The sequence below is a fragment of the Enterobacter sp. WCHEn045836 genome (genome assembly GCF_003965585.1).
GTDB lineage: Bacteria > Pseudomonadota > Gammaproteobacteria > Enterobacterales > Enterobacteriaceae > Enterobacter > Enterobacter dissolvens.
In genome coordinates this window covers 286145-328933 of record NZ_RXPT01000004.1, presented here as the reverse complement: position 1 = coordinate 328933, position 42789 = coordinate 286145, and the positions used below count along the sequence as shown (strand labels likewise).

Genomic DNA, 42789 nt, shown 5'->3' with positions numbered 1-42789 from the left:
CGTCGCTGTAAGTCATTCATTTTCCTGAAACAACTTTCGTCGCTTTCGGTAAAAAATTACTGGGGATCCCTCTCCTCACAGGGAGAGGGAGAAATGCACATCAACCCACAGAGCCCCACACAAGGTTCCCCTTATGGAAGGTCGCGGTGCGTGGAGATATGCGCGCCACCGCCTCGGCGGAACAGGAGGCGTCCACCAGCACAAAGCTGGCGTCGTCCTGCGCTTTCGGCCAGACGCGTTCACCTTTGTCGTTCAGCGGCAGCACGTCACCGGTCGCGATACCTAAAGCGCGGGACAGCGTCTGCTCATTAGGGCGGATATAGAGCTGGGCGTAGAGATTCGCTTTTTCCAGCATGTCCCCTAAACCGTACGGTGACCAGTGGTCGATTACGCTGTCGGTCCCCGTCATCACGAACACGCCCTTCTCACGCAGTTGCTTCAGCGGCATATGCAGAGTGCCGATGGGTACGGTGGAGGCGATAGTCACCTGCTGCGCCGCCATGCGGGTGGCAATCTCATCCACCTGTTGCTCGTTGAGCGTGGCCAGCGCAAAGGCGTGGCTGATGGTCAGTTTGCCCTTCAGTTGCGGGGTTTTCTCCACGGTTTCGACCATGTAGTTCACCGCCGCCACACCCGCCGGGCTGGTTTCGTGCAGGTGAATATCCACCCCTTTGTCGTAATCCAGCGCAATCTGGAACATGGTGTCGAGAGATTTCTCCATCGCCCCGTCAACGTTGGTGGGATCCAGCCCGCCCACGTAGTGCGCCCCGGCCTGCATCGCCTCGCGCATCAGCTTTTCGGAATTCGACAGCAGCAGGCCGTGCTGTGGAAACGCCACGATCTCGCAGTCAAATCCGGGCTTGCGGCGCGCCAGCACCGCCTGCAGGTTCTCCAGATTCTTCAGGCCCGAGACCGGCTCAATATTGCAGTGGCTGCGGGCGAGGGTGGAGCCTTTCGACTGGATCAGATCGATCAGCTTTTCGGCGCGCTCCTGGGTATAAGGCTGGAGTTCGGGGAGCAGCTTCTGCTCAAGGCGGATCATATCCTGAATGGTGGTACCCGCCGGGCGGTTGAGCGAACGCCACGGGCCGCCGTAGAAGGTTTTATCCAGGTGAATGTGCATATCGCGCATCGCCGGAAGCATCAGCTTGCCGCCCGCGTCATAGTGCGGCAGCATGGCGTCCGCGTGGTTTTTATTGTCGCGCAGGGCGACGATCTTCCCGTCTTTGATTTCGAGCGTTTTCAGCTCGGTGCGGGTGCTCGTCGCCACGCCGCCGTCGACGTTAAATCCGGCCTCCAGCAGCACGTTGTCCAGGTAGTAGTGTTTAGCGGTGATGTTCATCGGTTTGCCCGTCTCGCAGGTTGGTTTTGCGGAATCGGCAGCATACGCGACGGAACCGGTCGCGCCAAACAGCGCGCAGGCGGTGACCATTTTGCCGCTCTGGCTGATGAATTCACGGCGGCTTTTATTTTCACTCATCTTATCTTCCTTCATTAACAATATGGGTACCGGTTTCCCCGCGCAGCGCGGCGGGCAGGCAGTCTGGCGAGGTGATGATCACGCGCTTGCCGCCATGGTGTAAAAATTCCAGCGAGGCGACGATTTTGGGCAGCATGCTGCCCGCCGGGAAATGGCCCTCGTCTTTGTAACGGGTCATCTGCGCCACGCTCACCGTGTCCAGCGCCTGCTGGTTCGGCTTGCCAAAGTGGATGCACACTTTTTCGACCCCGGTGGTGATCACCAGCACGTCGGCGCGGATCTCGCGCGCCAGCAGCGCGGTGGAGAGATCTTTATCAATCACCGCGTCAACGCTCTGGTAATCGCCCTGCTCAGTGCGCACCACCGGAATACCGCCGCCGCCCGCGCCAATCACCACAAAGCCTTTTTGCGTCAGGGTCTTGATGGCATCGGCTTCAACAATGCGTAACGGCTGCGGCGAGGCCACCACGCGACGATAGCCCCGGCCAGAATCCTCAACAAAGTGCCAGTCCGGGTGCGCCTGCTGCAATTCATCGCGCTGCGCTTCGCTGAAGAACGCGCCGATGGGCTTGGTGGGGTGGCGAAAGCCCGGATCGTTTTTATCCACCTCCACCTGAGTGACGACCGTGACCGCTTTTTGCTCGCCGCGCGCGGCCAGGCGGTTGTTAAGCGCCTGCTGGATCAGGTAGCCGATACCACCCTGCGTATCCGCCACGCAGTTGGCCAGCGGCGTGAGCGGCAGTCCCTCCCGCTCGTGGGCAATTTCGGCGCGGCGGAGATCCAGCCCCACCTGGGGGCCGTTGCCATGGGTGAGCACAATGTCATAGTCGGATGCCAGCATCTCCAGCACCGACTCTGCCATCGCTTTAACCGCCTGCGCCTGATGCTCTACCGACTGGCTGGCGTTGTCTTTGATAATGCTGTTGCCGCCAATGGCGACGACCATAAGCTCTTTCATACGTTTTCCTTCGCAACAGTACCCGGCTCAGCGCTCGCCACTTCCCGGCTGTCGAGAAAATGCTTCACCACAAACATGCCGCCCATCATCAGATACGCGGTCACAAACATCAGCGAACTGCCTTCGGCAAAGCCCACCACCGGGGCGTGGATCACGCCAAACAGCGCCAGCAGCGCGCCACCGGCGGCGGCAACGGCCCCGCGCAGCGGTTTGTTGATGATGGCGAAGATGGCGATACACCCCCACAGCATGCTGGCGAGCGGTGCGCCGCTGCCCAGATGCACCAGCCCTTCGTAGTAGATCCCTTTACTGTGCAGCACGTCAGTGCCGATTTTCGTCGCGTTAGTGCCCGCCGCGCCCATCACGCTGTTCATCATGGTCAGCGCCCAGTTGGCGATCCACGGGAACAGGCAGATGAAAATCACGGGCACCTCCACTTTGGGCGTTTCCCTCACCACCTGGTTGGCGGTGACAACGCCGATAAACACCAGGATCGGCACGATGGCGGTCATCGGAATGATGGCGAGCATAAACGCCCCCAGTCCGAACAGCGGCACGATAAACATGGTCACGCCGGAGGCCAGCGTGTAGCCGATGCTGGCGCCCATCGCTTTCCAGCCCGCATGACCCACGTAGACCGTCACCGGGAACGGATTGCCCATCAGGCAGCCGAGCATGGAGGCCAGGCCGTTTGCCAGCATTACCTTGCGGGTCGGGTACTCGTCCCCCGCCGCGTGGGCGCTTTCAATGTTTTCCAGGTCAAAGATGTAGTTCGCCAGCCCCAGCGGCACAGCAGACGCCAGATACGGCAGCGCGTGCGGCAAGCCCTGCAGGAAACCTTCTACATGGACTTCGGGCGGGTTAAAGCCGAAAGAGGACATCGAGGCTTTAATTGCCTCCGGGCTTTGCAGGCCGGAGATCCACGCTAACACCGTGCCAGCAATCAACAACAGCAGACCGGTCGGGATCCTGGCGAAGATCGGTTTTTTGCCGAACCAGTTAATGAAGATCAGCAGCAGCACGATGAACGACACGGTGGGCGCTTCAAACGCCTGCAGCATCGGGTTCATCGCCAGCAGCAACAGGCCCAGGCCCGACAGACACGAGAGCAGCACGGTTCGCGGGATCATCTTGCGGATGGTCTCCCCGAGGAAAGAGCCGCCCGCCAGAATCATCGCCTCGACAAAGCACCACACCAGACCAATCTGGATGGCAAAATCCGCGTCACCGGTTTGCTGGTAGACCGGCATTAAAACCAGAAAGGTGACGGTAAAAATCGACGGCGCGCTCGGGCCAGAGGGCAGCGCAGTCACGTCCGTTCGTCCGGTGGCACGCGCCATCTGCAGGCCAAACCACGCGTAACAGATGCTCGCCACCAGCACCGCCAGCCCGAAGGCCGGCGCGATGCGTCCATAAACAATCTCCTTCGGGATGCCGACGACAAAAATGAGCAACCCCATCATGGTCAGCAAATTGGTCAGGTTGTTGGTCATCAACCCGAAATATGCCGCCCAGTCACCTCTTTTCCACTCCAGTTTCATGTTTTTCATGGATGCTTGCCTTATAAAAAGTAGCGATCGCGGAAGGTCAACAGCGCCTTTTCAAAACAGCTAAACGGCGGGTGCACAATGCCCGCGCCAATCATGCCAATACCCGCGTCTTTGTGGGCAATGGCGGTGTTAATCACCGGCAGAATGCCGCTGCCCGCGACTTTGGTGATGTCGATGGCGGTTGGAATCCCCATAAACGACAGCAGCGGAATGGTGACGTTCGGGTTTTCACCGAGGGTGATTTCGCGCATCTGGCGGGAGAAGTCGATGGCCTCTTCCACCGTGCCGCCCACCAGCGCGACAATCGCCGGGGCCGTCGCCATCGCAAAGCCGCCGATACCGTAGGTTTCCGTGATGGCGCTGTCACCGATATCCAGCCCGGAGTCTTCCGGCTTGTAACCCGCGAACATCGGGCCAATCACCTGCTGCGCCGGGCCGGTGAACCACTGCCCTGGCAGGCCAGAGACGCGCAGACCAAACTCGTAGCCGTTACGCGCCATGGTGGTGACCACGGTGCTGTACTCAATGCCGTGGGCGGCGTCCAGCGCGGCTTTACACATCGCCATCCACGTCGGGCCGGAGAAGTAGTCGCTGCTGGCGACAAACTCAAACACCTCGCGCTGCTGCGCCACCGGATACCCCGCCTGAATCAGCCCCGGCGTCAGCGCCTGGATCAGCAGCGTGGTGCCCGCGTTGTTGCGGTTGTGGCATTCGTCACCCATGTGCAGCGCCTGGGCCAGCATCAGGCGCAGATCGATTTCGCCGATAATCTTCATGGCATCGCGCAGCATTGGGCCGAGCACGTCGCGCATCCAGTTCAGACGGTCGATAACACTCTGATCGTTGGCGCCCATGCGCAGGATCTTCGCCATCTGCTCGCTGAGGTTGGTATAAGCACGGTTGCCGTAGGTTTTGTTCTCAACGATATGCATAAACATCGACGCGGAGGTGACGCCTGCCATCGAGCCCACGCAGTCGTGCTCGTGGCACGGCGAGAAGGTGATGTCGCCTGAAGCCGCCAGCTTTGCTGCCGCCTCCAGATCGTCCGCCAGTCCTTCAAACACCAACGCGCCAGTGACCGCCCCTTTCATCGCGCCACACATGTTTTCCCAGCTCACCGGAGGACCGGCATGCAGAATGGTGGTACGGGTCATCCCCGGCACAACGTTAATCGCCTGGTCGTACCCCACCAGCACCGGGTGGGACTGAATGATGCGCTCCAGCGCAATCTTGTTGGCGGCGGCGATCTTCGCTGCCAGCGGCTCCGCGGCCAGCTGGTCGAGCGCGTCGACGATCTGCATATTGCCCTGCCCCGGCGGTGCCCAGTCGAGTTGGGTAACGGGGACGTGCTGTTTTTTGAGGTCATCGCTGAACAGCGCAATACCGACGTTAATGACGTTCAGCGGTTGGTTGAATAAGGTGGTCATCAGGCGTTCTCCCCTTTGCAGACAAATTCGCGAGCCAGTAATCCGGTGTTGGTACTGCTGCTGGCCCAGATCACGCCGGCATCGGTCAGAAGCTGACACTGCTGCGCCAGTGACTGGGGATCCTGGTCGGTACCCAGCACGTAGCCGAGAATTTCCAGCGGACGGTTGTCGGCTTTCGCAATCGCCTGCGCCTCTTTAATGGCATCGAGCATCACGCCGACCGGATCCTCATGCGCACCAAAGCCCAGCACGAAGTCCATAACAATCACGCCCACTTCCGGGTCGCGCGCCTCCTGCAGCAGGCGGCTGATGCGGTTGGTTGGGTCGATCATCGGGTGCGGCTTGCCGTTGGTGAAATCGTCATCACCAAAATCGAGGAAGGTGTGAGCCTGACTGACGTTAATGTCGCGCAGGCGTTTCGCCGGATCGGGCTGAATGTTGCTGTAGACGTCGTCGTACTTCTCAAGCGCGGCGAACATGGCTTCATCACACAGAGTGCCGCCACAGAACAGACCGCGAATGTATTTCTGCTGCGGAGTGAGACGGGCGCGCACCTCTTCAATCAGCGGCCAGTTGAGCGGATGCAGGTCAAGGGACGCTTTGTTGATACCGGTGAGCAGCACGGCCTTCAGGGCCGCCTCTTTGGTGCCGCGGGCAAACTGCAGGCCGTCTTCATCGGCGGGCGGTTCGTTGCGGCCAAGGAAACAGGCGATGACCGGTTTGCGGCAGGCCCGGGCGCGCGCCAGCACTTTTTCTGCCACCGCGGGTGCAGGCGGTTTGGAGATCAGCACGACGACCTGGGTGGCATCGTCGGCCTCCAGCATGTCGATGGCGTCGAGCATCATCAGACCGCCGATCTTTTCACTGAGATCGCGCCCGCCGGTGCCTATCAGCTGCGACACGCCGCCACCAAATTCATGAATGCGCACGCTCAGCTCCTGGCTGCCGGTGCCGGACGCCCCGACAATGCCTGTCGACCCGCGGCGTACGGCGTTGGCGAAGCACAGTCCTGCGCCGTTGATAATGGCAGTGCCGCAGTCTGGCCCCATCATCAGCAGCCCTTTCTGGTGCGCCAGCTGCTTGAGCGCCAGCTCGTCGTCGAGGGATACGTTATCGGAAAAGAGCATCACGTTGAGATCGTTTTCCAGCGCCTTGCGCGCTTCGCGTGCCGCAAACATGCCGTTTACTGAAATCACCGCCAGGTTGCTGTCGGGACGGTGGGCTTTCGCGCTGGCCAGAGTCGCGTAGCGTGCTTCATGGGTGCCCTCGCGCTCTTTTCGGGCGAATAACGCTTCAATCGCCGCCAGGGTTTCATCATTAGCCGCGTCGCCTTTAATGACGATCATCAGATCGCCGTTTTTCGCATCCTCTAATTCTGGCGTTAACAGCCCGAGATTTTTTAATACGCCTTTATTCATCTCCGTCGCCATCGCCACAAACGCCTGCTCAACGCCTGGCAATTTATTGGCTTTGGTGGAAACGGACATTAATGAGACGGAGTCAAAATACGTGTTCTTTTTAATCACGATTTTTGTGGGCATTATTTTCTCCTGAATGCGGATAAAAGGGGGCCGCCGTCGTGCAAAATGCACGTCGGAAAAATACGTTTGAAATGAGGGCCAGCCGGAAACAGGCTGGCCGAATAAATTACGCGCCCGCCGCCAGCAGCAGGTCAGCTATCGCGTGGTAGCCTTTTTCCCGCGCCAGTTCGAGCGGGGTTTTACCGTATTTATCGGTCATGTGCGGATTCGCACCGTGGTCCAGCAGCAGCTTCACGATCGCCTGCTGTTTCGGGCCGCCGTCATTCAGGACGATAGCTTCCAGCAGCGGCGTCCAGCCGACAAAGTTGGTGTGATTAACGTTGATATCGGTCTTTTCCAGCAGCTCGCGGACAATCTCCACATGCCCTTTCTCACTGGCGGGCGTAATTCCCACCCCGCCGAAGCGCGTCAGACGGTCCAGATCCGGGTTGGCGGGCAGAACAAGCCGCAGCAGGGTTAAATCATTGGTCAGGCAGCTGATCAGGAAGGGGTTAAAACAGGTCTGGTCCTGTTTATCGATATCCGCACCGGCGTCAATTAATAACGCGACACAGGGGTAATGTTTTTTCAGGCTGGCAATAACAATGGCGGTTCTTTTCTGACGGTTGGTGGCGTTAATATCGACACCTTTCTCCAGGCAGGCTTTTAGCGCGTCGACATTACCCTGCTCTGCCGCCAGTAAAAATTCCGTCACAAGTTCGTTCGCAGACATACAGACTCCCGATGGTGTGTTGCTGATGACCTGAGAATAGCAACAGCCCTTTCAGAAAAGAATCCGCTTAAAAATCATTCATCGACAGTCAATTCATTGTTGAGTTAAATTCAACGGTTCAGCTAAAACGTGCGTCTGTGCAACCTTTTTCTTATGGGTAAGCGTTTTTTCAGGCCATTCACGGCATTTTGCTTATGACCAAAGAAGCCTTGCATAACAAGGCCTGTAGCTAAACATCAGAACTGTGACCGCCGTCAAATGCGTTGTTGCGCCGCTGTTAAAATATGTTCAAAACTGATGGCAACCCGGAGCCGTAATATGAATTCCATCTTTACTGAAGAGAATCTGCTGGCCTTCACCACGGCGGCGCGTTTTGGCAGTTTCAGCAAAGCCGCCGCCGAGCTGGGTGTGACCACGTCGGCCATCAGTTACACCATCAAACGAATGGAGACCGGGCTGGATGTGGTGCTGTTTGTGCGTAACACCCGCAGCATTGAGTTGACCGAGTCCGGCTTTTACTTTTACCGCAAGGCCACCGATCTGCTGAATGATTTCTATGCCATCAGGCGTGGGATAGACACCATCTCTCAGGGCATCGAGGCGCGGGTACGCATCTGCATCAATCAGCTTTTGTATACCCCACGCCATACCGCGCGGCTGCTGCAGGTGCTGAAAAAGCAGTTTCCCACCTGCCAGATCACCGTCACCACGGAGGTCTATAACGGCGTCTGGGACTCAATCATCAATAACCAGGCCAATATCGCGATTGGCGCGCCGGATACGCTTCTTGACGGCGGCGGCATTGATTACACGGAGATTGGCGCTATCCGCTGGGTATTCGCCATCGCGCCGGAACACCCGCTGGCGTTTGTCCCGGAACCGATCGCGGAAAGCCAGCTGCGCCTGTACCCGAACATCATGGTGGAGGACACCGCGCACACCATTAATAAGAAGGTGGGCTGGCTGCTGCACGGGCAGGAGGCGATTCTGGTGCCGGATTTTAACACTAAGTGCCAGTGTCAGATTCTGGGGGAAGGGATCGGCTTTTTGCCGGAATACATGGCCCGGGAGGCCGTGGCAGACGGGATGCTGGTGACGCGACGCATTAATAACCCACGTCAGGATTCGCGCATGCTGCTTGCCACACAGCATGCGGCGACCGGCCAGGTTACGCGCTGGATCAAACAGCAGTTCGGCCCGCAGGGCGTACTGACCGGGATCTACAGCGACTTACTGTGGCGTACCTAGCTTCTCGTCTGAACCCAAAACGCGTGGATAAGTCCTGGGAAGTAGCCCAGTATGGTCAGAAGGATGTTCAGGATAAATGCCCAGCCCAGGCCCTTGCCAAGCAGTACGCCCAGCGGCGGGAGAATAATCGTAAAAACAACACGCCAAAAACCCATAAAGACTCCGTGCAAGCTAACCAATTGAAAATTATAAAAGACACTTCTTTAAGCGTAGCCAGTTTACGGGTAACTGCCATTCGACTGGCGCGCTTTTACCTGCCTTTACCCTCTTTACACTGGCTTAAATCCTTCCTTAAATGCTCTACTACACAAAACACGACCGTAAGGAAACACCATGTCTCTTCCTCTGATTACGCCACAGCAGGCAAACGCGCTTATTAATGACGGCGCAAAACTGATTGATATTCGCGATCCTGACGAATATGCCCGCGAGCATATTCCCGCCGCACAGTCCGTGCCGCTGGACACCTTACCCGGCGCACTGAACGCCGGGGCGGGTGAAACGGTGATTTTTCACTGCCAGTCCGGGGCCAGAACATCTAACAACGCCGCACGGCTTGCCCAGGCGGCGTCGCCTGCTCAGGCCCTGGTGGTCGAGGGCGGTATTCAGGGCTGGAAACAGGCCGGGCTGCCGACCGTGGAAGATAAATCCCAGCCGCTGCCGCTGATGCGTCAGGTGCAGATTGCTGCCGGGCTGCTGATTCTGTGCGGCGTGGTGCTGGGCTATACGCTCTCCAGCGGCTTTTTCCTGCTGAGCGGTTTTGTCGGTGCCGGGCTCCTGTTTGCTGGCCTGACCGGTTTTTGCGGCATGGCAAGACTGCTCAAGGTAATGCCGTGGAACAGGCATACTTCATAAGCAGTAATCGATGAACCAGACTGTACCCGGCGTGTGACGTGGGCTACAGTGAAGATCGCTAAAACGATGAGGAGGTTCTATGTTTTCTGTCGGTGATTATGTGCAACCGCGCCAGGGCGGCCCGAAACTGAAAGTGCTCGAAGTGAATGGAGATAGCATTGTGGCCGTTCAGGCCAGCAATGAGCAGGGCGAGAAATATACCCTGAAAGCAGCGGATGTTGCGCTGTACACCGAAGAAGGGGATTTCGGCGTCTGCTAAACAGACAACCGGGCGGAGTCTTCCGCCCGGCTCACGCATTAAATCAGAAAATCATCCAGTGATTTACCGTTTTCCAGCGCGTTGGCAATAGGCTTTGGCGTACGGCCCTGGCCGGTCCACGTTTTCTCTTCGCCATTCTGGTCAATAAAGCGATATTTCGCTTCACGGGCTTTACGTTTTTTCGCGGTCTTACCTGCGTGCGCCAGCTCTGAACCCAGCAGATCGGACGGTGAAATACCATCGGCTTTCATCCGTTCCAGCAGAGCATTAATTTTCTCCTGCTGCTCAGCACGCTGTTGCTCTAATTCCGCCTGCTCACTACGTTTCTCTTCAGCAACGACCCTGACTTTTTCCAGCATTTCCTCAAGAACGTCCAGGGATAATTCACGCGCCATCGCACGCAGAGTTCGGATATTATTAAGATTCTGTAACGTCAAAGACATATTATTTGAAAACCTTTTAAGTGGTGAGTCGTATAATCAAAGGGAAGAATAATTCATTTCTCACGCAATATCCACCCATCGACGCTTTTTGTCATTATTGTAAATATCTTAAAAGACGCCATTTATATATCCGCTAAAAGCGTTGCCAGCGTGTGTGAAATAAATCATTACACCAATATAAACGGTCAGTTTTAAGACAAATCACAGAACGGTGTACTGCACACGGAGCTCCGCGTTATCGCCTCTGTAACAAACCAATCAACTAATTGATTTTTCTCGACAAAAAGACATACGAGAAACAAAATAACGAAGCGAGCAAAAAACAACCAACTTAAGAGGATTTTGTGGATAAAACGCGCATAAATAAAAATTTATCACTAGTTGTTAGTTTAAAGACAGAGAGATACGCTATACAAGTCAAACAAACCAACCCAAACCACTAAGAACATCACTTTTGTGCGTCTCAAGGAGTTCAGCCATGTTCTCACCGCAATCTCGCCTGCGCCACGCGGTAGCGGATACTTTCGCGATGGTTGTCTACTGTTCCGTCGTGAACATGCTGATTGAAATATTCCTCTCCGGGATGACCTTTGAGCAGTCACTTTCATCTCGTCTGGTGGCGATCCCGGTCAACATTATTATCGCATGGCCTTATGGTTTATACCGTGATGCCGTGATGCGCTTCGCCCGCCGCATCAGCCCGTCTGGCTGGATGAAAAACCTGGCGGATGTGCTGGCTTATGTGACGTTTCAGTCGCCGGTGTATGTGGCAATCCTGTTGACGGTAGGTGCAGACTGGCATCAGATTGCCGCGGCGGTGAGCTCGAATATCGTGGTTTCGATGTTGATGGGCGCGGTGTACGGCTATTTCCTCGACTACTGTCGTCGCCTTTTCAGGGTCAGCCAGTACAGCCAGGCAAAAGCATAATATGAAGCGACTGGCGTATGCCAGTCGCAGAGTTATTGTGCGTCGCCAAACAGCCCTTTCAGAAACCGCTCCAGCGCCATACGCGAGCTAAAACCATGCGGAATACCATAATGCTCATGCGTCTCGCCGCCTAAATAGAGCGGAAATTGCTGGTAGTGATCGCAGGTTTTAATATCCGAGGCAGGCTCAGCAAATGACAGACTTCTGTCTTTCAGCGTCGGGTGAATAATGAGAGCGGTACGCCCCATTCTGGCTTCACGATTCACGTAAACATAATTCTCGCCACGGCGATAGCCATACGCTTTTGGCGTCACTTCATCCATGGTGAATCCCGCTTTTTCAAGAACGCGTGCCACCTCATCCGGTCGTAAATACATATCTTTTCCTCGTTATCTTTTCCTGCCCGGCAACCTTACAGTATTCAGCATTAGCAGGGCTTTCAGAATATTCCATAAACGACCTGATGAGTCGTGACTCGCTTCAGATATTAAATTTCTGAACTAAACTAAACCGGAAGACAAAATTATGGAGGATCGTATGTTTAACAGACCGAACCGAAACGATATTAACGACGACGCTCAGGATATTCGTAATGATGTCAGCAAATTAGCGGACACGCTGGAAGAGGTGCTGAAATCCTGGGGCTCCGATGCGAAGGACGATGCGGAGGCCGCAAAACGTAAGGCTCAGTCTCTGCTGCGTGAAACCCGTGCCCGTATACATGGCCGTTCACGCGCCACCCAGGCTGCCTGCGACATGGCGAGTTGCGCGACTACCTTCGTCCGTGAAAAACCGCTGTGTACGCTCGGCACGGTCGCGGCGGTCGGCATTTTTGTTGGCGCCCTGCTTAGCCTGCGTAAGTAAGCGCGCGCGTTATCAGCTCCGGTTGCCTCTGGTGCCGGGGCTTTTCTTTGCCTGAAAGCCTGAAAAATCCGTACAGCCCGCCCTGCCCCGCTGTGCTCATCATTGGGGCGTCATCAATCAAAATTTCCCATATCTTGTATGGTTGAAACTTATCACAACTACATCTAGTATTCCTTTTAGCAAGACACACACAACCTGACGCGATGCTTCGCGCCGTTCTCTCATTTTAAATGGAAATACGAATCATGAGCATTATTATTTACACTCGTAACGATTGTGTTCAGTGCCACGCGACCAAACGCGCTATGGAAAGCCGCGGGGTGGACTTTGAGATGGTGAATATCGATCTGGTGCCCGAGGCGGCCGATACCCTGCGCGCCCAGGGATTTCGCCAGCTGCCGGTGGTGGTGGCCGGTGAAACCAGCTGGTCTGGCTTCCGCCCGGATATGATTAACCGCCTCGCCGCGCAGGCCGCAAGGGCATGAGCGGGCTGGTCTACTTCTCCAGCAGCTCGGAAAACACGCTTCGCTTTATCGAGCGCGTCGGGCTGCCTGCGGTACGCATTCCGCTCAACGAGCGGGAGCGTATTCGGGTAGACGCCCCTTACATCCTGGTGGTTCCCAGCTATGGCGGCGGCGGTACGGCAGGCGCAGTACCGCGTCAGGTGATCCGCTTTCTCAACGATCCCCACAACCGCGCGCTTATCCGCGGCGTGATTGCGGCGGGCAATCGTAATTTCGGCGACGCCTTCGGTCGCGCCGGGGATGTCATCTCTCAAAAATGCGGCGTGCCGTATCTCTATCGCTTTGAACTGATGGGGACACAGCAGGACGTAGAGAACGTGCGTAAAGGAGTAAACGAATTTTGGCAACGACAACCGCAGAACGCGTAATGCAGGCGACACCGGATTACCACGCCTTAAACGCGATGCTTAACCTCTACGATCGCGAGGGGCGCATCCAGTTTGGTAAAGATCATGACGCCGTGGACGCCTTTTTTGTCGCCCACGTCCGTCCCAACAGCATGACGTTCGCCAGCCAGAACGCACGTCTCGACTATCTGGTCAACGAAGGGTATTACGAAGAACGCGTGCTCGCCCGCTACGACCGCGCCTTTGTGGTCAGGTTATTTGAGCGGGCCCACGCCAGCGGTTTTCGGTTCCAGACGTTTCTTGGCGCCTGGAAGTACTACACCAGCTACACCCTGAAAACCTTCGACGGCAAACGCTATCTTGAAAGCTTTGAAGATCGCGTGGTGATGGTGGCGCTGACGCTGGCCCAGGGCGACGAATCCCTGGCTGAACAACTGACGGATGAGATCCTCTCCGGGCGCTTCCAGCCGGCCACGCCAACCTTCCTTAACTGCGGCAAGGCCCAGCGCGGCGAGCTGGTCTCCTGCTTCCTGCTGCGAATTGAAGACAATATGGAGTCGATTGGCCGCGCGGTGAATTCGGCGTTGCAGCTCTCAAAGCGCGGCGGTGGCGTGGCGTTTTTGCTGTCTAACCTGCGTGAAGCGGGTGCGCCGATTAAGCGCATTGAGAACCAGTCCTCCGGCGTGATCCCGGTGATGAAGATGCTGGAAGATGCCTTCTCCTATGCCAACCAGCTTGGCGCGCGTCAGGGGGCCGGGGCGGTCTACCTGCACGCCCACCACCCGGACATTCTGCGTTTTCTGGATACCAAACGTGAAAACGCCGACGAAAAAATCCGTATCAAAACCCTGTCGCTTGGGGTGGTGATCCCGGATATCACCTTTAAACTGGCCAAAGAGAATGCCGACATGGCGCTGTTCTCGCCGTATGACATTGAACACCTCTACGGCAAGGCATTTGGCGACGTGGCGATAAGCGAGCTGTACGACGAGCTGGTTGCCGACGATCGCATTCGCAAAAAATACATCAACGCCCGCGATTTCTTCCAGCGGCTTGCCGAAATTCAGTTTGAGTCCGGCTATCCGTACATCATGTACGAGGACACGGTGAACCGCGCAAATCCAATCGCCGGGCGCATCAATATGAGCAACCTCTGTTCGGAGATTTTGCAGGTCAACAGTGCGTCTGCCTATGACGAGAATCTGGACTACGCCGACATCGGCAAAGATATCTCCTGCAACCTCGGATCGCTGAATATCGCCCACACCATGGATTCACCGGATTTTGGCCGCACGGTAGAAACGGCCATTCGCGGGCTGACGGCGGTGTCCGACATGAGCCACATCCGTAGCGTGCCATCCATTGAAGCGGGTAACGCCGCATCGCACGCCATCGGTCTTGGACAGATGAACCTGCACGGCTATCTGGCGCGGGAAGGCATCGCCTACGGTACCCCGGAAGGGCTGGATTTCACCAATCTCTATTTTTACACCATCACCTGGCATGCGCTGCATACCTCAATGATGCTGGCGCGCGAGCGCAACCAGCGCTTCGCAGGCTTTGAACAGTCGCGCTATGCCAGCGGGGAATATTTCAGTCAGTATCTGGAGGGTGACTGGCAGCCGAAAACCGAACAAGTACGCAAACTGTTTGCCCGTGCAGGGATTACCCTGCCGACGCGGGAAATGTGGCAGCAGCTGCGTGACGATGTCATGCGCCACGGCATCTATAACCAGAACCTGCAGGCGGTACCGCCCACCGGCTCTATCTCCTACATCAACCACGCCACGTCGAGCATCCACCCGATTGTGTCGAAAATTGAGATCCGCAAGGAGGGCAAAACCGGGCGCGTTTACTACCCTGCCCCGTTTATGACCAACGAGAACCTGGCGCTGTATCAGGACGCGTATGAGATTGGCCCGGAAAAAATCATCGATACCTACGCCGAGGCGACCCGACACGTGGATCAGGGTCTGTCGCTGACGCTCTTCTTCCCGGACACGGCCACCACGCGGGATATCAACAAAGCGCAGATTTATGCCTGGAAGAAAGGCATTAAAACGCTCTATTACATTCGCCTGCGCCAGCTTGCGCTGGAAGGCACCGAAATCGAAGGCTGCGTGTCCTGCGCGCTGTAAGGAGAAAGGATGAAACTGTCACGCGTGAGTGCGATTAACTGGAACCACGTTCAGGATGATAAGGACCTGGAGGTGTGGAACCGCCTGACCAGCAACTTCTGGCTGCCGGAAAAAGTGCCGCTTTCTAACGATATTCCGGCATGGCAAACCCTGAGTCACGCCGAGCAGCAGCTGACCATCCGCGTCTTTACCGGCCTGACGCTGCTGGACACCATTCAGAATACCGTCGGTGCCCCCGCGCTGATGGCCGATGCGCTGACGCCGCATGAAGAGGCGGTGATGTCGAACATCAGCTTTATGGAAGCGGTGCACGCCCGCTCCTACAGTTCGATCTTCTCGACGCTGTGCCAGACCAAAGATGTGGATGCGGCCTACAGCTGGAGTGAAGAGAGCGAGTCATTGCAGCGTAAAGCCAACCTGGTGCTGGATTATTATCAGGCCAATGAGCCGCTGAAGAAGAAAATCGCCAGCGTGTTCCTGGAATCTTTCCTCTTCTACTCCGGCTTCTGGCTGCCGATGTACTGGTCGAGCCGCGGCAAACTCACCAACACCGCCGATCTCATTCGTCTCATCATCCGGGATGAAGCGGTGCACGGGTATTACATCGGCTATAAGTACCAGAAAGGGCTGGAGAAAGTCAGTGATACCAGACGCGAGGAACTGAAAGGGTTTGCCCTTGATTTGCTGATGGATCTCTATGATAACGAGCTGAGCTATACCGAAGAACTGTACGCCGGAACCGGCTGGGAAGAGGAGGTAAAAGCCTTCCTCTGCTACAACGCCAACAAAGCGCTGATGAACCTCGGCTACGAGGCGTTGTTCCCACCGGAAATGGCCGACGTGAACCCGGCAATTCTGGCGGCCCTTTCCCCTAACGCTGATGAAAACCACGACTTCTTCTCCGGGTCCGGTTCATCGTATGTGATGGGCAAAGCGGTGGAAACGGAAGATGAGGACTGGGATTTTTAATGAGCGCCTTAACGTTCATTAATTAAATATAACTATTCCAGTTTCCTTCCGGATATTTCTCCTTCAGCTACACTGTCATCTCCACGACATATTCGCCTGAATCACTCCGATCCAGGCGAATTCTCCCGATGCCGCAGCAAAAAATTCAGAAAAATGCAGATCGCGCTCAGCCCTTTACTCATGGGAAATTCAGCCGTTTCGCTTACTGCAAAATTCAACCCATAAGCAAACCCAGGGTTGCCTCAGAATCTGAGTATGTTAGGGTTATGCCCGTTAACAATTTACCATGGTAATCATATCGACATAAACAAATAACAGGACACTCTCTATTGCATGGCAATTAAATTAGAAGTGAAGAATCTTTATAAAATATTTGGCGAGCATCCGCAGCGCGCATTCAAATATATTGAGAAAGGCCTTTCGAAAGAGCAAATTCTGGAAAAAACCGGGCTGTCGCTTGGCGTTAAAGACGCCAGTCTGGCCATTGAAGAAGGCGAGATTTTTGTCATCATGGGGTTATCCGGTTCGGGTAAATCCACTATGGTTCGCCTTCTCAATCGCCTGATTGAACCCACCCGTGGGCAGGTCCTGATTGATGGTGTAGACATTGCCAAAATATCAGAGGCCGAACTCCGCGAGGTGCGCAGAAAAAAGATTGCGATGGTCTTTCAGTCGTTCGCCCTGATGCCGCATATGACGGTACTGGATAATACCGCCTTTGGTATGGAATTAGCGGGCGTTGCCGCCAGTGAACGTCAGGAAAAAGCGCTGGATGCATTGCGCCAGGTAGGGCTGGAAAATTATGCCCATGCGTATCCGGATGAGCTTTCCGGCGGTATGCGTCAGCGTGTGGGTTTAGCCCGCGCATTAGCCATTAATCCCGATATTTTATTAATGGATGAAGCCTTCTCGGCGCTTGATCCTTTAATTCGCACCGAGATGCAGGATGAGCTGGTAAAATTACAGGCCAGACACCAGCGCACCATTGTCTTTATTTCTCACGATCTCGATGAGGCCATGCGTATTGGTGACCGCATTGCCATTATGCAAAATGGCGAAGTGGTGCAGGTCGGTACACCGGATGAAATTCTGAATAATCCGGCAAATGATTATGTGCGGACCTTCTTCCGCGGCGTGGATATTAGCCAGGTGTTTAGCGCCAAAGATATTGCCCGCCGTACCCCGAACGGCATTATTCGTAAAACGCCAGGCTTCGGTCCGCGCTCTGCCCTTAAGCTTCTGCAGGACGAAGACCGCGAATACGGTTATCTGGTTGAACGCGGCAATAAATTTGTCGGCGTTGTCTCCATCGATTCTCTCAAAACCGCGCTCAGCGAAAACCAGGGAATTGATGCGGCGTTAATTGACGCTCCGCTCGCCGTGGATGCCGAAACGCCGCTCAGCGAGTTGCTCTCTCACGTCGGCCAGGCACCGTGTGCTGTGCCGGTTATCGGGGAAGAACAACAGTACGTCGGCATCATTTCAAAACGAATGTTGCTGCAGGCTTTAGATCGCGAGGGGGCAAACAATGGCTGATCAATCTAACCCGTGGGGCACCACAGAGGCAGCAGACAGTGCTGCACAATCTGCCGATGCGTGGGGTTCCACGCCAGCACCGACCGATGGCGGTGGCGCGGCAGACTGGCTCAATAATGCGCCAGCACCGGCGCCAGAGCACTTCAATATTATGGATCCGTTCCACAAAACGCTGATCCCCCTGGACAGCTGGGTGACGGAGGGGATCGACTGGGTGGTCACCCATTTCCGTCCGGTCTTCCAGGGGATCCGCGTCCCGGTGGATTACATTCTCAACGGCTTCCAGCAGCTAATGCTGGGCATGCCCGCGCCGGTGGCGATTGTGCTGTTCTCGCTGATCGCCTGGCAGTTTGGTAGCGCAGGCATGGGGATCGCCACGCTGATCTCGTTGATTGCGATTGGTGCCATTGGCGCATGGTCGCAGGCGATGATCACCCTGGCGCTGGTGCTAACCGCCCTCCTCTTCTGCATTGTTATCGGTTTGCCGATGGGGATCTGGCTGGCGCGCAGTCCACGGGCGGCGAAGATCGTTCGGCCGCTGCTGGATGCGATGCAGACCACCCCAGCGTTCGTCTATCTGGTGCCGATCGTGATGCTGTTCGGTATCGGCAACGTGCCGGGCGTGGTGGTGACCATTATCTTCGCCCTGCCGCCGATTATTCGTCTGACGATACTCGGGATTAATCAGGTACCTGCGGATCTGATCGAGGCCTCCCGTTCGTTCGGTGCCAGCCCGCGGCAGATGCTGTTTAAAGTTCAGCTCCCGCTGGCGATGCCCACCATCATGGCGGGGGTTAACCAGACGCTGATGCTGGCGCTGTCGATGGTGGTGATTGCCTCAATGATTGCCGTTGGCGGGCTGGGCCAGATGGTGCTGCGCGGGATTGGCCGTCTCGATATGGGTCTGGCGACCGTCGGCGGCGTCGGCATTGTGATCCTCGCCATTATTCTTGACCGCCTGACCCAGGCTGTCGGTCGTGATTCACGCAGTCGCGGCAACCGTCGCTGGTATACCACCGGCCCTGTCGGGTTAATCACCCGTCCATTCATCAGATAATAAGGAACAACGATGCGACATAAGGTACTTTTTGCCACAGCGTTTGCCACCCTTGTCTCCACCAGTGCATTCGCCGCGGACCTGCCGGGTAAAGGCATTACCGTACAGCCGGTGCAGAGCACCATTTCGGAAGAGAGCTTCCAGACGCTGATCGTCAGCCGCGCGCTGGAGAAGCTGGGTTATACGGTCAATACGCCGAGCGAAGTGGATTACAACGTCGGCTACACCTCGATTGCCTCCGGTGATGCGACCTTCACTGCCGTCAACTGGCAGCCGCTGCATGACGATATGTACGCTGCGGCTGGCGGTGATAAGAAGTTCTACCGTGAAGGCAACTTCGTGACCGGTGCGGCGCAGGGTTATCTGATCGACAAGAAAACCGCCGACCAGTACCACATCACCAATATTGAGCAGCTAAAAGATCCGAAGATCGCCAGACTGTTCGACACTAACGGCGACGGCAAAGCCGATATGATGGGCTGCTCGCCGGGCTGGGGTTGTGAAGCGGTGATTAACCACCAGAACAAGGCGTACGGTCTGGCGAAAACCGTCGATGTGAGCCACGGCAACTACTCGGCGATGATGGCCGACACCATCGCCCGCTATAAAGAGGGCAAACCGGTGATCTACTACACCTGGACCCCGTACTGGGTGAGCGACGTGCTGAAGCCAGGTAAAGATGTGGTGTGGCTGCAGGTGCCGTTCTCCTCCCTGCCGGGCGAGCAGAAAGATATCGACACCAAACTGCCGAACGGCATGAACTACGGCTTCCCGGTGAATACGATGCATATCGTCGCCAACAAAGCCTGGGCGGAGAAAAACCCGGCCGCGGCAAAACTGTTCTCGGTAATAAAGCTGCCGCTGGCGGACATCAACGCCCAGAATGCGATGATGCACGCGGGCAAATCGTCTGAGGCGGATGTGAAGGGCCATGTTGACGGCTGGATTAAAGCCCACCAGCAGCAGTTTGATGGCTGGGTGAAGGAAGCGCTTGAGGCGCAGAAGTAAGTTTTTCCCCTCACCCCGGCCCTCTTAATCGTTCCCTCTCCCTGTGGGAGAGGGTTAGGGTGAGGGCACCAGACCGCACCATCCCCAAAACCGCACAATCCATCACCCGACAATCCCCCATCCTTCACAATCATTGGTTATTATTGTTTCCGGAAAAATAATCACTTAACTAATGATTTCTTAAACTCATGACAAAAACATCTCAGGGGCTTAGCCCCGCGCTTATTCTTTTAATGTCCGTGGCAACGGGTCTGGCGGTCGCCAGTAACTACTACGCGCAACCTCTGCTCGATACCATCGCCCGGGCGTTCAACCTTTCAGCCAGCTCGGCCGGCTTTATTGTCACCGCCGCGCAGCTCGGCTATGCCGCCGGGCTGCTGTTCCTGGTGCCGCTCGGGGATATGTTTGAGCGCCGGATGCTGATTGTCTCCATGACCCTGCTGGCCGCAGGCGGCATGCTGATCACCGCCAGCAGCCATTCTTTAACAATGATGATTATCGGCACCGCGCTGACGGGTCTGTTCTCCGTGGTGGCGCAAATTCTGGTCCCACTGGCCGCCACCCTCGCCGCACCGGAAAAGCGTGGCAAAGTGGTGGGCACTATTATGAGCGGCCTGCTGCTGGGGATTTTGCTGGCGCGTACCGTCGCAGGATTACTGGCAAGCCTTGGCGGCTGGCGCACCGTCTACTGGGTAGCAAGCGTGCTGATGGTGGCGATGGCGCTGGCGCTCTGGCGTGGCCTGCCAAAGGTGAAGCAGGAGAACCACCTGAACTATCCTCAGCTTCTGGCCTCCGTGTTCAGCCTCTTTACCCGGGATAAACTCCTGCGTACCCGCGCGCTACTGGGCTGCTTCACCTTCGCCAACTTCAGCATCTTATGGACGTCGATGGCGTTTCTGCTGGCCGCACCGCCGTTTAACTATTCCGAAGGGGTGATTGGTCTGTTTGGTCTGGCCGGTGCGGCGGGGGCGCTCGGCGCACGTCCGGCTGGCGGGCTGGCCGATAAGGGCAAATCCCACATGACCACCAGCGCCGGGCTGGTGCTGCTTCTGCTCTCCTGGGCGGCCATCTGGTACGGTCATACCTCCGTGCTGGCGCTGATTATCGGCATCCTGGTGCTCGATCTCACCGTGCAGGGAGTGCATATCACAAACCAGACCGTTATCTACCGCGTGAAGCCGGAGGCGCGAAATCGCCTCACCGCCGGTTACATGACCAGCTACTTTATTGGCGGTGCGGCAGGCTCGTTAATTTCCGCCTCGGCGTGGCAGCATGGCGGGTGGTCAGGGGTGTGCGCGACAGGGGCCGTTGTCGCCGCGCTAAACCTGGTAGTATGGTGGCGCGGATACCATCGTCAGGAAGCCATTCACTAAGTTTTACATAGCTTTGGGCCTCTTAGGGTGTAAAGGGGCCCCTCAGTCTGTTAATGTAAACGTAATCATTTATCCCAGAAATTTTAATGTGGGTGACATATTTTCAAACGGCATGAATAGTTCAGACCCCTGTCCTCACATCCTCTCTTTCGTGGGTTCACCCCCCTCTCTTTCTGTGCTCACCGGGTCACGGACTTACCCGGCGCTTTCTGATAGTGGCATAAGTTTGGCGGATTTAACCGCACAAATAATTCATTTACATTATTTGTCACTATCGTTACTATATCGGCTGTAATTAATGAGGTTATGCCCAAATGGATAGTTCGTTTACGCCCATTGAACAAATGCTTAAATTCCGCGCCAGTCGTCATGAGGACTTCCCGTATCAGGAAATCCTGCTGACCCGCCTGTGCATGCACATGCAGGGGAAACTGCTGGATAACCGTAATAAGATGCTGAAAGCTCAAGGGATTAACGAGACGTTGTTTATGGCGTTGATTACGCTGGAGTCTCAGGAAAATCACAGTATTCAGCCGTCTGAGTTGAGCTGCGCGCTGGGTTCGTCCCGTACTAACGCCACCCGTATCGCTGATGAGCTGGAAAAACGCGGCTGGATTGAGCGCCGTGAAAGCGACAACGACCGCCGTTGTCTGCATCTGCAACTGACCGACAAAGGTCACCAATTCCTGCGTGAGGTGCTGCCACCTCAGCATAACTGCCTGCACAAACTCTGGTCTGTCCTCAGCACCGCCGAGCGCGACCAGCTTGAGCACATCACTCGCAAGCTGCTCACCCGTCTGGATCAGATGGATGAAGACGGCGCTATCCTTGAGGCGCTGCGCTAACGCGACGACACGCTCGAATATCCAGATTTAAAAAAGAAAACTGACAGGCCAGCACGTGACACTGCTGGCCTTTCTGACAACAGGTCGGCGCAGCCGATGTGAAAATAAGAAGATCGTGGAGAACAACAATGAGCGCAAATGCGGAGAACACAACCCCGCAGCAACCGGCCAACAAGAAAGGCAAACGTAAGGGCGCCCTTCTTCTGTTGACCTTGCTCTTTATCATTATTGCCGTGGCATATGGGATCTATTGGTTTTTAGTATTGCGTCATGCTGAAGAGACTGACGACGCATACGTGGCAGGGAACCAGGTACAAATTATGGCGCAGGTGTCGGGCAGCGTGACGAAAGTCTGGGCTGACAATACCGACTTTGTGCAAAAAGGGGATGTGCTGGTCACGCTGGATCCGACCGACGCCCAACAGGCGTTTGAAAAAGCACAGACCGCGCTGGCCTCCAGCGTGCGTCAGACCCGTCAGCTGATGATCAACAGTAAGCAGCTGCAGGCCAACATCGACGTGCAGAAAACCGCACTCGCCCAGGCACAGAGCGACCTTAACCGCCGTGTGCCGCTCGGCACCGCCAACCTGATTGGCCGTGAAGAGCTGCAGCACGCCCGCGACGCCGTTGCCAGCGCCCAGGCGCAGCTGGATGTGGCCATTCAGCAGTACAACGCCAACCAGGCGATGATTCTCGGCACCAGCCTTGAAAACCAGCCTGCGGTACAACAGGCGGCGACCGAAGTCCGTAACGCATGGCTTGCCCTGCAGCGTACCAAAATCGTCAGCCCGATGACCGGCTACGTCTCCCGTCGTTCCGTACAGCCCGGCGCGCAGATTAGCCCAACCACGCCGCTGATGGCGGTCGTGCCGGCGGACAATCTGTGGGTTGATGCGAACTTCAAAGAGACGCAGCTCGCCCATATGCGTATCGGCCAGACGGCGACCGTCATCAGCGACATTTACGGTGATGACGTGAAGTACACCGGTAAAGTGGTGGGTCTGGATATGGGTACCGGCAGCGCCTTCTCGCTACTCCCTGCGCAGAACGCCACCGGTAACTGGATCAAAGTGGTTCAGCGTCTGCCTGTGCGTATCGAGCTGGATGCCAAACAGCTGGCTGACCATCCGCTGCGTATTGGCCTCTCCACGCTGGTGACGGTGGATACCGCCAACCGCGACGGTCAGATTCTGGCAAGCCAGGTTCGTAGCACCCCGGCTTATGAAAGTAACGCCCGTGAAATTAGCCTCGATCCGGTCAACAAGCTGATCGATGACATCGTGAAGGCAAACGCCGGTTAATCCGAAGGTGAGCGTTATGCAACAGCAAAAGCCGCAAAAACCGCTGGAAGGCGCGCAGCTGGTCATTATGACCATTGCGCTGTCGCTGGCGACATTCATGCAGGTGCTGGACTCCACCATCGCAAACGTGGCGATCCCGACGATCGCCGGGAACCTTGGCTCGTCGTTGAGCCAGGGGACCTGGGTCATTACCTCGTTCGGGGTGGCGAATGCCATCTCCATTCCGATTACCGGCTGGCTGGCGAAGCGCGTCGGGGAAGTGAAGTTGTTCCTGTGGTCAACGGTGGCATTTGTGCTGGCCTCCTGGGCGTGCGGCATGTCCAGCAGCCTGACGATGCTGATTTTCTTCCGCGTCATCCAGGGGATTGTCGCCGGGCCGCTGATCCCTCTCTCCCAGAGTTTGCTGCTGAGCAACTACCCGCCCGCGAAACGATCCGTCGCGCTGGCGCTCTGGTCAATGACCGTGATCGTCGCGCCTATCTGCGGACCGATTCTGGGCGGTTACATCAGCGATAACTACCACTGGGGTTGGATCTTCTTCATCAACGTCCCGATTGGCGCTGTCGTGGTACTGATGACGCTGCAATCCCTGCGCGGTCGCGAGACCCGCACCGAACAGCGGCGAATCGACAGTATTGGGCTGGCGCTGCTGATCCTGGGTATCGGCAGTCTGCAGATCATGCTCGACCGGGGTAAAGAGCTGGACTGGTTTAACTCGCAGGAGATCATCATCCTGACCATTGTCGCGGTGGTGTCGCTAAGCTTCCTGATTGTATGGGAGCTGACGGACGACAACCCGATAGTCGATCTCTCGCTGTTTAAGTCGCGAAACTTTACCATCGGCTGTCTGTGTATCAGCCTCGCCTATATGCTCTACTTCGGCGCGATTGTTCTGCTGCCGCAGCTGTTGCAGGAGGTGTATGGCTATACCGCGACCTGGGCGGGTCTGGCGTCTGCGCCTGTTGGGGTGATCCCGGTGCTGCTGTCGCCAATCATTGGCCGCTTTGCCCATAAGCTCGACATGCGTCGGCTGGTGACCTTCAGCTTCATTATGTATGCGGTGTGCTTCTACTGGCGTGCGTATACCTTTGAACCGGGGATGGACTTTGGCGCTTCTGCATGGCCGCAGTTTATTCAGGGTTTCGCGGTAGCGTGCTTCTTTATGCCGCTGACCACCATCACGCTGTCTGGCTTACCGCCTGAGCGTCTGGCGGCCGCGTCGAGCCTGTCGAACTTCACCCGTACGCTGGCGGGCTCCATCGGGACCTCGATTACCACCACCCTGTGGACAAACCGGGAATCGATGCACCATGCGCAGCTGACCGAAGCGGTGAACCCGTACAACCCGAATGCGCAGCAGATGTATAGCCAGCTTCAGGGGATGGGCATGACGGAGCAGCAGGCGTCCGGCTGGATTGCTCAGCAGATCACCAGCCAGGGGCTGATTATCTCGGCCAACGAGATTTTCTGGATATCGGCGGGGATCTTTATCGTCCTGCTGGGACTGGTGTGGTTTGCCAGACCGCCGTTTGGTGCCGGTGGTGGGGGTGGTGGCGCGCACTAGCCCTCTGCGGGGAAAGCCCGGTGGCGCTTCGCTTACCGGGCCTACGATTTGTGCACATCCGGCAAAACCCGCGCTGTTGTCCAAAACGCGACAGCAATTGTCACATCCGATAAAGCAGCGCGCCTGAAATCGATTCACGATAGTGAAAAGACAACAGGAGCGCATCATGCTGAACACACCCGCCGACAAGTACCAGCCTTACCCCGTTATTTCTCTTCCTGACCGCCGCTGGCCTGAGCAACGCATCACCCATGCCCCGCGTTGGCTCTCAACCGATTTACGCGATGGTAACCAGGCCCTTGCCGAACCCATGGACAGCTCGCGCAAGCTGCAGTTCTGGGATCTGCTGCTGAGCTGCGGGTTCAAAGAGATTGAGGTCGCCTTTCCTTCCGCCTCGCAGACCGACTTCAACTTTGTTCGCCAGTTGATTGAAGAGAACCGCATCCCGGATGACGTCACGATTCAGGTATTAACCCAGGCACGTGAAGACCTGATCGTCCGCACCTTTGAATCGTTACGCGGGGCGAAACAGGCCACCGTCCATCTGTATAACGCCACCGCCCCGCTGTTCCGCCGCCTGGTGTTCGGCCTGGAGAAAGCGCAAATCGTTGAGCTGGCAACACGCTCCACGCGGCTTATCCGCAAACTCTGCGAAGAGAACCCGGAAACCCGCTGGCAATACGAATACTCCCCGGAAACCTTCTGCTTTACCGAGCCCGAGTTTGCGCTGGAGATTTGTGAAGCGGTGGCGGAGATCTGGCAGCCCTGCGCCGAACGGCCCATGGTGATCAACTTACCGGCCACCGTGGAGGTCAGCACGCCAAACGTGTATGCCGATCAGATCGAGTATTTCTGCCGCCACTTTAGTCGTCGCACCGATGTTTGCATCAGCGTTCACCCGCATAATGACCGCGGCACCGGCGTGGCCAGCGCGGAGCTGGCGGTGATGGCGGGTGCGGACCGGGTGGAAGGCTGTCTGTTTGGCAACGGCGAACGCACGGGCAACGTCTGCCTGGTAACGCTGGCGATGAATCTCTACAGCCAGGGGATCAGCCCGAATCTCAACTTTAGCGATATGAACCGGGTGGTAGAAGTGGTGGAAGCCTGCAACCAGCTTCCGGTACACCCGCGCCATCCGTGGGCGGGACGGCTGGCCTATACCGCCTTCTCGGGCTCGCATCAGGACGCCATCAAAAAAGGCTTTGATGCCCGCAAATCGGGCGAGCGCTGGCAGATGCCGTACCTGCCCGTCGATCCGCAGGATATCGGCTGCACGTATGAAGCGGTGATCAGGGTTAACAGCCAGTCCGGGAAAAGCGGCAGCGCCTGGCTCATCGAGCAGAATCATGGTCTGAAGCTGCCCCGCGCGTTGCAGCAGGATTTTAGCCAGCATGTGCAGCAGGAGACCGATCGCCATGGTAAAGAGATGACGCAGCACGCCCTGTGGCAGCTGTTTCGCAGCCGCTACGGGCTGGTCGCAGACCCACACTTTGCCCTGCAATCTTATCGCAGCGACAGTCAGCAGGACGGTCAGTTACGTTTGACGGCAAGCGTCGTGACGCAGGGCGCAACGCGCCAGCTTGAAGGCCAGGGCAACGGGCTGTTATCCGCGGCCGCCAGTGGGTTAAGCCGCTGGCTCAACACCCCGTTTGTGATTAAAGACTACCACGAACATACGCTGGGGGAGCGCAGCGACAGCCGCTCGGTGGCTTACATCCGCTGCCTGTTCCAGGACGGCAGCAGCCGTTGGGGAGTGGGCATTGACAGTGACGTGGCGCGCGCCTCGCTCCAGGCGCTGTTTAATGCGGTGAGCTGTCTTTGAAGTAATCGCTGGGTGATGTCCCCATCACCCGGCGAAACATCGCGGTAAAGGCGCTGTGGCTACCGTAGCCCAGATCCAGCGCCACACGTAACACAGGCTGGCCCTGTGCCAGCCGTTGCAACGCCTCCAGCAGGCGCGCCCTTCTCAACCACTCTGCGTAGCGTAAACCGGTTTGCTGCTGAAAGTGGCGGTTCATCGTGCGCTCGCTCATGCCTGCGGTGCTCGCGGCCTCAGTACTGCTCCAGCTTTCACCGGGTGCCTGGCGGATCCGCTGGCAAAGCTGGCGTAACGGCTCGCTTTCCGGCTCCGGCAGATGAAACGGCAGCACTGGCATCAAACGGATCTCATCCAGAATCAGCTCATACACCCGCTCGTCCCGGCTTCCCGGTGAGTAAGACTCCTCAAGCTGCAGGGAGACAAGGATCAGTTCGCGTAATAGCGACGAGATCTGCACGATCTGGCAGGTCGCAGGGAGATCGGCCCGCGCCAGCGGATCGATAAACAGCGTGCGCGCCGCTACGTTGCCGGTGATGCGAAGCGAGTGTTGCGTTCCTGCTGGTAGCCAGACTCCCCGGCCCGGCGGAACCACCCAACAGCCCGATGCGGTATCCACTCTTACCACCCCGCTCAGGGTGTGCAGCAGCTGGGCACAGTCGTGCTGGTGCCACGGCTCGCTGTCACCATGAACGTAATCATGGGCAAACGGAACGAGGGGACGATGGGTAAAGGAGAAGGTAGACGTTGTGGTCATGGGTTAAACAACCCTCACCCTACCCTCTCCCGATGGGAGAGGGAAAAGGTGCACTAGATGTGCAGTTCCTGCAGTTTTTCTTTTGGCAGGGCCAGCTCTTCGTTGCTGTTGACGCGAACATCACGCTCGATGATGTGACGCGCGATCTCCTGGGCTTCTTCCAGAGAGTGCATCTGGTAGGTGCCGCACTGGTAGACGTTCAGCTCGGGGATCTGGTTCTGCTCTTTTACCTTCAGCACGTCCTGCATGGCCGCTTTCCACGCATCTGCGACACGCTTCTCTTCCGGCTGGCCGATCAGGCTCATGTAGAAACCGGTACGGCAGCCCATCGGAGAGATATCGATAATCTCAACGCCGTTACCGTTCAGGTGGTCACGCATAAAACCTGCAAACAGGTGTTCCAGCGTATGAATGCCTTTTTCCGGCATCACTTCTTTGTTAGGCACGCAGAAGCGCAGATCAAATACGGTGATCGTGTCGCCGTGCGGAGTGTGCATGGTCTTCGCCACACGGACTGCAGGTGCTTCCATACGGGTATGGTCGACAGTAAAGCTATCTAATAACGGCATACGTCACCTCCGATAGTGATTTTTTTTAAAATAAACTGAACTCTTCTACAGAATGCACGTCTGAGTATATGAAAGACGCGCATTTGTTATCATCATCCCTGAATTCAGAGATGTATATTTTGGCCACAGCGATGTGGCCTTTTTCTTTTCTGCTTAAGCCTGCCTTGCCAGAAACGCGTCAAACGACTCCGTATCTGCCGCTTCAACCTCTTTCTGACGTACAACAGACGCATCCCGTTCCGCGACAAAATCCGCTTCGCTCAGGATCTCTAATGGCTCATGCATCAGCATCTCACGGTACTCCGCAGAGAGGGCACGCCCTGTTCCGCCGATGCCCTGATCAATCATAGAACGCAGAATACGCGCTGAGAAAGTCAGCTCCGGGTTATCAAAGCATTCCACCAGCTGGTCGCAGACCTGTTGATACGCTTCGCCACCGTAAAGGCTGTCCATTGTCTGGGCCACGCGCTTCAGGTCGCGGAACAGATCTTTACCCACTTTCGGCAGCGGGAACTGCGCCGTTTCACAGCCAATACCCAACGTCAGGCCCGGTTTGCGCCCTTCGAGAATCACGCGGTTCCAGTTAGTGCGGGTACAGAGCAGTTCGTCTGAACTCATTTCCGGCGCATCGGCCAGCACACACCAGACCATAAACAGATCCAGGAAGCGAACCTGCTGCTCATCAACACCAACCGGCGAGAACGGGTTGATATCCAGTGAGCGCACTTCAATGTATTCGATCCCGCCGCGCTGCAGCGCATCCGACGGGGTTTCCCCGCTACGCGTCACACGCTTCGGACGAATTGGTGCGTACAGTTCGTTTTCAATCTGCAGCACATTGCTGTTGATTTGCAGACGTTTGCCGTCTTTTTCGAGGCCGATTTTCTCGTACTCTTCCGACGGGGTTTTGATCGCCCGCTTCAATCCTGCCACATATTCCTGCAATTCGTTAAACGTAATACCGAGATTGCTTTGCGATTTATTGGTATAGCCAAGATCGCTCAGGCGCAGAGAGGTGGCGTACGGCAGATAGTACATCCCGCACTCGGTCTTCTCGAACGGCAGCGTCGTCGGTTTCCCCTGCAGGAACGAGGAGCATATTGCCGGCGATGCACCAAACAGATAAGGAATAACCCAGCCAAAACGGTAATAGTTGCGGATCAGGCGGAAGTAACCCGCGGAGATCGCGTCCTTATCCGTTTCACCGCATTTCGCCTGCCAGAAAGCCATCGGCAACGAGAAATTGTAATGTACGCCTGAGATCGTCTGCATCAACGCGCCGTAGCGGTTTTTCAGCCCCTCGCGATACAGCGTTTTCAGTCGACCGATATTCGAGGTGCCGTATTGCGCCAGCTCAATCTCCTGCCCTTGCTCAATATAGCAGGGCATGCTGAGCGGCCACATGCGCTCATCACCCATATTACGGGCGGTGTAGCGATGGATATCGCGCAAAATCGTCAGCATATGATCAATATCACCGTCCACCGGAGTGATAAACTCCAGCAGTGCTTCAGCGAAATCGGTAGTGATCCATTTATGTGTCAGCGCCGAGCCTAACGCCTTCGGGTGACCCGTCGTCGCTAAGCTGCCATCCGCGTTTACGCGCAGCGTTTCACGCTCAAGACCACGCTGAATACCCTTCAGTGCCTGAGGGTGTTTTTCCAGCCAGGCCAGCGCCTGTGATACGTCCGGGATCAAATTGACCTCCCGCCTGTCAAAGTAATGTTACTCAGCATAATTGTAATGGTTGACGATTGAAGGTCGCGTATTCATTCCACCAATTAGTGCCACCACGTCATACCCTGTAGTGTTGCCCACGCCACAAGAACATAGCGCAACGCCTTGCCAAGGCACAAAAAAAAGAGCACCGGCCCCCAGGAGATGCGCATCCATCCCGCCAGCAGACACAGTAAATCGCCTATTACAGGCATCCAGCTTAATAACAGCGTGGCAGCGCCATAGCGTTTTAGCCAGCCGACTGCCTTTTCCTGCCAGCGCGATTTTTCACGCAGCGGAAAGAAACGCCCAAGAATAACGTTAGTCAGCCCTCCAAGGCTATTACCCATTGTTGCTATTAACACCAGCAACCAGGGCTGACTCACGCCAGACAACAGCATCGCCACCAGCACCACTTCCGAATTTCCCGGTAAGAGCGTAGCGCTTAAAAAACTGCTGGCGAATAATGATAAAAGTGACAGCGCGTCACTCACAGTAAGCGCACATCCACAGCATCCATTCCGGCTGCACGCGCGGCCTGAATGCCAAAGTCAGCATCCTCAAACACAACGCATTTCGCTGCCGGCACCCCCATTCGTTCTGCGCAAAGCAGAAAGGTGTCCGGTGCGGGTTTGTGATTTTTAACATGATCGGCGGCAACCACAGCAGAAAAATAGTGGCGCAGGCCAAGATGGTTGAGTAGCGCTTCGGCAATGGCACTTTCGCTGCCCGTGCCAACCGACATCGGGCGACGTCCGTGCCACGCTTTTACCACCTCAACAAGCGGCAGAGGCCGCACGGTGTCCAGCAGCATTGCTTTGACTGCATCGGTTTTTTCGCGCGCCAGCAGGTGCGGGTCGAGATCGGCCTGATTAAGCTCAATGACGGCCTGTGCGATACGCCAGGTAGGGGATCCGTTGAGGGCAATCATCGCCTGGAGATCGAAGCGCATACCGTAACGACCAAGGACGTCTGTCCAGGCTTTACGGTGCGTGGGTTCGGTATCCAGCAAGGTGCCATCCATATCGAAGATCAAACCGTCATACTGTGCGTACATCGTGCTCTCGCTAACCGATTAACAAAGGATTACTTTATCGTAAACGGGGGTTTTTGTCGCTGATTGCGAAGTGATAACAACGAGAGTGATTAAGAACTAAACATCGAAGGGAACAACAGAAGAGATGGTGCATCCGGGAGGATTCGAACCTCCGACCGCTCGGTTCGTAGCCGAGTACTCTATCCAGCTGAGCTACGGATGCATCGGGATTTACTACTGTACTGCTCGATATTCATATCACTTCTAAAGCAATATGAAGTAATAGATGGTGCATCCGGGAGGATTCGAACCTCCGACCGCTCGGTTCGTAGCCGAGTACTCTATCCAGCTGAGCTACGGATGCAAAATGGCGGTGAGGCGGGGATTCGAACCCCGGATGCAGCTTTTGACCGCATACTCCCTTAGCAGGGGAGCGCCTTCAGCCTCTCGGCCACCTCACCACACAACGCCTCTTTCGAGTGCTTCGAGTGACTCGTTAAGAGCTTCTCGTCGCTGCGTGGCGCATATATTACTTTCTGGGACTTATAAGTCAAACAATTTTCCAAAAGCTTTTATCGTTTGCACAAATCACAGGCAATTCGCATGTAAAAGCCGCAAAGAGGGTGTTTTATAAGCGGATTTTGCTGGCATCTTCACAGAAAACCTGTGCAGAAATGGCGGTGTTGCGACGAGTTAAGGGTAACGGAGTGGTTAAAAAGAGAGCGATTGAAATTAAACGGTAACTTTGAGCAGGAAAAATGACAGGAGGGGTTGCGTCTCGCCCGACAGCGAGACGCGATAATATCAGTAACTGGACTGCTGGGATTTTTCAGCCTGGATACGCTGGTAGATCTCTTCACGGTGGACAGATACTTCTTTAGGAGCGTTAACACCAATACGTACCTGGTTACCCTTCACCCCTAAAACTGTCACGGTGACCTCATCCCCAATCATGAGGGTCTCACCAACTCGACGAGTCAGAATCAGCATTCTTTGCTCCTTGAAAGATTAAAAGAGTCGGGTCTCTTGTATCCCGGCATTATCCATCATATAACGCCAAAAAGTAAGCGATGACAAACACGTAAAGTGTAAGCAGTCACGGCATCACATTCTGTTAAACGTAAGTTTAGCCGATATACACAAACTCAACCTGACTTTATCGTTATCGATAGTGCAGTGAACAAGACGCCATAACGTTACCGCTATGGCGTCTGTTTGTGCTTTGTAGTTATTACAGTTTCGCGCTTACCCAGCTTTCAACGCTGGCCAATGCCGCAGGAAGTGCCGCCGCATCCGTACCACCGGCTTGCGCCATGTCCGGACGACCGCCACCTTTGCCACCCACCTGCTGGGCGACCATACCAATCAATTCCCCTGCTTTAACGCGGTCGGTCACATCCTTAGAGACGCCCGCAATCAGAGAAACCTTACCTTCTGCCACCGTTGCCAGCACAATAACTGTCGAACCAAGCTGGTTCTTCAGATCGTCGACCATGGTACGCAGCATCTTAGGCTCAACACCTGCCAGATCGCTGACAAGCAGTTTAACGCCCTTAATGTCTACAGCCTTGCTGGAGAGGTTTGCACTCTCCTGCGCCGCAGCCTGCTCTTTGAGCTGCTGCAGCTCTTTTTCCAGCTGGCGGGTGCGATCCAGCGCAACACGCACTTTCTCGCCCAGGTTCTGGGTATCGCCTTTCAACAGCTGCGCAATGTCGTGCAACTGGTCGCTCTGCGCATGCAGGCTGGCAATCGCGCCTTCACCGGTCACCGCTTCAATACGACGTACCCCTGCCGCCGTCCCGGATTCGGAAACGATGCGGAACAGACCAATATCACCGGTACGTGATGCGTGAGTACCACCGCAGAGCTCGGTAGAGAAGTCGCCCATGCTCAATACGCGAACACGGTCGTCATATTTCTCACCAAACAGGGCCATCGCACCTTTTTTCTTCGCCGCGTCGAGATCCATAATGTGGGTTTCGATTGGCAGGTTACGGCGGATTTGCGCGTTCACCAGATCTTCCACCGCACGGATTTCAGACGGTTTCATCGCTTCAAAATGCGAGAAGTCGAAACGCAGCACTTTGTCGTTAACCAGAGAACCTTTCTGCGCAACATGCGTTCCCAGAACCTCACGCAGTGCAGCGTGCATCAGGTGCGTTGCCGAGTGGTTCAGACGGATGCGTGCACGACGCGCTTCGTCGACATTAGCCTGAACGCCCTCGCCCACTTTCAGGGAGCCTGAAACCAGTTTACCCAGATGACCAATCGCCTGGCCGTATTTCTGGGTGTCGCTCACGCTGAAGCTGAAACCGTTACCTTTCAGTTCGCCTTTATCGCCAACCTGACCACCGGATTCCGCATAGAACGGGGTTTTATCCAGAATGACAACCGCATCCTGACCTGCGCTGATGCTCTCCACGGCTTTGCCGTCAACAAACAGGGCGGTCACTTTGCCGGTCAGTTCCAGTGCTTCATAGCCTTTGAATTCAGACGCGCTGTCTACGCGGATCATCGCGTTGTAGTCTGCGCCAAAACCGCTGGACTCACGCGCACGACGACGCTGCTCTTCCATCGCCGCTTCAAAGCCCGCTTCGTCCACTTTGATGTTGCGCTCACGGCAAACGTCCGCCGTCAGGTCAACCGGGAAACCGTAGGTGTCGTACAGGCGGAAAGCAGTTTCGCCATCCAGCGTGTCGCCCTTAAGCTTAGCGAGTTCTTCATCCAGCAGCGCCAGACCGCGCTCCAGTGTACGTGCAAACTGCTCTTCTTCAGTCTTCAGAACGTGCTCAACCTGCGCCTGCTGGCGTTTCAGCTCGTCACCTGCAGAACCCATTACGCCAATCAGTGGCCCAACGAGCCTATAGAAGAAGGTGTCCTTCGCGCCCAGCATGTTGCCGTGACGGATAGCACGACGAATGATACGACGCAGCACATAGCCACGGTTTTCATTCGACGGAATAACGCCGTCCGCAATCAGGAACGCACAGGAACGGATATGGTCTGCGATTACGCGCAGTGATTTGTTGTTCAGATCGGTCGCGCCGGTCACTTCTGCAACGGCTTTGATCAGGGTGCTGAACAGATCAATTTCGTAGTTGGAGTTAACGTGCTGCAGAACAGCCGCAATACGCTCCAGGCCCATACCGGTATCAACGGACGGCTTCGGCAGCGGCTCCATGGTGCCGTCGGCCTGACGGTTGAACTGCATGAAGACGATGTTCCAGATCTCAATGTAGCGATCGCCGTCTTCTTCCGGGCTGCCTGGAGGGCCGCCCCAGATGTGGTCGCCGTGATCGTAGAAGATCTCGGTGCACGGACCGCAAGGACCGGTGTCACCCATCTGCCAGAAGTTGTCAGACGCGTACGGTGCGCCTTTGTTATCACCGATGCGAATAATACGTTCGCGCGGGATACCGACTTCTTTTTCCCAGATTTCGTAGGCTTCGTCATCGGTTTCATAGACGGTAACCCACAGACGCTCTTTCGGCAGGTTGAACCAGTTTTCACCGGTCAGCAGTTCCCACGCGTATTGAATCGCATCGTGTTTGAAATAGTCGCCGAAGCTGAAGTTACCCAGCATTTCGAAGAAGGTATGGTGGCGTGCGGTGTAACCGACGTTTTCCAGGTCGTTGTGTTTACCGCCCGCACGCACGCAACGCTGTGAGGTTGTGGCGCGGGAATAATTACGCTTGTCGAGACCAAGGAACACATCCTTGAACTGGTTCATCCCGGCGTTGGTAAACAGCAGAGTTGGGTCGTTGTTCGGTACCAGGGAGCTGCTGGCAACAACCTGGTGTCCCTTACTATGGAAAAAATCGAGAAACGCCTGACGGATCTCAGCGGTGCTCTTGCTCATAATTATCCTGAAATCAAGCTAACGAAATGTCGTAGCAAGCCGGTATCGGTAAACCCCTGGACAGACCTGCTACTGGAAAAAGTGGGAATAAGATAAGTTTTCTTTGGTGGGAAGTAAAATCCCGCATGCGTTCAATCGGCAAAATTACGCCAGATATCCTGAATATCTTCCATCAGAAAGCCGCGGTAGAGCAAAAAGCGCTGGATTTTGACTTTTTCTGAAAATTCACGCGGCAGCGGTTCACCGTATTTACGGATCGCCTGCTCTTTTGCCAGCACACACCAGTCCGTGTCACAGTCGCGCATCGCTTTTTCAATGGACTCACGGGCAACGCCCTTCTGGTTCAACTCCTGACGGATACGCGCCGGACCGTATCCCTTACGGCCACGGCTGGCCAGGAACCGGGAAGCAAAACGGTCATCATCCAGATAGTGATGCTCATAGCACCAGGCAATCACCCGGTCATAATCTTCCGCGGTGGCATCAATCTCTTCCGGCCCATTTTTACCCATCACCGGGGCCGACAGTTTACGCCGCAGCTCTTGTTCACTGTGGTCACGCACGGCAAGGATCCGCACCGCGCGGTCCAGTAATCGCGCATAAGCGGGTCGACGCGTTGTGGATTCACTCATAAAAAACCTGCTGGTTCAGAAATGCAAAAAGGGCCGCATCAGCAGCCCTTCATTTTTAAACGAAAGCCTTAAAAGTCTTCGTTAGTTTCTTCAGCATCCGCACCATCAACCACGAAATCAGGTTTAGAGTCCTGGTTGTTCAGCAGAAGCTCACGCACTTTCTTCTCGATCTCTTTCGCTGCAGCCGGGTTCTCTTTCAGCCAGGAGATTGCATTCGCTTTACCCTGACCAATTTTGTCGCCGTTGTAGCTGTACCATGCGCCCGCTTTTTCGATCAGCTTCTCTTTCACGCCCAGGTCAACCAGTTCGCCGAAGAAGTTGATACCTTCACCGTAGAGGATCTGGAATTCAGCCTGTTTGAACGGCGCGGCGATCTTGTTCTTCACGACCTTCACGCGGGTTTCACTCCCCACCACGTTTTCACCCTCTTTCACCGCGCCGATACGGCGGATATCCAGACGGACAGAAGCATAGAATTTCAGCGCGTTACCACCGGTGGTGGTTTCCGGGTTACCGAACATCACGCCAATTTTCATACGGATCTGGTTGATGAAGATCAGCAGCGTGTTGGACTGCTTCAGGTTACCGGCCAGCTTACGCATTGCCTGGCTCATCATACGTGCCGCGAGGCCCATGTGAGAGTCGCCGATTTCGCCTTCGATTTCCGCTTTTGGCGTCAGCGCAGCAACGGAGTCGACCACGATAACGTCAACCGCACCGGAACGCGCCAGCGCGTCACAAATCTCCAGCGCCTGCTCACCCGTGTCTGGCTGAGAACACAGCAGGTTATCGATATCCACGCCCAGCTTACGAGCATAAACAGGGTCCAGCGCGTGCTCGGCATCGATAAAGGCACAGGTTTTACCTTCGCGCTGCGCCGCGGCAATCACCTGCAGCGTCAGGGTGGTTTTACCGGAGGATTCTGGCCCGTAGATCTCTACGATACGGCCCATTGGCAGACCGCCCGCGCCCAGCGCGATATCCAGAGAAAGCGAACCGGTGGAGATCGTTTCCACATCCATGGTACGGTCTTCACCCAGGCGCATGATGGAGCCTTTACCGAATTGCTTTTCGATCTGGCCCAGTGCTGCCGCCAACGCTTTCTGTTTGTTTTCGTCGATAGCCATTATTACTCCTGTCATGCCGGGAGAAGCGACTGTGCTTCACCGTGGATTTCTGTTCTGTTGGTGCAATTATACTGTATAGTCATACAGTATCAAGTGTTTTGTAGAAATTGTTGCCAGAGCGTTTTTAACGCATAAACGGTGGCCTGACGACGCACGCTTTCACGATCGCCGCTAAAGCACTCGCGACGCGTGATCCCCTCACCTTTAGAGGTGGCAAAACCAAACCAGACGGTGCCGACAGGCTTCACGTCACTGCCGCCGTCCGGGCCCGCGATACCGCTAATAGAAATGGCATAATCCGCACGCGCCGCTTTTAGCGCACCAATTGCCATCTCAATCACCACCGGCTCACTGACCGCACCATGCTGTTCAAGTGTGGATTCGTGCACGCCAATCATTTGCGCTTTAGCTTCGTTACTGTAGGTCACAAAGCCGCGTTCAAACCAGGCGGAACTGCCTGCAATATCGGTAATCGCTTTAGCAACCCAGCCACCGGTACAGGATTCGGCAGTCGTGATAGTCGCGCCACGTTGCTTAAGCGCCAGTCCTACGACTTCGCTAAGCTGCATCAATTCATGGTCAGTCATTCTCGCTCCGGACATCAGAAAAACGTGCAGCACAAGATAGCACTTTCTCGTCAGATATGGAGATGAGGATCATGTTTTACGAGGGGGCTTCAGAAAAAAGCCGATGCGAAGGCACCGGCTGAAAAGAAGGTTACTTCATGCTCCTGGCGAGGGTATTCACGTTATGGCGAAACGCCTTCACGTAAGTATCCGCCACGCCGCCTTCGGCCGACAGCGCCTCCGGGTAAAGTTCGCCCCCCGGCTGCGCACCGGTGGCCGTGGCAATTTGTTTAACCAGGCGCGGGTCGAGCTGGTTTTCCATAAACCAGGTTTTCACCCCGTCCGCTTTTATCTGATTGATAATCTCAGCCACCTGCGCCGCGCTGGCTTCGCTCTCTGACGACAAGCCCTGCGGCGCAATAAAGGTCACGCCATAGGCGCGGCTGAAATAGCCGAAGGCGTCATGGCTGGTGAGCACTTTACGTTTTGCCTGCGGGATCTGGCTGAATTGCGTTTTGGCCCAGCTATCCAGTTGAGTCAGTTGCGCAATATAAGGTTTACCTGTCGCCTCCAGCGCCGCCTTATCATCAGGATCGGCTTTTACCAGCCCGGCGAGGATATTTTGCGCATACCGTGCCCCGTTCGCCGCACTGTTCCAGGCATGCGGATCGGTCACGGTTTTCCCGTCCTCTTCAAGCGTATGGGTTTTCACCCCGGTCGAGGCCACCACCAGCTGGCCTTTAAATCCGGAGGCCTTCACCAGCCGGTCGAGCCAGCCCTCCAGCCCCAGACCGTTTACCACCACCACATCGGCCTTGCTGAGCGCCGCGCTGTCTTTTGGGGACGGTTCGAAGGTATGCGGATCACCGTCCGGCCCTACCAGCGTAGTCACGTTGACCCGATCACCCCCCACCTCCCGGGTGATGTCTCCCAGAATGGAAAAACTGGTGACCACATTAAGCGTTTTTGCCATCACGCCCTGTGACATCATCCCGAGCGCGAGCGCCATTATTAACCCTGTACGTTTCATCATTTCCCCTTGCGTTAAAAAAGCGCACGCAGGCTGCCAGCCAGGTGGCTTCGTGTGCCAAATAAAACCGAAATAAAGAACAGTGCGCTGGCGGTCAGCACGATGGACGGTCCGGCGGGTAAACTCACCGCCCAGGAGAGGCTTAACCCCAGCCATGCGCAAAAAATGCCGCTGATGCCCGCCATGCATAACAACCCGGGCAGGGTGCGCACCCAGCAGCGTGCTGCTACCGCCGGAAGCATCATCAACCCGACGGCCATCAGCGTGCCGAGTACCTGGAATCCGGCGACCAGGTTAAGCACCAGCAGCGCCAGAAACAGGCCATGCAATAAACCAGGCAGCCAGCGGGCGTTGACCTGCAACCAGGCGGTATCAAACGCCTCGCTCACCAGCCCGCGATAGAAAATCGCCAGCGTCACCAGCGTGAAGATGCACACACCGGCCACAAACAGCGCGGCGTCGTTGTCCACCGCGAGAATAGAGCCAAACAGCAGGTGCAGCAGATCGACGTTCGAACCGCGCAGCGACACCAGCGTCACGCCCAGCGCCAGCGAGCCGAGATAGAACCCGGCAAAGCTGGCATCCTCTTTAAGCGGCGTGCGACGGCTGACCAGCCCGGCCACCAGCGCCACGACGATCCCGGCGATAAATCCGCCAATGCTCATTGCCAGCAGGGACATACCGCTCAGGAGATAACCCACCGCGACACCGGGTAAAATGGCGTGTGAAAGGGCATCCCCCATCAGGCTCATCCGGCGCAGTTGCAGGAAAACGCCCAGCGCCGTGGTGCTGACAGACAGCGCCAGGCACACCACCAGCGCGCGACGCATAAAGCCGTACTCAATAAACGGCTGAAAGAAAAGATGCCAGATCATGCCACCCTCACCCGTTCGGTTTTCCAGTGCGGGATATCCGTATCCAGCCGTAAGGTTTGCGGGAAGTGGCGTGATACGCGTTCGCTGTCATGCAATACCGCGAGCAGGGTTTGCCCCTGCATGTACATCTCAAGCATCAGATCCATCAACACGTTACAGGTGGCTTCATCGACGCCGCTAAAGGGCTCATCCAGCATGACCAGCGGCGCCTGTTGCACCAGGATCCGCGCAAACAGCATGCGCTGAAACTGGCCGCCGGAGAGTGCATCGATGGTAGATAACGCCATGGCGTCCAGCCCGACACGCTCCAGCGCGCTGGCAATGCGCGAGCGTGTTTCCCGACGAAAGCCGGAAAAGAGCGACACACGCGGCCAGCAGCCCATACTCACCACATCCTGCACCGTCAGCGGAAACTGCGCCTCAAGCGCGTGACGCTGTGCCAGCCAGCCAATCACCGGGCGTTTCTCCTGCCAGCGAAAACGGCCGCTTACCGGCGGAATAAACCCGGCGAGCGTTTTCAGCAGCGTGGATTTTCCGCATCCGTTGGCCCCGATAATGGCGGTCATGCTTCCGCGTTCAATCACGCCGGATATCGCACGCGTGACGGGGACACGGTCGTAACCCGCAATCAGTTCATCCATGACGATCATGGCAATGCCACCGCCCAGCGCACGGCCAACCCGATAAACACGATAATGACCAGCGCCAGCAGAAACCTAACTGCCGCAGACAAAGAGAAAAGGGACGTTGACATTTTGACACCACATTAAATGTTATAACGTAACAATAATGAAAGGCAATTGAGATGTAAATGGCGCGTTTGCAAAGGGAGTGTGGCGAAATGTTTCTGCGGGGGGCCCTCTCCCCAACCCTCTCCCGCAGGGAGAGGGAGGAATAAAGCGATTTACTGACTAAACGGTGACGCCGCAGGGACACGCGCCTGCGATACCGCCAGACCCAGCTGCCATACGGCCATCGCATAGTGCGTGCTGTGGTTATAGCGGGTGATAGTGTAGAAGTTTGGCATACCGTACCAGTACTGATACCCGGTTCCTACATCCAGACGCAGCAGGCTCACCTGATCGACATTACCCAGCGGTTGCGTTGGCGTTAAGCCTGCCGCCGTCAGCTGCGCAACGCTGTATTTGGTTTTAAAGCCGTTTTCCAGACCAAACGCCTCGCCATTGGCCTGTACGGCTACCTGCCCACCCGGCGTCCAGCCGTGTGCCTTGAAGTAGTTCGCCACGCTGCCGATGGCATCCACCGGATCCCACAGATTGATGTGTCCGTCTCCGTTAAAGTCGACGGCATACTGCTTGTAGGAAGACGGCATGAACTGACCATAGCCCATCGCACCGGCAAACGAGCCTTTCAGATCGAGCGGGTCATCCTGCTCGTTACGCGCCATCAGCAGGAAGGTTTCCAGCTCGGAAGAGAAGTATTCGGCACGACGCGGGTAGTTAAACGAGAGCGTGGCCAGCGCATCGAGAATGCGGGTTTTGCCCATCACGCGACCCCAGCGGGTTTCCACACCGATAATGCCGACGATGATTTCAGGTGGCACGCCGTAGACCTGCCACGCGCGATTGAGGGCGTCTTCATACTGATTCCAGAACACCACGCCATTTTGCACGTTGTCCGGGGTAATAAACTGTTTGCGATAGCGCAACCACGCACCGTTTGGCCCGGTTGGCACTTGCGCTGTCGGTGCCTGCCTGTCCATCAGGCGCAGCACGTAGTCCAGACGTTTCGCCTGCGACAAAATTTCATGCAATTGCTGTCTGTCAAAGCCGTGTTTGCTCACCATTTTATCGATGAACTGTTCGGCCGCCGGGTTATTCGCGAAGTCGCCACCCATCTGCATCATATTGTGCTGCGGCTCCAGCAGGAATCCTCCGGAAGGCGCGCCAGCCGTCTGCACAGCGGCTTCAGTCTTGGGTTTACTACTACAGGCGGACAGCAGAATAAGCGCAGGTAACAACGCTGCATAACGACGCTTGAACATGGGACATCCATTTAACGGGTTCGATAAGAACCCAGTATGGTAAAGCATCCGCAACACCTCAAGGAAGCGGTACGCGCCTTCCCCACCAAATCTTTACGCTCCTCAACGCAAATCTGCGCTTTTTTCAACCAAAATGCGCCTCCCTCACCCATTAACTTTCAAAATAATCCATTTTTCTTTCATTGTGAGATCTGATTAACACTTTAAAACCTTTCAAAGTGATTATTATTAGTCCAGGTAATACAAAACAAAAAAGCCCCACAGGAGAGAAGAATGATAGAAACCATCACCCACGGCGCCGAGTGGTTCATCGGGCTGTTTCAGAAAGGCGGAGAGGTCTTCACCGGTATGGTGACCGGGATCCTGCCGCTGCTGATCAGCCTGCTGGTGATCATGAATGCGCTGATTAACTTTATCGGCCAGCAACGCATAGAACGCTTCGCCCAACGCTGTGCCGGGAATCCGTTATCCCGTTACCTGCTGTTGCCCTGCATTGGTACCTTTGTTTTCTGTAACCCCATGACCTTAAGCCTCGGCCGCTTTATGCCAGAAAAGTACAAACCGAGTTACTACGCCGCCGCCTCATATAGCTGCCACTCCATGAACGGCCTGTTCCCCCATATCAACCCGGGTGAGCTGTTTGTTTATCTCGGTATTGCCAGCGGCCTGACCACGCTTGGCCTGCCGCTTGGCCCCCTGGCGGTGAGCTATCTGCTGGTCGGCCTGGTCACCAATTTCTTCCGTGGCTGGGTGACCGATCTCACCACCACCATTTTCGAGAAAAAAATGGGCATCCAGCTTGAGCAAAACGTTCACCTGTCAGGAGCCACAGCATGAGCCGGATCCGCATTGAGAAAGGCACGGGCGGCTGGGGCGGCCCGCTGGAGTTCGACGCCACCGAAGGCAAAAAAATCGTCTATATCACCGCAGGCACACGTCCGGCGATTGTCGACAAGCTACGCGATCTGACCGGCTGGGAAGCGGTGGACGGCTTCAAAGAAGGCGAACCACCGGAGGCGGAAATCGGCGTGGCGGTCATCGACTGTGGCGGCACGCTGCGCTGCGGTATCTATCCGAAGCGTCGCATTCCGACGGTGAACATTCACTCCACCGGGAAATCAGGCCCGCTGGCGCAGTACATCCTTGAAGACATTTATGTGTCAGGCGTGAAGGAGGAGAACATCACGCTGGTGAAGGGGACTTCCGCCCCGCAAAAAACCGCACCGCGCGACTACGACACCAGTAAGAAGATCACCGAGCAGAGCGACGGCCTGCTGGCGAAGGTCGGCATGGGAATGGGCTCCGCCGTGGCGGTACTGTTCCAGTCCGGGCGCGACACCATCGACACGGTGCTGAAAACCATCCTGCCGTTTATGGCCTTCGTCTCCGCGTTAATCGGCATCATCATGGCGTCAGGTCTGGGAGACTGGATCGCCCACGGCCTTGCCCCGCTCGCCAGCCACCCGCTCGGTCTGGTGACGCTGGCGCTGATCTGCTCCTTCCCGCTGCTGTCGCCGTTCCTCGGCCCGGGGGCGGTGATTGCTCAGGTCATCGGCGTGCTGATTGGCGTACAGATTGGTCTGGGTAACATTCCTCCGCATCTGGCCCTGCCTGCGCTGTTTGCCATTAACGCCCAGGCAGCATGCGACTTCATTCCCGTTGGCTTGTCACTTGCCGAAGCGCGTCAGGACACCGTGCGCGTGGGTGTCCCGTCTGTGCTGGTCAGCCGTTTCCTGACTGGCGCACCGACGGTGCTGATTGCCTGGTTTGTTTCCGGCTTTATTTATCAATAAGAGGTGCCTGCAATGACCGTGATTTACCAGACCACCATTACCCGCATCGGCCAGAGCGCGGCCGATGCGCTCAGCGACCAG

Annotated in this window: 43 protein-coding genes and 3 tRNA genes (1 of these 46 running past the window's edge); 20 read left to right on the top strand and 26 right to left on the bottom strand. The window is 56.1% G+C overall.

Annotated elements, in window-relative coordinates:
- Window positions 1-100: 100 nt before the first annotated feature.
- The 6 genes from EKN38_RS07745 to EKN38_RS07720 all read right to left on the bottom strand — a co-directional run bounded on the left by EKN38_RS07745 (window position 101) and on the right by EKN38_RS07720 (window position 7668).
- Window positions 101-1480: an amidohydrolase family protein gene (locus tag EKN38_RS07745; protein ID WP_014832994.1), complete on the bottom strand. Its 1380-nt coding sequence runs from the start codon at window positions 1478-1480 to the stop codon at window positions 101-103.
- A 1-nt stretch (window position 1481) separates the two neighbouring features.
- Entirely contained in the window at window positions 1482-2438 is a 957-nt protein-coding gene (locus EKN38_RS07740; RefSeq protein ID WP_014832995.1) for a carbamate kinase family protein, read from the bottom strand.
- On the bottom strand, window positions 2435-3988 hold the full coding sequence (locus tag EKN38_RS07735) for a hypothetical protein (protein ID WP_014832996.1): 1554 nt from the start codon (window positions 3986-3988) through the stop codon (window positions 2435-2437). The genes EKN38_RS07740 and EKN38_RS07735 overlap by 4 nt, the downstream gene beginning before the upstream one ends.
- 11 nt (window positions 3989-3999) lie before the next feature.
- Window positions 4000-5415, bottom strand: a complete 1416-nt coding sequence (locus EKN38_RS07730; RefSeq protein ID WP_014832997.1) for a DUF1116 domain-containing protein — start codon at window positions 5413-5415, stop codon at window positions 4000-4002.
- A complete protein-coding gene (gene fdrA / locus EKN38_RS07725) occupies window positions 5415-6956 on the bottom strand; it encodes an acyl-CoA synthetase FdrA (RefSeq protein WP_014832998.1) in 1542 nt (513 codons plus the stop codon). The genes EKN38_RS07730 and fdrA overlap by 1 nt, the downstream gene beginning before the upstream one ends.
- 106 nt (window positions 6957-7062) lie before the next feature.
- On the bottom strand, window positions 7063-7668 hold the full coding sequence (locus EKN38_RS07720) for an ankyrin repeat domain-containing protein (protein WP_014832999.1): 606 nt from the start codon (window positions 7666-7668) through the stop codon (window positions 7063-7065).
- Window positions 7669-7986: 318 nt separating this feature from the next.
- On the opposite strand from EKN38_RS07720, the gene EKN38_RS07715 reads away from it, so the two are divergent.
- Window positions 7987-8916 (top strand): LysR substrate-binding domain-containing protein, encoded by a 930-nt coding sequence (locus tag EKN38_RS07715; RefSeq protein WP_014833000.1) that lies wholly within the window; start codon window positions 7987-7989, stop codon window positions 8914-8916.
- Here EKN38_RS07715 and EKN38_RS07710 read toward each other — a convergent pair.
- Window positions 8913-9071 carry a YqaE/Pmp3 family membrane protein gene (locus tag EKN38_RS07710; RefSeq protein WP_014833001.1) on the bottom strand — a complete coding sequence of 53 codons (159 nt, stop codon included), beginning with the start codon at window positions 9069-9071 and terminating at the stop codon, window positions 8913-8915. The genes EKN38_RS07715 and EKN38_RS07710 overlap by 4 nt on opposite strands.
- Window positions 9072-9249: 178 nt before the next feature.
- On the opposite strand from EKN38_RS07710, the gene EKN38_RS07705 reads away from it, so the two are divergent.
- Entirely contained in the window at window positions 9250-9771 is a 522-nt protein-coding gene (locus tag EKN38_RS07705; protein WP_014833002.1) for a rhodanese family protein, read from the top strand.
- Window positions 9772-9850: 79 nt separating this feature from the next.
- Complete coding sequence (locus tag EKN38_RS07700) at window positions 9851-10030, top strand: hypothetical protein (RefSeq protein WP_014833003.1); 180 nt, start codon at window positions 9851-9853, stop codon at window positions 10028-10030.
- A 38-nt stretch (window positions 10031-10068) separates the two neighbouring features.
- Here EKN38_RS07700 and stpA read toward each other — a convergent pair whose 3' ends face one another.
- Window positions 10069-10473, bottom strand: coding sequence for a DNA-binding protein StpA (gene stpA / locus EKN38_RS07695; RefSeq protein WP_014833004.1), 405 nt, complete (start codon window positions 10471-10473; stop codon window positions 10069-10071).
- Between the two features lie 478 nt (window positions 10474-10951).
- Here stpA and alaE point away from each other — a divergent pair, with 478 nt between their 5' ends.
- On the top strand, window positions 10952-11401 hold the full coding sequence (alaE, locus tag EKN38_RS07690; protein ID WP_014833005.1) for an L-alanine exporter AlaE: 450 nt from the start codon (window positions 10952-10954) through the stop codon (window positions 11399-11401).
- A gap of 32 nt (window positions 11402-11433) precedes the next feature.
- Here the strand turns inward: alaE and EKN38_RS07685 are convergent, their stop codons facing one another.
- The gene (locus EKN38_RS07685; protein WP_013098417.1) at window positions 11434-11778 is read right to left on the bottom strand and encodes a DUF2002 family protein; all 345 of its coding nucleotides are present in this window, start codon (window positions 11776-11778) and stop codon (window positions 11434-11436) included.
- Window positions 11779-11938: 160 nt separating this feature from the next.
- Between EKN38_RS07685 and EKN38_RS07680 the strand changes: the two genes are divergently transcribed.
- The 13 genes from EKN38_RS07680 (at window position 11939) to leuA (ending at window position 26749) form a co-directional block, all read left to right on the top strand.
- Window positions 11939-12265 carry a DUF883 domain-containing protein gene (locus EKN38_RS07680; protein ID WP_014833006.1) on the top strand — a complete coding sequence of 109 codons (327 nt, stop codon included), beginning with the start codon at window positions 11939-11941 and terminating at the stop codon, window positions 12263-12265.
- A 245-nt stretch (window positions 12266-12510) separates the two neighbouring features.
- Window positions 12511-12750 carry a glutaredoxin-like protein NrdH gene (gene nrdH, locus EKN38_RS07675; protein WP_013098419.1) on the top strand — a complete coding sequence of 80 codons (240 nt, stop codon included), beginning with the start codon at window positions 12511-12513 and terminating at the stop codon, window positions 12748-12750.
- Window positions 12747-13157 (top strand): class Ib ribonucleoside-diphosphate reductase assembly flavoprotein NrdI, encoded by a 411-nt coding sequence (nrdI, locus tag EKN38_RS07670; protein ID WP_014833007.1) that lies wholly within the window; start codon window positions 12747-12749, stop codon window positions 13155-13157. Before nrdH ends, nrdI begins: the two co-directional genes overlap by 4 nt.
- Window positions 13130-15274 carry a class 1b ribonucleoside-diphosphate reductase subunit alpha gene (gene nrdE, locus EKN38_RS07665; protein WP_043951686.1) on the top strand — a complete coding sequence of 715 codons (2145 nt, stop codon included), beginning with the start codon at window positions 13130-13132 and terminating at the stop codon, window positions 15272-15274. The genes nrdI and nrdE overlap by 28 nt, the downstream gene beginning before the upstream one ends.
- A 9-nt stretch (window positions 15275-15283) precedes the next feature.
- On the top strand, window positions 15284-16243 hold the full coding sequence (gene nrdF, locus EKN38_RS07660; protein WP_014833009.1) for a class 1b ribonucleoside-diphosphate reductase subunit beta: 960 nt from the start codon (window positions 15284-15286) through the stop codon (window positions 16241-16243).
- A gap of 333 nt (window positions 16244-16576) precedes the next feature.
- The gene (gene proV, locus EKN38_RS07655; RefSeq protein WP_014833010.1) at window positions 16577-17779 is read left to right on the top strand and encodes a glycine betaine/L-proline ABC transporter ATP-binding protein ProV; all 1203 of its coding nucleotides are present in this window, start codon (window positions 16577-16579) and stop codon (window positions 17777-17779) included.
- Window positions 17772-18836, top strand: coding sequence for a glycine betaine/L-proline ABC transporter permease ProW (gene proW / locus EKN38_RS25725; protein WP_014833011.1), 1065 nt, complete (start codon window positions 17772-17774; stop codon window positions 18834-18836). The genes proV and proW overlap by 8 nt, the downstream gene beginning before the upstream one ends.
- Before the next feature lie 12 nt (window positions 18837-18848).
- Window positions 18849-19844 carry a glycine betaine/L-proline ABC transporter substrate-binding protein ProX gene (gene proX, locus EKN38_RS25720; RefSeq protein WP_014833012.1) on the top strand — a complete coding sequence of 332 codons (996 nt, stop codon included), beginning with the start codon at window positions 18849-18851 and terminating at the stop codon, window positions 19842-19844.
- A gap of 188 nt (window positions 19845-20032) precedes the next feature.
- The gene (locus tag EKN38_RS07645; RefSeq protein ID WP_014833013.1) at window positions 20033-21217 is read left to right on the top strand and encodes an MFS transporter; all 1185 of its coding nucleotides are present in this window, start codon (window positions 20033-20035) and stop codon (window positions 21215-21217) included.
- 314 nt (window positions 21218-21531) lie between these two features.
- Window positions 21532-22062, top strand: a complete 531-nt coding sequence (gene mprA / locus EKN38_RS07640; RefSeq protein ID WP_014833014.1) for a transcriptional repressor MprA — start codon at window positions 21532-21534, stop codon at window positions 22060-22062.
- 128 nt (window positions 22063-22190) lie between these two features.
- Window positions 22191-23363, top strand: coding sequence for a multidrug efflux MFS transporter periplasmic adaptor subunit EmrA (gene emrA / locus EKN38_RS07635; RefSeq protein ID WP_014833015.1), 1173 nt, complete (start codon window positions 22191-22193; stop codon window positions 23361-23363).
- Between the two features lie 16 nt (window positions 23364-23379).
- The gene (gene emrB / locus EKN38_RS07630) at window positions 23380-24927 is read left to right on the top strand and encodes a multidrug efflux MFS transporter permease subunit EmrB (RefSeq protein WP_014833016.1); all 1548 of its coding nucleotides are present in this window, start codon (window positions 23380-23382) and stop codon (window positions 24925-24927) included.
- 166 nt (window positions 24928-25093) lie between these two features.
- Window positions 25094-26749 (top strand): 2-isopropylmalate synthase, encoded by a 1656-nt coding sequence (gene leuA / locus EKN38_RS07625; RefSeq protein WP_014833017.1) that lies wholly within the window; start codon window positions 25094-25096, stop codon window positions 26747-26749.
- On the opposite strand, the gene EKN38_RS07620 is transcribed toward leuA, so the two are convergent.
- From EKN38_RS07620 to mltB, 17 genes are all read right to left on the bottom strand, one after another.
- Window positions 26727-27500 carry an AraC family transcriptional regulator gene (locus EKN38_RS07620; RefSeq protein ID WP_014833018.1) on the bottom strand — a complete coding sequence of 258 codons (774 nt, stop codon included), beginning with the start codon at window positions 27498-27500 and terminating at the stop codon, window positions 26727-26729. The two genes, leuA and EKN38_RS07620, sit on opposite strands and share 23 nt — an antisense overlap.
- A 53-nt stretch (window positions 27501-27553) precedes the next feature.
- Window positions 27554-28069, bottom strand: a complete 516-nt coding sequence (luxS, locus tag EKN38_RS07615) for an S-ribosylhomocysteine lyase (protein WP_014833019.1) — start codon at window positions 28067-28069, stop codon at window positions 27554-27556.
- A gap of 153 nt (window positions 28070-28222) precedes the next feature.
- Window positions 28223-29767 carry a glutamate--cysteine ligase gene (gene gshA / locus EKN38_RS07610; RefSeq protein ID WP_014833020.1) on the bottom strand — a complete coding sequence of 515 codons (1545 nt, stop codon included), beginning with the start codon at window positions 29765-29767 and terminating at the stop codon, window positions 28223-28225.
- A gap of 83 nt (window positions 29768-29850) precedes the next feature.
- Window positions 29851-30279, bottom strand: a complete 429-nt coding sequence (locus EKN38_RS07605) for a YqaA family protein (RefSeq protein WP_014833021.1) — start codon at window positions 30277-30279, stop codon at window positions 29851-29853.
- Window positions 30276-30842, bottom strand: a complete 567-nt coding sequence (gene yqaB / locus EKN38_RS07600) for a fructose-1-phosphate/6-phosphogluconate phosphatase (protein WP_014833022.1) — start codon at window positions 30840-30842, stop codon at window positions 30276-30278. The genes EKN38_RS07605 and yqaB overlap by 4 nt, the downstream gene beginning before the upstream one ends.
- Window positions 30843-30967: 125 nt before the next feature.
- Window positions 30968-31044: transfer RNA gene (locus EKN38_RS07595), tRNA-Arg, on the bottom strand.
- A 64-nt stretch (window positions 31045-31108) separates the two neighbouring features.
- A tRNA-Arg gene (locus EKN38_RS07590) sits at window positions 31109-31185 on the bottom strand.
- Window positions 31186-31189: 4 nt separating this feature from the next.
- Window positions 31190-31282 (bottom strand) — tRNA-Ser (locus EKN38_RS07585).
- A 343-nt stretch (window positions 31283-31625) separates the two neighbouring features.
- Entirely contained in the window at window positions 31626-31811 is a 186-nt protein-coding gene (csrA, locus tag EKN38_RS07580) for a carbon storage regulator CsrA (RefSeq protein WP_000906486.1), read from the bottom strand.
- A 241-nt stretch (window positions 31812-32052) separates the two neighbouring features.
- Window positions 32053-34680 carry an alanine--tRNA ligase gene (alaS, locus tag EKN38_RS07575; RefSeq protein ID WP_014833023.1) on the bottom strand — a complete coding sequence of 876 codons (2628 nt, stop codon included), beginning with the start codon at window positions 34678-34680 and terminating at the stop codon, window positions 32053-32055.
- 131 nt (window positions 34681-34811) lie between these two features.
- On the bottom strand, window positions 34812-35312 hold the full coding sequence (recX, locus tag EKN38_RS07570) for a recombination regulator RecX (protein WP_014833024.1): 501 nt from the start codon (window positions 35310-35312) through the stop codon (window positions 34812-34814).
- A 68-nt stretch (window positions 35313-35380) separates the two neighbouring features.
- The gene (gene recA / locus EKN38_RS07565; RefSeq protein ID WP_013098438.1) at window positions 35381-36439 is read right to left on the bottom strand and encodes a recombinase RecA; all 1059 of its coding nucleotides are present in this window, start codon (window positions 36437-36439) and stop codon (window positions 35381-35383) included.
- An 89-nt stretch (window positions 36440-36528) separates the two neighbouring features.
- Entirely contained in the window at window positions 36529-37026 is a 498-nt protein-coding gene (gene pncC, locus EKN38_RS07560) for a nicotinamide-nucleotide amidase (protein ID WP_013098439.1), read from the bottom strand.
- A 130-nt stretch (window positions 37027-37156) separates the two neighbouring features.
- Complete coding sequence (locus EKN38_RS07555; RefSeq protein ID WP_014833025.1) at window positions 37157-38035, bottom strand: metal ABC transporter substrate-binding protein; 879 nt, start codon at window positions 38033-38035, stop codon at window positions 37157-37159.
- Between the two features lie 14 nt (window positions 38036-38049).
- Entirely contained in the window at window positions 38050-38910 is an 861-nt protein-coding gene (locus EKN38_RS07550; protein WP_014833026.1) for a metal ABC transporter permease, read from the bottom strand.
- A complete protein-coding gene (locus EKN38_RS07545) occupies window positions 38907-39560 on the bottom strand; it encodes a metal ABC transporter ATP-binding protein (protein WP_014833027.1) in 654 nt (217 codons plus the stop codon). Before EKN38_RS07545 ends, EKN38_RS07550 begins: the two co-directional genes overlap by 4 nt.
- Before the next feature lie 254 nt (window positions 39561-39814).
- Window positions 39815-40915, bottom strand: coding sequence for a lytic murein transglycosylase B (gene mltB, locus EKN38_RS07540; protein WP_014833028.1), 1101 nt, complete (start codon window positions 40913-40915; stop codon window positions 39815-39817).
- Window positions 40916-41188: 273 nt separating this feature from the next.
- Here mltB and srlA point away from each other — a divergent pair, with 273 nt between their 5' ends.
- The 3 genes in view from srlA to srlB are tightly spaced (at most 12 nt apart) and all read left to right on the top strand, a layout consistent with a single transcriptional unit that may run on beyond the window.
- On the top strand, window positions 41189-41752 hold the full coding sequence (srlA, locus tag EKN38_RS07535; protein ID WP_014833029.1) for a PTS glucitol/sorbitol transporter subunit IIC: 564 nt from the start codon (window positions 41189-41191) through the stop codon (window positions 41750-41752).
- Entirely contained in the window at window positions 41749-42708 is a 960-nt protein-coding gene (locus EKN38_RS07530) for a PTS glucitol/sorbitol transporter subunit IIB (protein WP_014833030.1), read from the top strand. The genes srlA and EKN38_RS07530 overlap by 4 nt, the downstream gene beginning before the upstream one ends.
- Window positions 42709-42720: 12 nt before the next feature.
- Window positions 42721-42789, top strand: the beginning of a protein-coding gene (srlB, locus tag EKN38_RS07525) for a PTS glucitol/sorbitol transporter subunit IIA (RefSeq protein ID WP_014833031.1). The gene runs 294 nt beyond the window's last position; 69 of the gene's 363 nt are visible here — the first part of the coding sequence; it begins with the start codon at window positions 42721-42723; its stop codon lies off the right edge, out of view.

Bases quoted from the DNA above. Each gene is read 5' to 3' on its own strand.
- EKN38_RS07745 (WP_014832994.1), bottom strand. From the start codon at position 1,480: ATGAGTGAAAATAAAAGCCGCCGTGAATTCATCAGCCAGAGCGGCAAA.
- mprA (WP_014833014.1), top strand. From the start codon at position 21,532: ATGGATAGTTCGTTTACGCCCATTGAACAAATGCTTAAATTCCGCGCC.
- luxS (WP_014833019.1), bottom strand. From the start codon at position 28,069: ATGCCGTTATTAGATAGCTTTACTGTCGACCATACCCGTATGGAAGCA.
- proX (WP_014833012.1), top strand. From the start codon at position 18,849: ATGCGACATAAGGTACTTTTTGCCACAGCGTTTGCCACCCTTGTCTCC.
- nrdF (WP_014833009.1), top strand. From the start codon at position 15,284: ATGAAACTGTCACGCGTGAGTGCGATTAACTGGAACCACGTTCAGGAT.
- alaS (WP_014833023.1), bottom strand. From the start codon at position 34,680: ATGAGCAAGAGCACCGCTGAGATCCGTCAGGCGTTTCTCGATTTTTTC.
- EKN38_RS07680 (WP_014833006.1), top strand. From the start codon at position 11,939: ATGTTTAACAGACCGAACCGAAACGATATTAACGACGACGCTCAGGAT.
- mltB (WP_014833028.1), bottom strand. From the start codon at position 40,915: ATGTTCAAGCGTCGTTATGCAGCGTTGTTACCTGCGCTTATTCTGCTG.
- EKN38_RS07735 (WP_014832996.1), bottom strand. From the start codon at position 3,988: ATGAAAAACATGAAACTGGAGTGGAAAAGAGGTGACTGGGCGGCATAT.
- EKN38_RS07645 (WP_014833013.1), top strand. From the start codon at position 20,033: ATGACAAAAACATCTCAGGGGCTTAGCCCCGCGCTTATTCTTTTAATG.
- yqaB (WP_014833022.1), bottom strand. From the start codon at position 30,842: ATGTACGCACAGTATGACGGTTTGATCTTCGATATGGATGGCACCTTG.
- EKN38_RS07530 (WP_014833030.1), top strand. From the start codon at position 41,749: ATGAGCCGGATCCGCATTGAGAAAGGCACGGGCGGCTGGGGCGGCCCG.
- EKN38_RS07620 (WP_014833018.1), bottom strand. From the start codon at position 27,500: ATGACCACAACGTCTACCTTCTCCTTTACCCATCGTCCCCTCGTTCCG.
- proW (WP_014833011.1), top strand. From the start codon at position 17,772: ATGGCTGATCAATCTAACCCGTGGGGCACCACAGAGGCAGCAGACAGT.
- stpA (WP_014833004.1), bottom strand. From the start codon at position 10,473: ATGTCTTTGACGTTACAGAATCTTAATAATATCCGAACTCTGCGTGCG.
- EKN38_RS07710 (WP_014833001.1), bottom strand. From the start codon at position 9,071: ATGGGTTTTTGGCGTGTTGTTTTTACGATTATTCTCCCGCCGCTGGGC.
- nrdI (WP_014833007.1), top strand. From the start codon at position 12,747: ATGAGCGGGCTGGTCTACTTCTCCAGCAGCTCGGAAAACACGCTTCGC.
- EKN38_RS07720 (WP_014832999.1), bottom strand. From the start codon at position 7,668: ATGTCTGCGAACGAACTTGTGACGGAATTTTTACTGGCGGCAGAGCAG.
- srlA (WP_014833029.1), top strand. From the start codon at position 41,189: ATGATAGAAACCATCACCCACGGCGCCGAGTGGTTCATCGGGCTGTTT.
- proV (WP_014833010.1), top strand. From the start codon at position 16,577: ATGGCAATTAAATTAGAAGTGAAGAATCTTTATAAAATATTTGGCGAG.
- nrdH (WP_013098419.1), top strand. From the start codon at position 12,511: ATGAGCATTATTATTTACACTCGTAACGATTGTGTTCAGTGCCACGCG.
- leuA (WP_014833017.1), top strand. From the start codon at position 25,094: ATGCTGAACACACCCGCCGACAAGTACCAGCCTTACCCCGTTATTTCT.
- EKN38_RS07705 (WP_014833002.1), top strand. From the start codon at position 9,250: ATGTCTCTTCCTCTGATTACGCCACAGCAGGCAAACGCGCTTATTAAT.
- EKN38_RS07550 (WP_014833026.1), bottom strand. From the start codon at position 38,910: ATGATCTGGCATCTTTTCTTTCAGCCGTTTATTGAGTACGGCTTTATG.
- EKN38_RS07685 (WP_013098417.1), bottom strand. From the start codon at position 11,778: ATGTATTTACGACCGGATGAGGTGGCACGCGTTCTTGAAAAAGCGGGA.
- alaE (WP_014833005.1), top strand. From the start codon at position 10,952: ATGTTCTCACCGCAATCTCGCCTGCGCCACGCGGTAGCGGATACTTTC.
- pncC (WP_013098439.1), bottom strand. From the start codon at position 37,026: ATGACTGACCATGAATTGATGCAGCTTAGCGAAGTCGTAGGACTGGCG.
- EKN38_RS07700 (WP_014833003.1), top strand. From the start codon at position 9,851: ATGTTTTCTGTCGGTGATTATGTGCAACCGCGCCAGGGCGGCCCGAAA.
- emrA (WP_014833015.1), top strand. From the start codon at position 22,191: ATGAGCGCAAATGCGGAGAACACAACCCCGCAGCAACCGGCCAACAAG.
- recX (WP_014833024.1), bottom strand. From the start codon at position 35,312: ATGAGTGAATCCACAACGCGTCGACCCGCTTATGCGCGATTACTGGAC.
- csrA (WP_000906486.1), bottom strand. From the start codon at position 31,811: ATGCTGATTCTGACTCGTCGAGTTGGTGAGACCCTCATGATTGGGGAT.
- fdrA (WP_014832998.1), bottom strand. From the start codon at position 6,956: ATGCCCACAAAAATCGTGATTAAAAAGAACACGTATTTTGACTCCGTC.
- emrB (WP_014833016.1), top strand. From the start codon at position 23,380: ATGCAACAGCAAAAGCCGCAAAAACCGCTGGAAGGCGCGCAGCTGGTC.
- EKN38_RS07730 (WP_014832997.1), bottom strand. From the start codon at position 5,415: ATGACCACCTTATTCAACCAACCGCTGAACGTCATTAACGTCGGTATT.
- EKN38_RS07555 (WP_014833025.1), bottom strand. From the start codon at position 38,035: ATGAAACGTACAGGGTTAATAATGGCGCTCGCGCTCGGGATGATGTCA.
- EKN38_RS07545 (WP_014833027.1), bottom strand. From the start codon at position 39,560: ATGATCGTCATGGATGAACTGATTGCGGGTTACGACCGTGTCCCCGTC.
- EKN38_RS07740 (WP_014832995.1), bottom strand. From the start codon at position 2,438: ATGAAAGAGCTTATGGTCGTCGCCATTGGCGGCAACAGCATTATCAAA.
- EKN38_RS07715 (WP_014833000.1), top strand. From the start codon at position 7,987: ATGAATTCCATCTTTACTGAAGAGAATCTGCTGGCCTTCACCACGGCG.
- recA (WP_013098438.1), bottom strand. From the start codon at position 36,439: ATGGCTATCGACGAAAACAAACAGAAAGCGTTGGCGGCAGCACTGGGC.